Raw genomic sequence first — 44803 nt, forward strand, 5'->3', positions numbered from 1 at the left:
TATTAATTTCAATTTGAATGTTGTCAGAATAAATATCACGGTTTAGAATTACGTTGTTATTTAAATTATTTAATGGGAAACAGTAATGTCGGAAGTAACGAAAACTCTACTGAATATTCGTAGCCTACGTGCTTACGCTCGCGATTTAACTCTAGAACAACTAGAAGAAGCATTGGATAAATTATCCACTGTTGTTGAAGAACGCCGTAAAGCAGAAGAAGAAGAACGCGCAGAACGTGAACAACAAGAAGCAAAACTTTCAGCTATTGCAGAACAAATTGCGGCTGACGGTATTGACGTTGATGCTTTAATTTCAGCACTAGCTGGCGAAACTAAAAGCAAAGCAAAAGGTAAACGTGCGCCTCGTCCACCTAAATACAAATATATAGATACTAATGGCCAAGAAAAAACTTGGACAGGTCAAGGTCGTACTCCTTCTGTAATCCAGAAAGCGCTAGATGAAGGCAAATCTCTAGAAGAATTTGCACTTTAATCTCAATCTCTTTTATAAAAAAGGCTTCCATTGAGAAGCCTTTTTTTTGTCAATTATTTTGACAATTCTAATATAAGTTTTAGTTAATTTATCAAATTAGTTTGAATTAAGGGAACCATTCCTATTTTTGAAACCGTTCCCAAATTAATGACCTTATAACCTATCAGGAATTATCTTTCCCAATACGATTCTTCTAAACTGTCTTCTCTCTCAGGTAAACCTTTTGATAAACGTGGAGAATGTTGAGCGAGTACTTCATAACTTGCTCGATTAGAATATTTACACACTTGTGAAAAAGAAGAATAGGTCAAGAATTCATGCTGGTGCTTACTTGAATTAGGCACAATCTCTTTATGGTATTTATTAGCAGCCATATCGTGCAGTAATGCCGATAAAGCAGCGTCCCCTGCTCCATTGGTATTTTTAATTTGTTCAGGCCCCCCCATATAAGGAGCGATATGCGAATACACTTTTATCGGGTTTCGGCAGGTTATCTTCTTCGCAGGACGGCTAAATTCAAAGCGATTAAATTCAGGAATAGAACCCGGTAGTAAAGGCAGAGAGGTTTCACGTTTACTTTCATCTTCTGTATATCCGGCCATAAATAATCCGATTGGTCCGGCAGTACACAATACTAAATCGACCCACTCTAACGCTTTATTCGCCGCCATTAAAGGATCATGCTCACCCGTTAAAGCTTCCGCTTCATCTTCATTCATAGCGACAACTGACACGTGCTCATTTAAAAAGTCACGCCAGAATTGTGGATCATCTTGAATAACAAACTTAGTTCCTAACGTTAATACAACGGGAACATGATGTTTTTTTGCGTATTCAATCGCTCTCATCGTTGCAAGTGGCATAGGATCGCCTTCTTTACAACGAACTAAATACGCCGTTAATACTAAGGCTGACGCATTTTCGAAAATAGATTCAGGAATATTATCTGCATGCAATTGGTTCATTTGACCTTCACTAATTGCAAACGTTCGCTCTCCATCTTCTGTAATTAATGCAAAGCAGCGTCCAATTGCTCCATCAACACCTTGTAGATAATTTAAATCCACACGACTTGAGGTATTACACAAATAGCGATATCCATAACTGCCTATTTTAATGTCATTGCTCATTACTCCAAGTAACGTTGAGCGATCATCCGCTAATACAGAATAGTTATGCAGCGTATTACCAATAGTGCCACCAGCGTATTCATTAGTAATGAGTTGTTTTGTTTTTAATTCGTTATAAAGTTTTTCAGCAGTAACATCGTCAAGGACTAACGAATGCCCTTTACTTAATCCATAACGTTCAATTAATTCGCTTTCGACTCGTGCTTCAATATCAACCAATGTCTGATCAATACCTATTACGTGGGTACTCGACAAATTAACTTTTTCTTGTGCTTTAACAACTAATGGATCACGAGCGTGAACAGGAAAATAATGTTTTGACTTACGCCGGCCTGGAAATTTCATAATACCCTGCAATTCAATCTAGACAGATAGGGAGGGCGATTCTACATCGCAGTCTGATTCACGACAACTCACTGTATTATAGCAAACGATTTCATGATGAAAATTTTCACGATGCTGAGTTAAGTAACCGATTACAATAATAATTGTTTTCATTTAGATATATATTTATATCAACTGTTATTTCATTTAATAATAGATGTAATATCTAATATAGCTACAAATGTAATAGTACCTACCACATCTCATATTTGTATCGACTTTGTATCGACACCAAGACTTTCACATCAAATTTGCCAATTTTGTCAGCCACAGGGTGGTCTTATCACTGCTTTTATCCGACGAAACTACGCTATAACGTACGGAATCAACTGTCCTCAATTTTTTCTTTCTGTTAGAATCTGGCTCCAAGTTAATTTAGTGGTATTAAGTTATGTCAGAGAACCTCAACGCAAACAGTCAGAAAAAAGTGATTGTCGGCATGTCAGGTGGTGTTGATTCGTCCGTTTCTGCTTATCTTCTTCAGCAACAAGGCTATCAAGTAGAAGGCTTGTTCATGAAGAACTGGGAAGAAGACGACGGTGAAGACTACTGCACTGCCGCGCAAGATCTTGCCGATGCGCAGGCTGTTTGTGACAAACTTGGTATCCATTTGCACACAATTAACTTTGCTGCAGAATACTGGGACAACGTGTTTGAATACTTCCTTGCAGAATATAAAGCAGGACGTACTCCGAACCCAGACATATTGTGTAACAAAGAAATCAAGTTCAAAGCCTTCTTAGAATTTGCTGATGAAGTGTTGGATGCCGACTATATTGCTATGGGGCACTATGTGCGCCGTACATTCCCAGAACATGGGGAAAAAGCACAGTTACTTCGCGGCCTGGATGGCAATAAAGACCAAAGTTATTTCTTACACGCATTAACGGAAGCTCAAGTTGCTCGTAGTTTATTTCCTGTCGGAGAACTTGAGAAACCTGAAGTGCGTCGTATCGCTGAAGAGCAAGATTTAATCACAGCGAAAAAGAAAGACTCAACAGGGATCTGTTTTATTGGTGAGCGTAAATTCACTGAATTCCTTTCGCGCTATTTACCCGCTCAACCGGGTAAAATCGAAACGCCTGAAGGTAAAGTCATTGGTGAACACCAAGGTTTGATGTACCACACTCTCGGTCAACGTAAGGGTCTTCATATCGGTGGTATGAAAGATTCTAGCGATGAACCATGGTACGTCGCTGAAAAAGATCTTGAGCGTAATGTGTTAATCGCAGTTCAAGGTGCCGATCATCCCCTTTTGAAATCTAAAGGTTTGATCGCGTCTCAGGTGACTTGGATTAGCCAAGAACCTTTGCAAGATACCTTAACATGCACAGTAAAAACTCGTTATCGTCAAACGGATATACCATGCGTAGTGACCCCACTCGATGATAATACCGTTAGAGTGATATTCGATGAACCGCAAATTGCCGTTACACCAGGACAGTCCGCTGTCTTCTATCAAGGTGAAGTTTGCCTTGGTGGCGGTGTGATTGAAGAGCATTTGTCGTAACCGTAACTTAGGAGTAATTACGTGGCTAATACACTTTATGACCGTACAATTGCTTTTGCTGGGATCTGCCAAGCAGTAACATTAGTCCAGCAGACTGCAAGAAATGGTCAATGTGATTCAGACGCGTTTGAAGTTGCACTCCGTTCAGTTCTATGCATGAACCCAAAAAACACACTTGATGTTTTTGGCAATGAGGCCAACTTAAAAGTTGGCCTTGAATGCTTAGTGAAAGGCATAGACAGTACACCAGCAGGCAGTGAAATTACTCGCTATGTAATTAGCCTGATGGCATTAGAACGTAAGCTCACTCGTCGTCGTGATGCCCTATCACAACTTGGTGATCGTCTTGATACTTTAGAACGTCAAGTCGCTCACTTTGACCTTCTTGATGATCAAATGATCAGCAATTTAGCTAGTGTTTATCTTGATGTGATCAGTCCTATTGGTCCTCGTATTCAAGTCACTGGCACCCCTTCTGTATTACAACAACCTGCCAACCAAAGCAAAGTTCGTGCGCTATTATTAAGTGGAATCCGCTGCGCTGTTCTTTGGAGCCAAGTTGGTGGTAAACGTCGTCACTTAATCTTCGGCCGTAAAAAAATGGTTGAAGAAGCGCAACAGATCCTTAAGAGAATCTAAGCCATGACGTCGTCAAATCTTATTCACTCTCAACCTTAACTCATATATTCAGGAGAAGAACATGGAACTGTCAGCATTGACTGCTGTTTCACCGGTAGACGGCCGCTACGGAAGTAAAACGATTGCGTTACGCAGTATCTTCAGTGAGTATGGCCTCCTAAAGTACCGTACTATCGTTGAAATACGTTGGCTACAGAAGCTTGCAGCCACAGCTGAGATCGCGGAAGTCCCTGCCCTAAGCGATGAAGCGAAACAATTCCTTGATAATATCGCAGCAAACTTCAACGAAGAAGACGCAGCTCGTATCAAAGAAATTGAACGCACCACTAACCACGATGTAAAAGCGGTCGAGTACTTCTTAAAAGAGAAAGTGGCATCTGTTCCTGAACTACACGCAATCAATGAATTTATTCACTTTGCATGTACGTCTGAAGACATCAACAACACTTCACATGCGTTAATGCTTAAAGAAGCACGTGATACAGTGTTCCTTCCTGAAATTCGCAACATCATTGATGCGATTAAAAAACTTGCACATGATTTCCGAGACATTCCTCTATTGTCGCGTACACACGGCCAGCCAGCTTCTCCATCAACTATGGGTAAAGAAATGGCAAACGTGGCGTACCGCATGGAACGTCAATACAAGCAGATCGCTAACACTGAAATTCTAGCTAAAATCAATGGCGCGGTAGGTAACTACAACGCTCACCTTTCTGCTTACCCAGATTTAGACTGGCACAAATTCAGTGAAGAGTTCATCACTGAATCACTAGGCGTAAACTGGAACCCATACACCACTCAAATTGAACCGCATGATTACATTGCTGAACTATTTGATGCTATCGCACGTTTCAACACTATCTTGATCGATTTCGATCGTGATATCTGGGGTTATGTTGCACTGGGTCACTTTAAGCAAAAAACCATTGCTGGCGAAATTGGTTCTTCAACCATGCCACACAAAGTAAACCCAATCGACTTTGAAAACTCAGAAGGTAACCTAGGTCTAGCAAACGCGGTCTTGACTCACCTAGCACAAAAATTACCTATTTCTCGTTGGCAGCGTGACCTAACTGACTCAACAGTTCTACGTAACCTTGGTGTTGGTGCTGGCTACTCAATCATTGCTTATACTTCAACATTGAAAGGCATCAGCAAGCTAGAGATCAACGAAGCAGCATTAGCTGATGAACTAGACCACAACTGGGAAGTTCTTGCTGAACCAATTCAAACAGTGATGCGTCGTTACGGTATCGAAAAACCGTACGAAAAACTGAAAGAGCTAACTCGTGGTAAACGTGTTGATGAAGCAGCAATGCACGCATTTATCGACGGTCTAGAACTACCAGAAGATGAAAAAGCTCGCCTAAAAACAATGACTCCAGGTAATTATATCGGACAAGCTGTTGAATTAACTGACAAACTATAATTCTATTGGATAGTTTGACTTTGAGTTAAAGGGGCTGCATATGCAGCCCCTTTTCTTTTAATTGGTCACTATTCGATACCGAATCATCCCTATCACTCCTTACTGAAAAACAGTGTCACCTTCCCCACTTCCACGCCCCATTTCGTAATCGAGGTTAAATTAAATAAGTGCTTGTCATCCTGACGATACATCCAATCATCGAAATGCACTTGGATTTCTCTTTCATCCGTTTTTAGCAAAAAATCGTAACGCCAACGTAACGCATTCCCGACTTCCACCCCAGTTGCATTGCCAATGATATCGGCTGCTTTACCGATATAGGTTCCATCATGATGACGAGTTATGGTCCACAGCCGACCGTCAGTTTCACCATCATCATAAAGAAACTGCTCATCCAGCGTTAATATGCCATCATTCACCGTACCAGTGATCACGACATGAAAGCGGCGCGTTTGTTGGTTGGTGTAATCTTGTACCATACCCCAAGCTTGAGTCTGCCCCGTAAAATATTGAAACAGATCAAACCGAGGTGATGTGCCTTTATAATCATTGATATCTGCACTGCAACTGGTTATCGATGCAATAATAAGAAACAGGCCGATCCAACGGAATGCCTTAAATGATGAGCGAATAGCAGTCATTATTTTTCCCCGATCAACTGTAAGCGTAAATCTGGATATTCAGTATTAGTGGCAAGCCAAATTCCCAAAAATGCTCGATCCAATTCAGTATCGTTGATGGTGCCAACAAACTGTAATGTCTGTTTAACAGGATGGAAGTAGAGCTTGCCTTGCCCACCTTGACTGACATAAATCAGTTGATCACCCTTAACTACAGATGGGAATAAGGTGGCAAGGTAGTTTATCCAACGATCAATCAGCGATTCGTTATAATCCATCTCTAACCACTGTTTACGTGTTGCTTTGAGTAGTTCTTGTGCGGAAATTTTGCGCTGGTATTCAATTTGTAAGGCTGCGGTTTTCCCTTCTCCATGATAAATACCATCAGGCGTTCTTAATGTTGATCGATAGACATCGAACCAAAACCATGTGAACTCAGCCTGCCCAACAATCGGCCATGATGCCCATCGATTATCTGCAACCTGTAATTGCAAGCCATCAAATGTCTTGGGCGATGAAGCAAAGCTCGTTGAACTGACTAACAACAGCATCACTAAAAAAACCTTTATAGACGTTGTGTACACCACTTATATCGCTCCTCAACAAACACTAGGCACAAGGTAACGACACTCCATTGCAAAAAAAGTATCGCTAATGTAACAGTGAGTGAATAGGTAAATGTAACGGCACCGAGTTCTAATCCTGCATAATAACTGGTGACGCCGCCTAGCCCACCAACCATTGCCATCAATAGCTTAGGCCAACGTGATAGTACTGGCACCAGAAAATGGCAGTACCAAGCAAACGCAATCCACACACTCATCAACCAAATGGGAAATCCATCTGCGGCGAAACGAAACAGGTCAAAATGGATATTGAGTCCATCCAAACCAATGCCCAGTCCACTAAAGATGACAAGATGCCAACACCATTTTCCCCAAACGATGTGTAATAACCATGTACCGACCGCTCCGCCGAGCGCCCACCATTGCCACTCTGTTTGCCCCATCACACAGAGGAACCACAGTAATTGGAACCAAACCGAGGCGCAAAACACCACCATCGTATTACTGCGGGCGCTCTAAAGTCATATGAATGACCGAAATCGTGCGTGCACGAAACCCTCCTTCACAGTAACAAAAATAGTAACGCCATAGGCGAATGAACTTTTCATCATAGCCAAGAGAACGAATCGTATCTAACTGCTGTTCAAAGCGTTCGCGCCAAGCGTGGAGAGTTTTGCCATAATCAAGGCCAAAGTCATAAAGGTCACGGACTAAAAAATCGGTATGGTGTGTTGCACAACGAGTCAGCGCAGTAATGGAAGGGAGAAAACCACCAGGGAATATATATTTTTGAATAAAATCAACATTGCTACTGTAGTAATCGTAACGTTGGTCAGCAATGGTGATAGCCTGAATAGCCATTTTACCACCAGGTTTGAGGCGCTCTTGGCACTGATGCAAGTAGCTTGCAAGATAACGTTTACCGACTGCTTCAATCATCTCTATCGACACCAATTTATCAAATTGTCCATCCAATAACCGGTAGTCCTGTTTAAGTAAGGTAATACGATCGCTCAATCCCGCTTGGTTAATTTTCTCTTTTGCGTACAGATATTGTTCTTCTGAAATGGTCGTGGTTGTGACCTGACAGCCATATTCCTGCGCCATATAAATCGCCATCGCTCCCCAGCCAGTCCCTATTTCTAACACTTGATCATCGGGCTTTAGATCTAACTGTGCACACAGCCGCTGCATTTTATTTACCTGGGCTTGCGTAAGAGACTCTTCTTCATGAAGATACAAAGCGCTGGAATACAACATGTGATGGTCAAGAAACGTTTCATACAAATCATTTCCAAGATCATAATGATCCATGATATTACGTTTCGCTTGCTTAACTGAATTGTGTTTAAGCCAGTGACCAAGCTTAGTTAGCCACTGTTTTATCTTGCCCGATTGCTGTTCGACACTGTCTAACATCGTGAGGTTTTTGGCGACTAATTCAACGACAGCCGTTAAGTTCGGACTATCCCATAACCCTTCGATATAGGCTTCTGCACCACCGATACTACCGCCACGCAATACACGTCTATAAAACTCAATATCATGAACATGAATTTCAGCTTGAAGCTCAGTTTGTCCAGCACCAAACAACACAGTTTGCGGTTCTCCTGATGCAAAATATTCCACGATAGATAAAGAGCCAACATTAAGTCTTGCTAACCCTTTCAATAACAGTGAACGCGCTCCTTTTTGCATCAACGTTTCTTTTTTTGGTAAGGGCATTGAGGAACTGCTTAACATGAAGGATTCTCCTTATCTTGCTTATCCGTTTTTTTAGTGCGATTGGGATGATCGTATATTGGGGCACCTTTCCACCATAATTTGCATGCTTCCCAGTAAATCCCGGCCATAACCTTAACCGTCATGATAGGTGTACGTAGCAACAGACGAATTAGTTCAGTTGATTGGAAAGGACGCGCGCTTAACAACATCGTTGCATCGAATTCTTTTTGATCTCGATAACAGGCTAAATGAATAAACAAACGCTGTTGAAGTGGTTTTAAACGCCAATGATATTGCTGTTGAATTGGGTTAAAAGGTGACACGTGAAATGCCTTATTGTGCACCCAATTTTCTCTATGCTCACCTTCATCTGCGGGTATCGCATAATAATGACGCTCGTTCCATGGGGTATTACTTACTTCGGCCAATAAGTATTGCCACACATCGTTTTCATCATATATGTAATAAAAATTAACCGGGCTAAAATACAGCCCGAGGTAACGTAAGTGCAACACTGCCGACACTCGTCCAGAAAAACGTTCACCGGTCAGTTGATACACTTTATCGAGCACAGCTTGTTTTAAATCGCCGTTCCCCACATAATCACTACGCTTGAGTCTCGCCCAATGCCACCAGCGTTCTCCCAAGCCCCACACCCTTGATTGGAGATCGGGCCATTCATCCAGGTCGATACATGGCATGAACAGTCCATATTTTAGTGAGTGCTTAATCGGCACATAGCGGCTGTGCTTTACTTCACCAACAAATAAGTGACTATGCTTGATAACCATCAGGCTGCCCCTTGCGTATGTTTTGCATCAAACTGAGCTTCTAATTGCGCGACAACGTCTAACGCACTTCGCACGCCATCTTCATGAAAACCGTTATACCAATACGCGCCACAAAACCAGGTATGTTGCGCACCATTAATCACAGCCCGTTTACTCTGTGCAGCGATAGCCTCGATGGTAAATACTGGGTGCTCATAGGTAAATTGACGCAGAATTTTACTTGGATTGATCGCTTCGGTGCGATTGAGTGTGACGCAAAACGTTTGTGGTGCACGAATATGCTGCAAAATATTCATATTGTACGTAACAGCTGGCAGCCGGGCCTCTTCCCCTTGTTTTCCCTCTAACCAATAATTCCATGAAGCCCAGGCACGATGACGTTTAGGCAAAAGATCAGTATCAGTATGCAACACCACTTCATTGGGCTGGTAGGTCAGCGAACTCAATAGATTGGTTTCGTCTGTGGATGGATCATCAAGCATTGCCAAGGCTTGATTACTGTGACAAGCAAATATCACTTCATCAAATCGTTCTTTCACCCCATTACTGACCACTTCAACCCCCAGTTGCCCTCTAATGACGCGAGTTACTGGACTATTGAGCCGTATTTTATGCGCAAACCCTTTGGTTAACGGTTCAATATAGCTTCGAGATCCTCCCTCTATCACATACCACTGGGGACGATTAGTAATATCAAGCAGGCCATGGTTTTGAAAAAAGCGGAGAAAGAAGTCCAATGGGAAATGGCGCATATCTGCCATGGTTGATGACCAAATGGCTGCCCCCATGGGTAAAATGTAGTTTTCACAGAAGTAGTCACTAAATCCATTCTTTAACAGAAATTCACCTAACGTCGAGTAACGTTGGTGAGTTTTGGCTGACTCTTTAGCAAGCTGATTAAAACGCAAAATTTCACGGATGAAACGATAAAATGTCACATTAAACCAATTGCGTTTCTGCGCAAATAACGTGCTTAGCGTATGACCGTTATACTCCAACCCATTACTATCATTACGGACACTAAAACTCATTTGAGTTGGACGGCGCTTAACCCCAATGTCATCCATCAAACGGATGAAGTTAGGGTATGTGCGATCGTTATAGACAATGAACCCAGTATCGATTGCATATTGCTGTCCTGCGACCTTGATATCAACCGTTGCGGTATGACCCCCAATATAATCATTCGCTTCATAAACAGTCACATCATGATGAGTATGTAGATAATACGCCGATGTTAATCCTGATATTCCTGAACCGATAATCGCAATTTTCATTTATTGCTCCCCTGCTCGCGGATCAAATTCTTCATTAACCTTTGCTGCCATGAGTAAGGTAGCAGCGCGATAAGTCTAATCATGGTTGTAAAAACGCGAGGTACATAAATGTGTGGTTTACCTTTAGCGAGGCCCTTTCGGATGCCTAGTGACGCTTGCTGTGCTGAAATCATCATTGGCATAGAGAAGGTATTTTGGGCAGTTAATGGCGTTGCAACAAACCCGGGATAAACCACTGAAATATCTACATGACTCGGACGCCATGCCACTCTTAATGCTCGAGCCAAATAAGTAATTGCCACCTTTGATGCCCCATAAGCTTCTGCGCGAGGCATAGCCAGTTCCCCTGCGATAGAGCTTACAATGGCAACCCTATTCCCTGCGCGTAAAAGAGGTTGAATGCCTTCAATACAATTAACAACACCTTGAAAGTTAACCGCCATAACTCGAGAAATTAGGTCGCTATCAATAATACCGTTATCAATATATTCACAGACCCCAGCATTCAAAATCCACAATTCAGGTTCAAAAGGCAGGCATTGCAACGCTTTCTTTGTGTCATCGGTGTTGGTCACATCAAACGCTAACGGAGTGATATTAGGAGCAATCTGCTGTAATTCATGCAGCGCCTGTTGGTTACGACCACACGCTATTACCTGTGCACCTTCCTTGGCATAGTCCGTCGCAAGTTGTTTACCGATACCTGAACTAGCTCCAGTGATCAAAACCTTGAGGCTCATTGTCCTAACCTCTGTTTAATGGTTCGAATGATCGCGCCAACGCAAGGTATGTTTTCGTAAACCATTTCACCTAAATCAAAATAATCACGATGGTAAATAACTTTGTCGTGCTCAAAACGAATATGCGAGACCCCTTTCACTGAAATAGTCGCCCCCCCCTTGAGCTTTGGATGCTCTAATGCCATTGTCCAGACCAAAAAACCTCCATTGCCGGTTTGATGAGCTTCATGAATCGTAAAGCGGCAACCGGTAACATTGAGATATAACTGCTCAAAATAATGTTCGAGTGAAGAAAGTCCATTAATCTGATGGGCTGCATCTTCAAAAACGATATCAGGGTGATAGATTTGCGACAGGGTATTTAAATTACTTTTACCGAGCTGTTGATAAAACTCCGCGACCGATTGAACATCCATGCTTAACCTCAAGCTTATACAAAATAATCTTCGTATAACTGATTTTAAAATTAGTTCAGCTACACGAGTTGCACAAAGAAAAATGAGTAACTTGTGATTGATGTTTACGATAATGCTGGAAAAAAGATCAGTGAGTAAAGAAATGACTAGCAATAAAAAAGCCAGCATAAGCTGGCTTTATAGAATTAATGTGTGTCGGTTAATTATAAACGACGTAATGCATCAATTCGTTTTTCCAATGGAGGGTGGCTCATCAGTAACTCAGTTAAACTGCGTTTACCGTTAATGCCAAATGCCATCATAGATCCTTCCAATTGAGATTCATGGCTCATTTTCAAACGCTCTAGTGCCGCAATCATTTTCTGCTTACCCACTAACGAAGCTGAGCCTGCATCCGCATAATATTCTCGGCGACGGCTATACCACATGGTAATAAAGCTTGCTAGGAAGCCAAACACCAACTCCAATACCGTCGAGACAAGGAAATAAACCATAAAGTTATTACCGCCCTCACCCTCTTCAGAGTCGCGGCTAGAAATAATATTCGCCACAAATCGCGACAAGAAAATCACGAAGGTGTTAACCACGCCTTGCATCAAGGTCATAGTCACCATGTCACCATTGGCGATATGACTTATCTCATGAGCCAACACTGCTTCTGCCTCATCGCGCGTCATGCTATGCAATAACCCTGTTGAAACCGCCACGAGAGACTCATCGCGTTTGGCTCCAGTTGCAAAAGCATTCATATCAGGCGAATCATAAATTGCGACAGTCGGCATTCCAATACCAGCTTGCTGAGCTTGACGGCTCACTGTTTGCACTAACCAGTGCTCCATTTCATTACGTGGGTTCTCTATAACGGAACCCCCAACCGACATAAGCGCCATTTTCTTTGACATCAATAGCGAAATGAACGCGCCACCGAAACCAAATATTGCAGCAAAAACCAGTAATCCGGTCAGACTACCTGATTTCATTCCGGTCACGGCGTAAACAATATTCAAAACAACACTTAGCACCAATACAACAGCAAGGTTGGTTGCTAGGAATAACAGGATTCGCTTCATTAACTTTCTCCAGATAAGACAGCTTTATTGTTAGCATTAGCACACTTAATTAGCTGAAGTGCACTGAACAGCTTTTATAGTTCTCTAATACATATAGTCTTAAATTTAAAAAACAAGGTTAAGCAATAACTTGCAACAATTAGTTACTAATCAAGTAGAAGTGTAAACTCATCTCTTTAATCGGCAATACTATCTCGAGTGACATCAAGAACCGAACCGCATTCTAAATCGAAAATTCATACACTGCATTCATAAAAAATGATATGCACATCAAATTGATGCAACACCTACTACTTTAGTCGAATTGAGCAATCTTACATCGTTATCTAAATTAAAAACTGTGTTTTCAAACTATGCCTGTTTATCATTTTGATTCAAACAGGCTAGCCTCAAGGTAAATCAGTAATGATCAATCTTGCTGATTTACTATGGATGTCTTAAGGATACTTGTCTCACTAAGGAAACGATCATGGCTGAAATGAATAATTATCAAATGGCAATCGATTTACTGCGCTGCCACTTAGGGCTCACCGAAGAAGAAGCTAAACATCAACTTGGTTTAGACAAAACAAAAACGGTTGAGAAAAATGATACGTCTGGTGGTATTAATTGGTTGGATTACTCGGATGAGTAGTATTTACATACGATAAATTTCAATTGAAAAGGCCCTGAGAGACAGGGCTTTTTCTCGATTCCTCTAGAGATAGGATAAACTACGCGATAATTTCCTCTACAAGCGCATCTAGGTGGATATATTTGCCCAAATCTTGTCTTCTTGCACTTAAAAGATAAGGAATCTCTCCAAGTTTAGGGGCGCCTAAACGCTGTTCTAAAATGTCGATAATATCCGCGTAATGTTCAGTACCGGGATTGATTCGGTTAGCAACCCAACCCGCTAACTCTAACCCATCAGCTTTAATCGCTTCTGCGGTTAAAAATGCATGGTTTAAACACCCTAATTTAATACCAACAACTAAAATAACCGGGATTTTTTCCTTTTTTACCCATGCAGATAAACACTCGGTTCTCGAAATAGGCACACGCCATCCACCCGCGCCCTCTACGACAACCACATCGGCTTTCTTTTTATTCTCTTTTAAAGCCGAACTTAATACTGAATATTCAATACTGATATGTTCGTAATCAGCAGCAATATGTGGTGATGCTGGCAACTCAAGGGCATAAGGGTTCACCTTTTCATAGGGTACCTCTTGTGTCGCCGCTTTCATGAGTTGCAATGCATCATCATTACGAAAGCCCTCGGTGGTTTTCTCACATCCAGCGGAAATGGGCTTATAACCGACCGTAGTTAATCCTTGGGCAGCAAACGCCTGAAGAATCGCTTTAGACGTCACTGTTTTGCCTACATCGGTATCCGTACCCGCTATAAAAAATACATGACTCATCGAAGAATAACCCCTAAACAAACTTGATAGGTAGCAGGCAATACACCGTCATCATTTTTGAACTCTTGATATGACTCTTCTAATCGAGCCAAAACCTGCTTATTGAATGCTGCCGTGATACGACCCGGAACGTGGTTAGCACCAATTCCCTTAAGATCTTTCATCAAGGAAACTGCAGTGTTATACCAAACCGTCATTGCTTGAAAGTTTAGAGTAGTGTCGAAATTGCCAGATTGCGCTAACGCAATTTTTACCTGATTAGCCGATAGGAAATGATTAATGTGTTGATATGAATCAACTGTTGACCATGCGATTTTTAACTCGTTGAGTGATCCATCCACCAAAGTAGAAAAAAAGCCTTTCCCTCCCTTTCTAAGTATTCGCTTTATTTCTTTCAATGGAATAGCGAGATCATCACACCACTGTAATGCTAAATTTGAGAAGACATAATCAATACTGTTATCAGCGAAAGGCAGTAGCTCAGCATCAGCAAGGTGATAACTCATCTGATTATCGCCACAACGCTCTTGGGCTTTAGTCAGCATATGGGATGATAAATCAACACATATCACCTGTGCTCCCCGACATTTCAGTTCAGAAGAAAAGTAACCGGTGCCACAACCAAGATCGAGTACACGCCGCCCTGTCAGATCATCAGGAACCCGCTTTAATAGTTCGCGACCTACATCGCGTTGAAAATGGGCATGGTTATCATAGTTATCTGCAGCTTTTGAAAAGGATTTCGCCACTTGTTGTTTATCTACCGAGACGGTTAACACATTAGAATTACTCGTCATTTAAGGCCTCTTCATACAAACTTTCTAATACTCGACCAAGAGCAAAAACTTGCTCGGTAGTATGTGATGCATTAAGAGTAATCCTTAAGCGAGCACTTCCTTTTGGTACAGTAGGAGGCCTTATTGCTGTGGTCCAAAATCCTTTTTCTTTAAGGGAATGAGACCATTCCATCGCTTGGATATTATCTCCAACAATAAAAGGCTTGATTGGCGTTTCGGTGGCCACATAACCGGGTAAATGACTCGTCGCTTCACAATACGCTTGGTTGAGCTCAGCGAGATGTTCTCGACGCCACGATTGAGTCTGCAACATAGTGAGCGAATGCGATAGCGCATAAGCTTGCGCCGCTGGCATTGCGGTTGAATAAACATAATGACGAGCAAATTGCAGTAGATATTCAGTCACTACATGGCTCGCTAACACAGCGGCTCCCGATATTCCCGCCCCTTTACCAAAAGTAACCACCAAAATATCAGGACTTATCCCTGCACGAGCACAACTTCCTCGACCATCGGGACCCCAGACGCCAAGGCCATGAGCATCATCAACCATCAGCCATGCTCGGTCTTTTGTTTGCTGCATCATCTGTGCGAGTGGCGCTGCATCACCATCCATGCTAAATACGCCTTCAGTGACAACAAGCGTGTCTTCTTTCTCCGGCAGTAAGCGTTGTAAATGCCCAAGGTCATTATGTTTAAAACGGCGCACGGTCGCGGTAGATAACATACCTGCTTCAATTAATGAGGCGTGATTAAGTTTGTCTTGTAAAACTACATCATCCTTTTCTAAAAGAGTCAGTAACACTGCTTGGTTAGCACTAAAACCCGAGTTAAATAGTACTGCACCTTCAAATCCCAACCATTCACATAACTGATCGGTTAATCGGGCGTGAGCTGGACTGAATCCAGTCACTAGTGGCGATGCACCACTGCCACATCCGTACAAGCGAATGCCCTGTTGCCAAGCATCTGCCAGCTCTTTAGAGCTGGCTAACCCTAAATAATCATTACTTGAGAAGTTAATCGCTTGCCCCTGATTAGAGGCAATTACCTGCTCTTTCACTCGTTCAAGTACCACTGGGCTGCGAGTCAATCCTTGTGCTTCACGCAGCGACAATGCCTCTTGAATGCGCTGTTTAAAGACTGGCATCATAAAATAGATCATCCTTACTAGGGCGAGCTACAACACGTTCAATCACTTGATCTAATAGTTCATTAGCCGTGATGTCATCCGGTTTTTGTGCCACTTCATGCCGATTAATACCGAGCTTTTTAAATAGTTGTAAGTCACTATCCTCATTCGGATTAGGCGTTGTTAGCAATTTACAGCCATAAAATATTGAGTTAGCACCCGCTAAAAAACAAAGCGCCTGCATTTGTTCATTCATCTTTTCTCGCCCAGCAGATAGGCGCACCGCAGAAAGTGGCATCATAATTCTCGCTGCAGCGATAAGGCGAATGAAATCAAAAGGATCAACGTCATCAGCATTTTCTAACGGTGTACCTTTAACTTTGACCAGCATATTAATCGGTACACTTTCTGGCGGAACGGGCAAATTGGCGAGTTCGACTAGTAAGCCAGCCCGATCTTTCTGGCTTTCCCCCATGCCAATGATGCCGCCAGAGCAAATCTTCATTCCCGCATCACGCACATGCTCTAAGGTATCTAAACGGTCTTGGTAGGTACGAGTGGTAATAATTTGACCGTAATACTCAGGGGAGGTGTCTAAATTATGGTTATAGAAATCTAACCCTGCTGCCGCAAGCTCCTGTGCTTGGTGTTCATTAAGCATGCCTAGAGTCATACACGTTTCTAAACCTAGTTTTTTCACGCCAGTGATCATTTGCTTGATATAAGGCATGTCGCGCTCTTTCGGATTCTTCCACGCAGCTCCCATACAAAATCGGGTTGATCCTGCTTGTTTCGCTTTTTGCGCCGCTTCCAGCACTTGCTCGACTTCCATTAAGCGCTCTTTCTCCACCTGAGTCGTATAATGCGCACTTTGTGGGCAGTACTTACAATCTTCAGGGCATGCACCTGTTTTGATCGATAACAGGGTACTGACTTGTACATGATTATGGGGATGATAAGTCCGATGTACGGTTTGAGCCCGATAAACGAGCTCCATAAACGGTAAATCGAGTAACTCAGCCACTTCAGAAACAGACCAGGTATGACGAACTTCCACGTGTAATTCCCTAATTTTTTTAGTTTTCTTGTTGGCTAGTCTATAACTAACCGCTAAACTGTCAACCAAATTCAATATTTAAGGTTTACAAGTGATCTCATTATGACAATTGATTTGGACTTTGATCGCCAACATATCTGGCATCCTTATACCTCGACCGTTGAACCACTCACTTGCTACCCCGCTCACTCGGCGCAAGGTGTATATATTTATCTTGAGGATGGTAAAAAACTGATAGATGGGATGTCGTCATGGTGGGCTGCCATTCACGGCTATAGTCACCCTCGCTTAGTCAACGCTGCCAAAAATCAAATTGATAAGATGAGCCATGTCATGTTTGGCGGATTAACACATCAACCAGCCATTGATGTCTGTGAAAAATTACTTGCGTTGACACCCGAACGTCTAGATAAAGTATTCCTCGCAGACTCGGGGTCGGTTGCCGTTGAAGTCAGCCTAAAAATGGCATTGCAATATTGGTATAGTCGCGGTGAATATCGCCCACAATTTCTGACAATTAGTAAGGGATATCATGGTGATACATTCGCAGCGATGTCAGTCACCGACCCTAATAATTCAATGCACAGTATGTATAAAGGCTTTTTGCCTCAACACATTTTTGCTGATGCGCCGCAATTAGGATTTGGGGATACGTGGGATTACCGCGATATCGAAAGTTTTGCTGACCAACTACGGGATAATCACCACAAGATCGCGGCGGTCATTCTAGAACCTATCGTTCAAGGGGCAATAGGGATGCGTATTTACCACCCGCAATTTTTGACCGAAGTTCGCCGACTATGCGATCAATATGGTGTGCTACTAATACTCGATGAGATTGCCACCGGATTTGGTCGAACAGGGAAATGTTTTGCATTCGAACACGCAAACATCGTTCCAGATATACTCTGTGTAGGAAAAGCGTTAACGGGTGGGTTTATGACGCTATCTGCAACGATCACCACGACAAAAATTGCTGATACAGTCAGTGGTGGCAAAGCGGGTTGCTTTATGCATGGCCCAACCTTTATGGGGAACCCTTTAGCCTGTGCAGTTGCGGCTGAGAGCTTAAGTATGATAAGTGAGGGAATATGGCAGCATGAAGTACAGCGCATAGAAAACATTTTTGCCGATGAACTCCCCCGTATTAGCCAGCATCCCCAAGTTAAACATACCCGCTGGATTGGTGCCATTGCCGTGATTGAAACTCACCACCCTGTCAATATGGAAATGATCCAAGCACTATTTGTGGCTAATGGCGTCTGGATTCGTCCATTTGGTCATCTTATTTATTTAATGCCTCCATTTATCAGCCAAAATGAGCACATTTATGCGCTCATTTCAGCGATTGAGCTTGCGCTGAATACGTCAGAGTGCTTTAAGCCAATCGCAGCTACTATTGATTAATTAAATCAACATAATGCTGCCACATTTCGAGTGCTTCATCGTAGGCTTTATTGCGATCTTGATATTCGGTAAACAGCAGAGCCGCTACCGTAGAAACAACGCTATTTGCCATTGCGATATGCTGATCTGTCGGTGTGCCTAATTGACATTGAATAGGTGTCGATAATTGTTCACTATAGCGCTCTTGCCAGTAATGTTCTTCAACGCCTTGCGGCGTACTCACATAGAGAGTTTGGCTAACCTTGGGATTATATTCAGCTTCTCCAGATTGGCCTTTGATTGAAATAACCGTATGAGAGTTCTGCCCTACTTCATTTTCAACTTCAGCATGTAAACGAGCAAAACCGGGATGGAAGCTACCACGAATGCCATAAGTGCCACCACCAGGATTTAAGGTACGTACCACCGTATTGATTGGCGATTTCAAACCAAACTTATGCTTCCAATTCAACATATGTAATGCTTTAGGGGCAAAAGCATGGAGTGGCAGATACACAATGTTCCCTTGAAGGAATAACTGTTTTGCATCTTCAGCCGACTCTGCCACTGGAATACCCAACGCCACTAAATAGGGCTCAGCATATTCGCGTTCCACAGCAGGATCGTCGTAACCATGCAATAACACCTTTTTACCTTGCTTTGCCAATAAGGTAGCGGCAATCAAATACCAAGGTAAACCGGTCGCAGCGCGTTTTCCCGCATAAACTGGCCAGTCAATATCACAGCCAATAGCAGGAATTCGTTGCTGGAACGCTTTTACGAAGCCAGCAATTTCTTGTTTTGATTCATTTTTAACGCGAATGAGCATTAATAAAACACCCATCTGGTCATCATCAACCTGACCATTTAAATAGTCATCCATCACTTGATAGGCTTGTTCAAACGTTAATGATTGACGACTACGCTCCCCACGCCCAACGGTGCGAATGCATTCCACTATATGACTCATTAGTACCTCAAGATAATTCCCTTTATGGTGATACTTATCGCAGACAGTAACCATACTTTAATCAGGGTTTTATTGTTATTACGCCATAGTTTGTCTGTTTATAGGGGGAGTTGCAATGAAGGTTTAACACTAATTTCTTCTTAGATATACCAGAATCGCAGCCATTTTTATGGCAATAAAAAGGCGCAGCTTCAAAATGAATTCTGCGCCTTTGACAACAAGTTATCTTTAATCAAAGTAAGTAATGCACAACGCGTACCAACATCCACGTATGGAAATACAAGCCTTATTGACAATACTCTATTCCAATCGCCCCAATTTGGTGCAATAAAGCGCCAAAAAGTTACTGAGATTTACTTTGGTTAATATCCTCATCAGAAGGTTCGCGACCGATCGTCACAAATTCTTCAATTAAATCGTCATCGCTATCACCGCGCAATATCTCTTCTTCGACTCTCTCTGCTTCTTGTTGAGCCAGTAACTCATCTTCAATGGGCTGAATTAAGGACTTCAATTCAACTAAGCAAGACCCACAGTTGGTCCCACACTTAAGATTTTGCTGAAGATCATTTAACGAAACTTGATTACTTTCTGCTATTGCTCCCAAAATATGATGATCTGTCACTCGATAACAAGCACAGATCAGGCGGCGGCGTACTTTTGAACTGGAAAAGGCCATTAACGGATCAAGCGCTAGTGGTTGCCCAATTAGCGCAACACCTTGTAGATAATCCATTTCAATTGGCGCATCCGACACGGCAAGCAAGCCAGTAATTCTCATCAGCCCAAGTGGTTCATCTCGTTTTACCGTGATCATCATCCAGCACTCGTCCAGTTCCCAGCGTAAAATCTTCTCACCGCGAATCAAACGAAAGTCATCTTGGGTCAGCTGTTTTATATTGGCAAAACGCCAAATGCCACAATGATGTTCCTGCTGAAAACAGCGATAATCGCTACTTGGTAAAGGGCGCTCATGACCGATATACAATCCATATGAGCCCATCTCTACCGCTTCAATTTCTACTGGCCAAGATTTAAAGGCCGGCTGTCCGGAAAGATCATCAACTTCACATCCAATCGCACGATTCACGTTCGATTTTCCGCCATAACGATTTGCCCAGTGAATAGACATGAACAATTGCTGACCGCGTAAACCATCATCTACAGCGACACGGGCGTATACAGGGGCAGAATATTTATCACGCCGAATTTGAGCAATATATCCCGGCGTTAAATAGAGCCGCTTTAGGCTAGCTGAATTTAGATAGACAGTGGGTTCGACCTCATTAGAAGCTAAGCGAGGGATTGAGCCAGTTCGGGTCATGGTATGCCATTGGTCGCGATGTCTCCCTGAATTCATCCACCACTGATCATTATTCACCTCTGGCGGAGAAACCCAGACAAAACGGGCGCGTCCATCTGGTGTAGAGAAAACACCGTCAGCAAAAGGGCGTTTACTATCAAAAGGCCACGCTCGTGGTTGCCAAGTAGAATATTGTTGATCAGTGATACCAGCCAAGCGCGATAAATGAAACTGATACGGACTGGTTTCATTAATTGCGGTGAGTCCTGCATATTCGCGAAAAATAGCCGCTTCGTTAGGAAACTCAAATCCATTATGCGTCGCGAGTAACTCACACAGTTTTCCGCCGACTTGGCAAATAGACCACCAATCCGGTTTGGCCATGCCAGGTGCGGAGGTAAAAGCACGCTGCCGGCTTAATATTCGGCCAGCATTCGTCACCATTCCGCGCTTTTCTCCCCATCCTGCAGCTGGCAAGACGACATCAGCGTACTCGAGCGTGTCACTATCAGCGCTAATATCAGACACAATGACGCAAGAGCAGCGACGTAATATTTGTCTGACTTTGTCGCTATCTGGCATTGAAATAGCTGGATTAGTACCAATAATCCACAGCACTTTGATCTGTCCAGCTTCGATAGCATCGAACATATCAATCGTTTTTAAACCTGGTTTATTGGCAATAACAGGCGATTGCCAATAATCTTGGACTGCTCTGGTAGATTGCGGATCGAACCCGCGATGCACCGCAAGTTGAGTCGATAGTACGCCAACCTCTCTCCCCCCCATCGCATTGGGTTGACCAGTTAATGAGAAAGGTCCACATCCTGGTTTTCCAATTTTTCCAGAGGCTAGATGGCAGTTAATGATTGCGTTAGCTTTATCTACCCCAGTTTGAGATTGATTCACCCCTTGGCCAAACATCGTAATAGCGGTCAGACTGGTCATAAACCAATCATAAAACTTACGTAAATCATCCCATTCGACATTGAGATTGGCACCAATCGCATGCAGTTGATATTTCACTTCTTGTAAATGGCGCCATACATCGCCAAAGCCATCAGTACTTTGTTTGATGTACTTCGAATCAACCGCCCGATTGTCGATCATGTAACGTAACAGGCCATTAAATAGCAACACGTCGCCTTCACTTTCAATGCATAAATGCAGATCAGCTTGACGAGATGTCACAGTTTCACGTGGGTCAATCACCACCAGCTTGAAATTGGGGTTGTTGGCGCGCGCCGCTTCAATACGACGATACAATACCGGGTGCGTCCAAACAGAATTAGCCCCCACTAAAATGAGCATTTCAGTCTGTTCTATATCATCGTAATTAACCGGAACCACATCTTCGCCAAAAGCACGAATGTGGGCCGATACAGCCGACATCATACATAGGCGAGTATTCGTTTCGATATTGGACGAGCCAACAAACCCTTTCATCAGCTTGTTCGCAACATAATAATCTTCGGTCAATAATTGTCCCGATAAATACATAGCCACCGATTCAGGACCATATTGAGCAATCGCAGAGAACATCCGCTCCGCTATCTCATCGGTGGCCTGCTCCCACGATACTTCTGTACCTTGAATTGTCGGCACAAGAAGGCGCCGAGGTGATTTAACACACTCCGACAACGCTGCTCCTTTTGTACAAAGTAGCCCTGCATTGGCCGGATGTGATTCATCCCCAACGATATCTGTTCGTTTGATTTCAATTCCGCATCCGACCCCACAATAAGGACACGTGGTTTTCATTGAATCTTTGGACATAAAGAGGCCGCTGAATCTCCTGAGCGAAAAAGACTACTGTTTTTATGGGAACGAATATTTGTACTAATGAAATGTCACATTCACCCATTTTTTATTGTAGACGTCGATTGACGACTTAGGGTATTGCGGGGAATGTTTTAATGTACGGGGTAACTATATCGTTGGGTTATAGGAGTGAAATACCTCTATGGAGGTAAAAATCAAAAAAGCCAACGCTAGGCGCTGGCTTTAAACAAAGTCAATATCACTTAAGGGCGATTCATATTACCCAAATGTGTGATTAACCAATGTGAGTTTGACCATTCATATACTTCTGTAGAACTTGTGGAATCTCTACACGGCCATCTGCTTGTTGGTAGTTTTCCAACACAGCAACCATAGTACGACCTACAGCCAAACCAGAACCGTTTAACGTGTGTAGCAATTCAGGTTTTTTCTCGCTTTTACGACGGAAACGAGCTTGCATACGACGCGCTTGGAAATCCCACATATTTGAACATGAAGAAATCTCACGGAATGTGTTTTGCGCAGGAACCCAAACTTCCAAATCGTAAGTTTTACGAGCACCAAAGCCCATATCACCCGTACATAGAACGACTTTACGGTAAGGAAGCTCAAGAAGTTGCAGCACTTTCTCAGCGTGACCAGTGAGTTCTTCAAGTGCGTTCATTGAATCTTCTGGTTTCACAATTTGAACTAATTCGACTTTATCGAATTGGTGCATACGAATCAAACCACGTGTATCACGACCGTAAGATCCTGCTTCAGAACGGAAACATGGTGTGTGAGCGGTCATTTTAAGAGGCAGTTGATCTTCCTCTAGAATTTCGTCACGAACCAGGTTAGTCACTGGCACTTCTGCAGTTGGGATCAAAGAAAGACGGCGTAGTTCTTCATCATCAACTTTTTCAGTGAGTGGTTCTGTGTGGTAAAGATCAGCGCCAAATTTTGGTAGCTGACCAGTGCCGTACAAGCTGTCTGCGTTCACTAGGTAAGGAACGTATAGTTCTGTGTAACCGTGTTGCTCTGTGTGCAGGTCCAACATGAATTGTGCGATTGCGCGATGCAAACGAGCAAATTGACCTTTCATTACTACAAAACGTGCACCGGTCAATTTGGTTGCGCTAGCGAAATCTAGCCCATCACCCATTTCACCGAGATCAACATGATCTTTCACTTCAAAATCGAAAGTTTTTGGTGTACCCCAACGTGAAACTTCTACGTTGTCGTTTTCATCTTTACCATCCGGTACTTCATCCGCAGGGATATTAGGGATGCCAAGTGCGATTGAATCGAGTTCAGTTTGAACAGCGGCCAATTCCACTTTTTTGGCATCCAAATCGTCACCTAAAGTGCCGATCTGTTTTTTGATCTCTTCAGCGCCATCTTTGTCGCCTTTAGACATCAATTGACCAATTTGTTTGGAGATGGAGTTACGCGTGGATTGTAAATTTTCAACTTCGACTTGAATGGATTTGCGTTTCTCTTCAAGTGTACGAATAGTGTCTACGTCGAGCTTATAGCCACGACGCGCGAGTTTTGCTGCTGTTTCATCCAGCTCAGCACGAAGTAATTTAGAATCCAGCATTGCTAATCCTATGCTTTATTTGATTAACGAAAAGATACACTTGCGCATTTTTTGACCACGCAAATGTATATTGAAATTTAACTTGTCAAAGATAACGAAAAGCCACTATTTTTCATAGCGCTTTTGTTGGCTTTTTGCGTCTAAATCGGCCAAATACTCTAACTTTTGCCCAATTTTAGTTTCCAACCCTCGATTTGTTGGTTGGTAATAGCAAGTTCCGGTCATTTCTGGAGGTAAATAACGTTCACCGGCAGCGTATGCACCCGGTTCATCATGGGCGTATCGATATTCAGCGCCATAGCCCATATCTTGCATCAAAGAAGTGGGAGCATTTCGCAAATGCAACGGAACATCATATTCAGGCCCACTTTGAGCATCAGCAAGGGCTTGTTTCCAAGCGCTGTAAACCGCATTACTCTTCGGTGCGCAAGCTAAATACACTATGGCTTGAGCAATGGCACGCTCCCCTTCAGCGGGTCCAACACGAGTAAAACAGTCCCAAGCAGAAAGCGCCACTTGCATCGCACGCGGATCGGCATTACCAATGTCTTCTGATGCAATAGCCAGTAAACGACGGGCGATATAAAGAGGATCGCATCCAGCTGTCATCATCCGAGCCGCCCAGTAAAGAGCCCCATCAGGATTAGAACCACGAATTGATTTATGCACGGCAGAAATAAGGTCGTACCACATATCACCTTTATTATCGAAGCGGGATACTTTTTCTCCAGCCACTTCGGCTAATAACGCGAGTGTAATCTGCTTTGTGCCTGATGCATCCTCTTGCGCCATATCATAAAGCAACTCTAGATAATTGAGCGACATACGGGCATCACCATTGACCAGCTCAGCCAAACGATCTAGGGCATTGTCATGAAATTGCGCTGTTATGTTACCTAAACCCCGCTCTTTATCTGTAATGGCTTGATTTAGCGCCTCGAGAATTTCTTCTTTATTGAGTGATGTTAGCTTGTAGACACGAGCACGTGAAAGCAATGCATTATTGAGCTCAAATGAGGGATTTTCTGTCGTCGCCCCAATAAAAGTGACCGTGCCATCTTCAATGTGTGGCAAAAAGGCGTCTTGTTGCGATTTATTGAAACGATGCACTTCATCGACAAACAGAATCGTCCGCCGCCCCGCCATCTTGTTTTCGCGCGCCTTCTCAATCGCAACGCGAATGTCCTTTACCCCTGAAGTTACGGCAGAAACACGCTCGACTTCAGCATTAGCATAGTGAGCAGCCACTTCAGCCAAAGTGGTTTTTCCCGTACCTGGCGGGCCCCACAAAATCATAGAGTGAATATGACCTGCTTCTAAAGCTCGACGCAGTGGTTTACCCACTCCTAAAATATGTTGCTGACCAATGTATTGCTCCACAGTTTGTGGACGCATACGTGCAGCAAGGGGACGAAAATCTTCGTCCCCTGAAAAATCTAAACTGTAGTTATCGTTCACCGTCACGACTCCCCTATTTCAGCTCACTGAGAGCGTCATACTGAGTGGGTGTTGAATAGGTGGGATTATTTACGTTGGTCGTCAACTTCTACGCCTTCAGGCAGTTGGAAAATAAATAAACCGGCCTCTGGTTTTCCTACCTTAACATCACTAAAAGTAAACAAGCTTTTTTGACCATCCTGCTCAATCACATTAAAGCCTTTAACGATACCTTTGGCAGTGATGTCGATTTGAAACTGACCTTGATTCGTATCCGCATCAGTAGGGATAAGCGTAAAGACATCGCCTTTTTCTTGAACTCGGTATGCATCCCAGTCACTCTTACGATTACGGGTTAATAACACAAATGGTGTCTGTTCAGTCGCTTGATCAGGATTGTAAATAGTGACTTGTTCAATAAATGGATTGTAATACCATAACGTTTTACCATCAGAAACTAGTAGGTTTTCGTCCGGAGCCTTAGTTTCCCAACGAAAAAGATTCGGACGAGAGATATTCACATAGCCATTGCCATCTACGACGACTTCTCCGTCTGGGCTGATGACTTTTTGTTGGAACTTAGCACTGAACCCATCGGTCAACGCCAAACGATCACTTAATACATCTTTTGGTGCAGCCAAAACAGAAAAACTACAAAACGCCAATGCGGCAACCCATTTTTTCATTATTTAATCTCTCCAAGATTTTTAAGCCAACTGATATTGCATGACTAACGATGACTCGTGCATGACGGGGCGAGACCCTCATATATAATAATTATTGCCAACGTTAGTGTCAGTGTCGTGTTTGAATTTTTGTTTTAACGTCCACAACACTGTTTGAATTTTTTTCCGCTACCGCAAGGGCAACTGTCGTTACGCCCCACCGTTTTATACGGATTAATTTTCTGCGCCTGAGCCCCTAATAAACATTCATCTGCTGCCATAGCGACTTCCTGTACCATCACATCAAGCTGCGGTAGCAAATCACTCAATTGCGGTGGATGTTCAATCCCTGCAGCGCGCATTTGTGCTTGGGTTTGCTCTTCATCAAGCGCCAACATAAATGTGGTTAATAACGCTTGCAACATGCGCAAGGCACCATCACTGACGACAGCCTGCTGCCACTTGTCTTCAATCAGCGGCCATAAAGCCATAAAACCCGAGGCAAGTTCACTGAGGACATCAGTATCACTTTGAATCAGCTCAAGCAACGGATATTGATTCGCTTTGATGACTTGATATTGAGTTTGCAGATGCTCATGAACTTGTTTAACAAACACCGAGTCTGCATCAGGAAACAGCTCTGATAACCAACGATTTGGATCTAAAGGTTCAGTGGTAAAGTTAGCCGCTAAGACTACCCCTTCAATAAACGGCGCCGACACATCATATTCAGCCACATTCAGTTCAATAAATTGGTAACTCATACCGCTCTCTTATCAATAGTTAAGTCGAGCATTATACCCAAGTGTTTGCCAGATGCACGCATCGCCCGTGGTTGCCTATGCTTTAACCAAACTGAAATCAACATCGACCAAGTCGTGACATTTGTATCACTCCACACTACAATCTCGCGTCCCAAATACCAAGATAGACGATTATGCGTGTAATTTTAGGCCCGATGGAGGGCGTGTTAGATCATTTGATGCGAGAAATGCTGACAGAAATCAACGATTATGATTTCTGCGTAACAGAGTTCGTGCGGGTCGTCCACCAACCACTCCCTGACCATGTGTTCTATCGCCTCTGCCCAGAGTTAAAGAACGGTTCACGTACGCAAGCTGGTGTGCCCGTTAAAGTTCAACTCCTTGGCCAAGAGCCTAAATGGATGGCAGAAAATGCCGTTCGCGCCGCAGAATTGGGGGCTTATGGTATTGACCTCAATTTCGGCTGCCCGGCTAAAACCGTCAATAAAAGCCGCGGTGGCGCAGCACTCCTGCAAGAGCCTGAGTTAATTTATCAAGTAGTTAAAGCTTGCCGTGATGCGGTAGACAGTCGTATCCCAGTTTCGGCAAAAATTCGTTTGGGTTGGGAAGATCCTAACGACTGCTTTGAAATCGTTGATGCAATCGATCAAGCAGGGTCAGACGAATTAACGATTCATGCTCGGACCAAAGTCGGTGGTTATAAAGCGCATGAAATTAAGTGGGAATACATCGACGACATCCGCAAAAAAACCGCTATGCCGATTATAGCGAATGGAGAAATCTGGTCTTATCAAGATGGCCAAGATTGTATCGCCGCCACTGGGGTGCAAGATGTCATGGTGTGTCGAGGGGCATTTAATATTCCTAACCTTGGTAATATGGTTAAACGTAACGAAGCTCAAATGCCTTGGGTAGACGTGGTCGATTTGTTATTGCGCTATTCCCAATATGAAGTTCGCGGCGACAAGCACAAATACTATCCAAACCGAGTTAAACAGTGGTTCACCTATTTACGCAAAGCGTATCCGGAAGCAAAAGAGCTGTTTCACGACATTCGTACGTATATGGAAGTAGAACCGATTGTGGAACATATCGAGCGTTATCGCGACAGTTTGGACAAATAGCAGAGATATAAAAAGAGAGCGCAACCGCGCTCTCTTATCATTGAAGGCAATAGAAAGGTACTAAGACAGTAGCAGAGCATCGTCAGTCAGCTCTTCTCCACGTACTTTAGTAAACATCTCTAGCAGATCAGGAACATCCATATTAGCGCGTTGCTCTCCTGCAACATCAAGCACAATATTCCCCTGATGAAGCATCACCGTACGGTCCCCACACACTAACGCATCTTTCATCGAATGTGTCACCATCATGACCGTCAACTTAAATTCTTCAACGATACGTTTCGTCAAATCGATGATAAACGCAGCCATTCTTGGGTCCAGCGCCGCAGTGTGTTCATCAAGTAACAGCAATTGACTATCAGCCAGTGTTGCCATCACCAAACTGACCGCCTGCCGCTGACCACCAGACAGTAATCCAATACTGTCACTCAAACGATCTTCCAGCCCTAATCCTAATATACTGATGCGTTCTTGAAAGAGCTTACGGCGATTCCCTGATAAAGAAAGGCTCCAGCCACGACGTTTACCACGCATGTAAGCTAGCGCCATATTCTCTTCAATCGTTAACGATCCACAAGTCCCGGCTAGTGGATCTTGGAAGACGCGCGCACAGAGGCTAGCACGTTGATCAACAGTCAGACGAGTCACGTCTTTTTCACCAATCAACACCTTCCCTCCCACCATTGGGGTTTCTCCGGTGACGGCCCCTAACAAGGTTGATTTACCTGCCCCGTTTGAACCAATAACCGTCAAAAACTCACCTTTTGGCACTTCTAAATTCACGCCACGTAAGGCCCTATTTTCCAAGACAGTACCTGGATTAAAGGTGACTTGAATATCTTCTAAACGAATCATACCGCACCTCCAGATACTTTTCTCGCTTGTAATTTTCCTTTCATTTTTGGCATAACGAGCGCAACTGCAACCAATATGGCCGTCACTAAGTTAAGGTCCGATGCTTGTAAACCGAACATGCCAGAACTTAGCGCAAATGCTACGGCTAACCGATACAACACCGAACCAACAATCACCGCTAAAATTGCTACCCAGATTTTCTTGCCGGGAATCAAAGTTTGCCCCAAGATGACGGCAGCCAATCCCACTACAATCGTACCGACACCTGACGTCACATCAGCAAAGCTATTGGTTTGGGCAAATAGTGCCCCAGCAAAACCAACAAAACCGTTCGATAACGCTAAACAAAAGTAGGTGTAGAAACCCACACTGGCCCCCTGAGCCGCTACCATACGTGTATTTACGCCGGTCGCACGCATCCCAAGGCCAAAATCACTGTTTAATAAGCGCACAATAAACCATGCTGAGAACAGTACTAATACCCCCACCACAATTGGCCGGACATACATAGGATCCCCCCACGCTTCAAATGGCGTGAGTATGGTATCTTGTCCTAACAGTGCAATATTAGGGCGTCCCATAATACGAATATTGATCGAGAAGGCAGCAATACTTGTCAAAATAGATGCCAGTAAATTTAGAATGCCACAACGAACCGTTAAAAAAGCCGTCACCCATCCTAGCGCTGCACTGACAATGATCGCCATGATAGTGGCAACCCATGGATTAATACCCGCGACAATGGCTGTTGCAGCAACAGCGGCCCCCATAGGAAAGGTACCATCGACGCTGAGGTCGGGAAAATCCAAAACACGGAACGTCAGGTAAACACCGAGAGCGACCAATCCATAAATTAATCCGAGCTCTAATGCACCAAAAAACGCAAAAGCAGACATACTTACTCCCTTTTCTGCTTAATAAAATAATGAGGCTTAGCTCTTGTCATCACAGATGATGAGAGACAATGAGCACTCCTTAGCTCATTAGTTTTTTATTGCCAAAGTGAAGGCGAACAGCCTTCGCTTTGGCATATATCATTATTTAACGATGACTTGTTCTTATAACGTCTTAGTCGCGCGATCTAATACTGATTGTGGAATTTTAAAGCCGAGTTTGTCTGCAGCGGTTTTGTTAATCACTAAGTCAGACCCCGTTGCCACTTTTACATCAATATCACCGGGCTTCTTACCATTTAAGATATCAACGACATAATCGGCGGTTTGCAAACCGATTTGGTAATAATCAAAACCAAGGCTAGCAATCGCACCACGTTTCACGTAGGAAGTTGCCGCACCAAACACAGGGGTTTTAGCCTGATTGGCAGCCACAACCATGCCTTCAAATGCACTGGCAACCGTGTTATCAATCAAGGCATAAATAATGTCAGATTGGCCAGCAATCGCCTGAGTCGCAGATTGAACATCAGCACTTTTCAACGCAGTAGCTTTCACAATTTTAATGTTGTTTTTTGCTGCTGCGACTTCTAATAGATCCATCAAACTCACAGCATTAGCTTCACCCGGATTGTATACCACTCCCACTTTTTTCACGTTTGGCATGAGCTCTTTAATTAACGCGATATGCTGTGCGACTGGTGAAAGATCGGAAAGTCCGGTTACATTTTTTCCAGGGTGTTTCAACGTTTTCACCAGCTTAGCACCAACAGGGTCGGTCACTGCGGTGAATACGACGGGAATTGTCCGAGTCATCGCCACTAGCGCTTGAGCTGTTGGCGTGGCAATACCCACTAGCACATCTGGCTTTTCACCCACAAACTCGCGGGCAATTTGCACGGCTATCGCAGGATTCCCTTGCGCAGTTTTATAATCGAATTTGAGGTTTTTACCGTCGATATAACCTTTTTCTTTTAAACCATCGAGTAGCCCTTGGCGAGTTGCATCTAAAGCGGGGTGTTCAACAATTTGAGAGACAGCAACCGATACTGTTTTGGCAAGAATGGATGGGGAAGAGAGTAATGTCGCCCCTGCAAGAACTGCGGTAGCGAATAGTTGGCCTGCTTTCATCTTAACTCCTTGATTACATACCTAAACGTACACGTCAATCACATCAACAACCTTGTCAGTGATTCACAACGAGTGTTCATGCCTTGTACGGCACATTAGGTAATAAAGCACACATATTCTTCTGAACAATTTGGCTTTAATAACGCGTATCATCGACATTACAGTAGATAGACGCGGTTACCTTAGCCATCGTGATTAATAATAATTTTTCATACAAAACTGCATTCATTGCAGTTATGTCATTATTACCAGCATCAATAGACAAAAGGAAGCATCAAAGTATCAATATGAAAGAAAAACAGTAAGGAAAAAGATAAACGAAGGGGAAAACAATTAGGCACTTGAATAATAAGCAGTCTTGGTACCACTCAGATTACAAGCACCCGAATTTAAATTTGTGTGCGAAAACAGACTATCACGCCTCCCCTGCACACAAGTTATCCGATCTCTTCAATTTAAAACCAGCGTTCTAAAGAAGATTCATCTAGATGGCGAAAAGCACGGTTTAATACGGTTGCTAACTCTTTGTAGCGAGGCCGAGATTTTGCCGGTTCTAAAGCAAACCCAGATTCCCTGATTTTCTGATGAATTTCACGATACCAAGACGCTAAACTTGGTGGCAAGTGAGTGTTTGCTCGCTGTCCTAACCACCACATCCCTTGCAAAGGCATACTGAGCGCGAACAGAGCGATGATAATCGATTGAGGCATTGCTCCGGCATTGTGGAATACCATTTGCGTTAACACACTAATCGCAGCAACAGCTGGCATCACTTTGATACCGAACTTAGTCGCTTTAATAATGCGCTGTTCCGGAAAAATGAGGTTGAGCTCCTTGCGTACAGGCCAGATATCCATGTATTTCTGACCATCTTTTAAACAGTAGATGATGCCGACTCTGTTACTCATAAGCAGTTTCTCACTCTCTAATGCGGCCATTTCTTAAAAAATAGTTGAATGATTCAACAAATGACGCAAAAATTTGACTAAAGCTAATATTGATTCAAATTTTTTTTGTTATATTAGCCCATTGTCGCTATCCTTTGCGGACTTTTTTCGCTTCATTGTTGCTCGATATACTAAGTATGGCAACTAAGAAGCAAATTAGCACGGAATGCTAAGACGATTTTTTGACTTTATCACGTCTTTTACAGATGGATTTTATTTTTTTGTTGACCAAGATTAGTACGTATCCCCAAGGATTGCACTACTCTTGGGAAAATTTTTACCCTTACGAATAAACAGGTAGTTACTCATGTCTAAGCTAGTTTTAGTTTTAAACTGCGGTAGTTCTTCGCTTAAGTTCGCAGTCGTGGACGCTGATAACGGCAACGAGCACCTTTCAGGTTTGGCAGAATGCCTTCTGCTTCCAGAAGCTCGCATCAAGTGGAAACTTGATGGTAAACACGAAGCGCAACTTGGCAATGGAGCCGCTCACGATGAAGCACTTTCTTTCATCGTCGAAACTATTCTTGCTTCTAAGCCAGAATTGGCAGAGCAGCTAAAAGCAATCGGTCACCGTGTTGTTCACGGCGGCGAAAAATTCACTCAGTCTGCATTGATTGATAACGACGTGCTACAAGGTATTGAAGATTGTGCAACACTTGCACCACTTCATAACCCAGCACACATCGTTGGTATCAAAGCAGCACAAAAAGCATTCCCAGCACTGAAAAACGTTGCTGTGTTTGACACTGCTTTCCACCAAACGATGCCTGAAGAGGCTTACCTATACGCTCTACCATACAGCTTGTATAAAGAGCACGCTATCCGTCGTTACGGTATGCACGGTACTTCTCACCTATTCATCGCTCGTGAAGCGGCTGAACGTCTAGGCAAACCAGCGAATGAACTTAACATCATTAACTGTCACCTAGGCAACGGGGCATCTGTGTGTGCAATCAAAAACGGCCAATCTGTTGACACTTCAATGGGTTTAACTCCTCTTGAAGGCCTGGTTATGGGTACTCGTTGTGGTGACATCGATCCTGCGATCATTTTCCACCTACACGACACACTTGGTTACTCTGTAGCAGACATCAGCAAGATGTTGACTAAAGAATCTGGCCTACAAGGTCTAACTGAAGTGACTTCTGACTGCCGTTTCGTTGAAGAAAACTACGGTCAAAAAGAAGAAGCGACTCGCGCAATGGACGTATTCTGCCACCGTTTGGCGAAATACGTTGCAGGTTACACTGCAAGCCTTGACGGTCGTCTAGACGCTATCGTCTTCACTGGTGGTATCGGTGAAAACTCTGCACCTATCCGTGAAATGGTTCTTAACCGTCTTGCAATCCTAGGTGTGGAAATTGATGGTGAAGCAAACCTTAAAGCACGCTTCGGCGGCGAAGGTGTGATCACTTCTGACGCAAGCCGCGTTCCAGCAATCGTTATTTCAACTAACGAAGAATTAGTTATTGCTGAAGATACTGCTCGACTAGCAGGTATCTAATTTCTACTCTACTGGCTAACGAAATTCGTTAGCCAGTGTTTCATTGGGGCTTAACTCCTATTCCACCAATTAATTAGGAATAAGTAGTTAGGCTTTGTGTCCTCTCAATCTAAGTGATTAGATTGCAATCAATTGTTAGAGGTATTGAACGAATGTCCCGTACTATTATGCTTATCCCTATCAGCTCAGGTGTTGGTTTAACCAGCGTGAGCATGGGTACCCTACGCGCAGCTGAGCGCAAAGGTGTAAGCGTTTCTTTCTACAAACCAATTGCCCAACCTCGTCAAGGTGGCGATCAACCAGACCTGACTTCTACTATTGTCGGTAAAGACATTAAAATCGCGGAACCAATCGCGATGTCAGTGGCTGAAAATTGGCTTGGTACTGAACAAACTGACGTTCTTTTAGAAACTATTGTTGAACGTTACAACCAAATCAATGACGCTGATGTCACTCTTATCGAAGGTCTAGTACCGACTCGTAAACACCCATTTGCTAACCAAGTGAACGCGGATATCGCGGCAACTCTTGGTGCAGAAATCGTGTTTGTTGCTAGCCCTGGCTTAGATAACCCAACTCAGCTTAAAGAGCGTATCGAAGTAGCATGTTCTAACTTCGGCGGCACTAAAAACAAAAACATCAAAGGCGTTATCATTAACAAACTTAACGCGCCTGTTGATGAAGCTGGCCGCACTCGCCCAGACCTATCTGAAATCTTTGATGGTTCTGACGCAGCACAGCAAGCTAACGTTGCTGTAATGGAAATTTTCAACTCTAGTCCTATTCGCGTGCTAGGTTGTGTGCCTTGGAATATCGATCTAATCGCAACTCGCGCTATCGATATGGCTAAGCACCTAAATGCTGACGTCATTAACGAAGGTGAAATCAATTCTCGCCGCGTTAAAAGCATCACTTTCTGTGCTCGTTCAATCCCTAACATGATTGAACACTTTAAACCAGGCTCACTGCTTGTTACTTCAGCTGACCGTCCAGACGTCATCGTTGCTGCTTCTCTTGCTGCAATGAACGGCGTTGAAATCGGTGCGCTATTGCTAACTGGCGGTTACGACATCCCTGCAGAAATCGTTGACCTATGTAAACCTGCTTTTGAATCTGGTCTTCCAGTAATCAAAGCGCAAGGTAACACTTGGCAAACATCGCTAAACCTTCAAAGCTTCAGCCTAGAAGTTCCTGCAGACGATAAAGAACGTATCGAGCTTGTAAGCGATCACGTTGCTGGTCACATTGATGGCCCTTGGATCGATTCTCTAGCAGAAGGCACTCAAGGTATTCGTCGTCTAAGCCCACCAGCATTCCGTTACCAATTAACTGAGTTTGCACGTAAAGCAGCAAAACGCATCATCCTTCCTGAAGGCGATGAACCTCGTACTGTTAAAGCAGCGGCACTATGTGCTGAACGTGGTATTGCAACTTGTGTACTTCTAGGTAACCCAGAAGAAATCAAACGCGTTGCCGCTCAACAAGGTGTTGAACTAGGCGCTGGCGTTGAAATCATCGATTCTGATGCAGTACGTGAAAACTACGTTGCTCGTCTCGTTGAGCTTCGCGCTAAGAAAGGCATGACTGAAGTTGTTGCTCGTGAAAAACTAGAAGATTCAGTTTTCCTAGGCACAATGATGTTAGAATCTGGCGAAGTTGATGGTCTAGTTTCTGGTGCGGTTCACACTACTGCGAACACTATCGTACCTCCATTCCAAATCATCAAAACAGCACCTAACGCGTCTATCGTGTCTTCTGTGTTCTTCATGCTACTCCCTGACCAAGTATTGGTTTACGGTGACTGTGCGATCAACCCAGATCCAACGGCTGAGCAACTAGCTGAAATCGCAATCCAATCTGCAGATTCTGCTAAAGCATTTGGTATTGACCCACGTGTTGCAATGATCTCTTACTCTACTGGTACTTCTGGTAAAGGCGCAGACGTTGATAAAGTACGTGAAGCAACCAAACTGGCTCAAGAGAAACGTCCTGATCTTGTTATCGACGGTCCTCTACAGTACGACGCTGCAATCATGGAAAACGTTGCTGCTTCTAAAGCACCAAACTCTCCAGTAGCAGGTAAAGCAACTGTATTTGTATTCCCAGACCTAAACACTGGTAACACAACTTACAAAGCGGTACAACGTTCTGCAGACCTAGTCTCTATCGGTCCAATGCTTCAAGGTATGCGTAAACCAGTTAACGACCTGTCTCGCGGCGCGTTGGTTGACGATATCGTGTACACTATCGCTCTTACTGCAATCCAAGCGGATCAAGCCGAAAACGCTTAATCTCTTCGTATTAAGTAAGACTGAATAAACAAAGCCCTCGCGATGCGAGGGCTTTTTTATATCAAGCATTAAATTGAAGTCAGCTTAAGAATGCGTGTCGTTTAAATTTGCCACTGTGTTGGAGACATTCTCGGCTCCACGATAGATTTCGTCCATTACTTCAGAGACACTGGCGATTTTCTCGTTACCTTCAACAGCAATGTGACTGACTGAATTCATCATCTCAGTGACTTCTGCAAGTTGTGAGCGGTTTTTGCCCACCACATTCTCAATTTCATGAGTGGAATCCCCAGTTCGAGACGCTAATTGCCTCACTTCATCAGCCACTACCGCAAAGCCTCGGCCATATTCCCCGGCTCGAGCAGCCTCAATTGCCGCATTTAACGCCAGCAGATTGGTCTGCTCTGCAATACTCTTGATAGTCGACACCATCGCTTCAATATTTTCTGAACTGGTGTTTAATCCAGAAACCTTCTCGACCGTTTGACTCATGCTGTCGGTCACGCGTTGCGATATCGCCACGGATTGCTGCAGCATTTTAGCACCATCTTGGGCTATCTGAGCGGTTTCAACTGAGGTGGTATAAGCCACTTCGGCTGCTTGAGTCACCGCGAGGTTTTTCCGCACTCGCTCGGTAATATCAGAAGCAAACTTCACCACTCGACTTACCTGACCTTTGTCATCTAAAACGGGGTTATAGGTTGCTTCAATCCAAACTTCTTCACCGTGTTTACCGCGACGTAAAAAACGCCCTGCTTTAAACTGCCCTTTACGCAAATCATCCCAAAAGGTTGGGTTTTCCTGATAAAACTGTTCAAAACAGAAAATTTGGTGGTGCTTTCCTTTAACTTCACTAACGTTGCCATAACCAAGAAGGCTTAGAAAGTTGGGATTGGCATGGGTGATCGTACCTGATGGGTCAAATTCAATAACGGCCAACGATTTATCCAACGCACCTAATAGAGCTTGGTTTTGCTGATCGTTTTCAAATAACGTAGTAATGTCTGACGCAATTTTGGCAACGCTGGTAACCTTGCCTTGAGCATCCATAATTGGGAAATAGGTCGCTTCTAATACAACAGTATGCCCCGACTTAGTAATCCGGTGAAACTTACCTTCCTGAGGTTCACCTCGAGCTAGGACTTGCCAAAACGATTGGTAGCGTGAGGAGTTAACTAATGATTTATCACATAAAATCTGATGATGCTGACCAATGAGCTCTTGCTTTGAATAACCCACCACGTTCAAAAATAACGTATTGGCATCAACAATTTCACCAGCAATAGTAAATTCTATCCAAGGGACAAACTTAGATACTGAACGATAGATATTGTCGGCATGGGAAGACACAGCCTCTTCGGCGGGTTTGCGCTTAAAAAACATTAGTTTCTCCAAGTAAACACCTGATAACGTCGATGCAAAGCTTCTCTTCACACCATGTAATCAATAAGTTACTTATATAAATATATTAATTAATACCTAAGGGGTATCATTGATAGTATATGTCATTAGCGCAACTTAAATTAGACATTTTGTACCATTTGGTGGCGAATAAGCCACCAAATAGCGACATAAATCACATTTAGCTTAACCTTGCACGGTCATGGGAAGCGTCTAAGTCTAGCTCTGGGCCATTTGGAACCACTTGAGTGGGGTTAATCATAGTATGGCTAAAGTAATAGTGACGTTTTATGTGGTAGAAGTCAGTTGTCTCTTTTACACCAGGGTATTGATATAACTCTTTCAGGTAGTTGTGCAGGTTAGGATAATCAGCAATGCGTTTTTTATTACATTTGAAATGGCCGACATAAACAGCATCAAACCGCACTAAGGTAGTAAATAGGCGCCAATCAGCCTCTGTAAGCTGAGTTCCAGCTAAATAGCGATTCACACTTAAGTGATGTTCTACTTTGTCTAACGCGGCAAAAAGGGATTCATAAGCATCGTCATACGCATCTTGCGTCGTTGCAAAACCACAGCGATACACACCATTATTGATATTGGGGTAAATGAAGTCATTCCACTCGTCAACCACACTACGAAGCGCAGCAGGATAATAGTCATCGTGATTCCCCGTCACATCATTGAACGCACTGTTAAACATACGAATAATCTCTGATGATTCGTTACTTACAATAGTGTGCGTCTTTTTATCCCACAAGACTGGCACAGTCACACGTCCGGTGTAGTCCGCTTTTGCTTCCGTATAAATTTGATGCATTTTCGTATGGCCAAACAGAGGTTCGGGAATACCGAACTTCCACCCATCTTGCATCATATCAGGACAGACAATCGTCACATCAATGTGTTCTTGTAACTGTTTTAGTTCACGAAAAATCAAAGTTCGGTGTGCCCATGGACAAGCCAAGGAAACATACAGATGATAGCGACCCGATTCTGGAGCAAACTGAGCATCGGGTTTGTTTTCAATCCAACCGCGAAAGCCTGCGTCTTCACGAACAAATTTACCGCCGGTACTTTTTGTGTCGTACCATTGATCGTGCCAAACGCCTTCTACTAATCTGCCCATAATCAACCTCACTTTCTCTTTGTTCTCAGTTTATGACTCCATTATAAGAAAGCGAAATAAAGCAAAAACCCTTAGATCTTGGCTTACTTATTCAAAAATTTTGAACAGGCATAAAAAAAGCGCGACCCAAAAGGAGCCGCGCTTAAGCCCGTCACAGGCTGAATTTAAGCGTCAACATGCAGACAAGAAACGCTGTGAGCGTCGTTACCTTTGATCTGCGGTTTTGTTTTCGCACATTCTTCCGTCGCCTGAGGACAGCGTGTGCGGAAGACACAACCTGACGGCGGACTGATTGGAGAAGGAAGATCGCCTTCTAACATTTGAATCGTTTTATCGCGTTCTAAGCGTGGATCTGGAATTGGTACAGCCGACATCAACGCTTTCGTATATGGATGCAACGGATTAGCAAATAGCTCATCAGAGGTACCCAATTCCACGGCATTACCCAAATACATCACCAATACACGATCTGAAATGTGTTTAACCACAGACAAATCGTGCGCAATGAACACTAAGCTTAGACCCAGCTCTTGTTGCAATTCTTTCAACAAGTTCACCACCTGCGCTTGGATCGATACGTCCAACGCCGATACCGGTTCATCACAGATGATCATTTTTGGTTTCAGAATCAATGCACGAGCGATACCAATACGTTGACACTGACCACCAGAAAATTCGTGTGGGTAACGGTTGATCACGTTAGGCAATAAACCAACGCGATCCATCATTTCTTTAACCCGTAACTTAACTTCCTGTTTTGAAAGCTCTGGATAGAACGTTTGTAGTGGCTCAGCAATGATGTCGCCGACGGTCATACGAGGGTTAAGAGATGCCAGCGGATCTTGGAAGATCATCTGAATTTCTTTACGCGTATTACGACGTTGCACATCTTTCATACGAGTAAGGTCTTGGCCTAACCAAACAACTTCACCCGCGGTAGATTCAACCAAACCGATAATGGCGCGAGCAAATGTCGATTTGCCACAACCTGACTCACCTACTACACCTAGTGTTTCGCCTTCATATAAGCGAACATCGACGCCATCAACCGCTTTTAGCTGAGAAGCTTTGCTCCATGGCCATGCAGATTTTGCTGCAATGCTAAAGTGAACTTTTAGATCTTTGATATCTAGAATGACTTTCTTATCGCTCATTTTTTCCAAGCCTCCCAGTCAGAAAAACACGCACGTTGGCGACCATCACCGAACGGAGTCAGGATTGGCGCTTCACGTTTACAACGGTCCATTACACGGTGACAACGTTCTTGGTAAGGACAACCTTGAGGCAAACGCAACAAGTTTGGCGGGTTACCAGGAATAGTCGGTAGTACATCACCTTCAGAATCTAAGCGGGGAATCGCTTTTAACAGACCTTCTGCATATGGGTGACTTGGTTGATAGAAGATTTCATCAACTGAGCCATATTCCATGGTACGACCGGCATACATCACAAGTACTTTGTCACAAGAACCTGCAACCACACCAAGATCGTGCGTAATCATAATGATTGCGGTATTGAACTCAGTTTTAAGTTCATTCAGCAGATCCATAATCTGTGCTTGCACAGTCACATCCAACGCGGTAGTTGGTTCATCGGCAATCAACAGTTTTGGACGACACAACAGTGCCATTGCAATCATTACACGTTGACGCATACCGCCCGAAAATTCGTGCGGATACATGGTAATACGCTTACGCGCTTCTGGGATTTTTACCGCTTCTAGCATACGAACAGACTCTTCAAAAGCTTCTGAACGCCCCATACCTTTGTGAAGCATTAACACTTCCATCAACTGCTCGCTGACTTTCATGTATGGGTTAAGCGATGTCATTGGGTCTTGGAAAATCATAGCAATCTGCTGAGAACGAACTTTATTTAGCTCTTTCTCAGGCAGGTTAAGAATTTCGTTACCCTCAAATTTTGCACTACCTGAGATGATGCCGTTTTTTGCCAACAGCCCCATGATAGCGAATACCGTTTGGGATTTACCTGAACCAGATTCACCCACGATACCTAATGTCTCACCTTGATTAAGTGAGAAGTTCAAATCGTTAACTGCAGTGACGATACCATCTTGTGTGGTGAATTCGACACGCAGATCTTTTACGTCCAACAAGCTCATCATTGCTTCCTTAATCTATTGTCTTTTTATTTTATTATCTGTCTTTAGGATCAAGTGCGTCACGTAGACCATCACCGACGTAGTTAAAGCAGAATAGTGTTAGAACCATAAATAGAGCTGGGAAGATAAGTTGCCAAATTGCGACTTCCATTGTGCCTGCCCCTTCTTGCAGCAAAGCACCCCAACTTGTCATTGGCTCTTGTACACCCAGACCAAGGAAAGATAAGAATGATTCGGTCAGAATCATACTTGGAATCAGTAGGGTTGAGTAAACCGCTACAATACCTAATACGTTTGGTACGATGTGACGGGTGATAATTTTCCAATTACTTACACCACATACGTGAGCCGCTTCGATAAATTCTTTACTACGTAGGCTGAGAGTCTGACCACGAACAATACGTGCCATATCCAGCCACGCGATTGCACCAATCGCAACAAAGATTAAGTAAATATCACGGCCAAAGAATGTCACTAGTACGATCACTAGGAACATAAATGGAATCGCGTAAAGGATTTCCAACATCCGCATCATTATGCGGTCAACTTTACCGCCAATGAAACCAGATGCCGCACCGTAAAGCGTACCGATAACAACGGCCACTAACGCTCCCATGATACCAACCATCAGTGAAATACGACCACCGACCAAGGTACGTACAAATAGGTCACGCCCTAAAGAATCGGTACCAAATAGGTGCTCCATCGATGGCGCGGCATGCATGGCATACCAATCAGTATCATCAAACGTATATTGCGAGAACATTGGCAGAAAAATCACTGCTAATGTAATTAAAACTAGGATAAACAAGCTGACCATTGCCGCCTTGTTACGCATAAAACGAATACGCGCATCCTGCCATAAACTGCGACCTTCAATTTCTAAGTTTTCAGAGAATTTCTCGATCGCTTCAACATTTTCTTTTTTCGTTAACATAGCTCTCGACTCTCTTAGTAGCGAATTTTCGGATCAATGTATGCCAATAGGATATCCACAATGGCATTAAACAAAATAAACAAGAAACCGATAAGAATCGTTACGCCCATTACCAGTGAGTAGTCGCGGTTAAATGCTGCATTCACAAACAATTTACCGATGCCAGGTAGGCCAAATATGGTCTCTACCACGACTGAACCTGTAATGATACCCACGAACGCTGGCCCCATATATGAAACAACAGGGAGTAATGCCGGGCGTAGAGCATGTTTCAATACGATGTAGCCGTAGCTCAATCCTTTTGCACGTGCCGTGCGGATAAAGTTACTGTTCATGGTTTCAATCATTGAACCACGGGTAATACGCGCGAACGTTGCTACATACATGAGTGACATTGCCAAAACAGGCAACGCCATATATTTAAAGGAACCATCGTTCCAACCACCAGCAGGGAACCAATGGAAGTTAATAGAGAATATATAGATAAGTACTGGGGCGAGTACAAAGGAAGGTAACACAACCCCGATCATGGCGAGAGACATGATCGAATAGTCCATCCAGGTGTTCTGTTTAAGAGCGGCAATCGTACCTACTCCTACCCCCATGATCACAGTAAAAATGAACGCAGCAAAGCCCACTTTTGCCGATACTGGCAATGCAGAACTGATCAATTCATTTACTGAATAATCTTTATATTTAAACGAAGGACCAAAATCACCTTTCACAAGGATATTGGTTAAATAAGTGAAATATTGCTCTGATACCGGTTTGTCTAAACCATACTTAGCATTGATGTTAGCCATGACTTCCGGCGGTAAAGGACGCTCAGAAGAAAATGGGTTACCTGGTGCAAAACGCATCAGAAAGAAGGAAATCGTAATCAATACCAACATGGTTGGGATTGCTTCAAAAATCCTTTTAACAATGAATTTAAGCATAAACTCACTCTTTCAGTCTGTGACAATTTAAATGGAAAAGACCTGCATGCCCAACATGGCATGCAGAGTCTGAATAATTATAGTTTTACTGACGTAAATATTATTTTGCTTTGATGTACAAATCTTTGCTGTAAACTTTGCCTTCAGCATTATGCATTGCGTAACCACCTACTTTAGGTTGTACTAGAACAGTGTTCACGTACTGGTAAATTGGTGCAATTGGCATATCTTTAGCAAGAATTTTTTCTGCTTCGCTATACAGCTTAGTACGCTCTGCTTCTGATGTTGATTGCTGAGCTTTATGCATCACTTCATCGTACTCTGCACTCTTATAACCTTGGTCGTTAGACGCGTTGTTAGACTGCATTAAAGATAGGAAAGTTGAAGCTTCATTATAGTCGCCACACCAACCTGCACGAGTTACGTCGTAATTACCTTCGCGACGTGTATCTAGGAAGGTTTTCCACTCTTGGTTTTCAAGACTGATATCAACACCTAGTTCTTTCTTCCACATAGATTGAATAGCTGTTGCTAGTTTCTTGTGGTTTTCTGAAGTGTTGTATAGAAGAGTGAACTTAAGTGGATGTGATTTATCAAATCCAGCTTCTTTCAACAATTCTTTTGCTTTTTGAACGCGTTGTTTTTGAGTCCATGTACCGTATGCAGGCATAACAGGGTTAAAACCAGATACAATTTCAGGAGTTAAGCCATAAGCAGGTTTTTGACCTTGGCCAAGAATTGCTTTAGTGATGATGTCACGGTCAATCGCGTATGAAAGTGCCTTACGAACACGTACGTCGCTGAATGGTTTTCTTTGGTTGTTGAAACCGTAGTAATAAGTACATAGCGAACCAGTGATTTTCAGTTCGTTTGGATGTTCTTTTTTCAGACGACGGAACTGTTCTAGAGGAACATTAGAAGTAATATCGATTTCACCAGATAGGAAACGGTTCATTTCCGATACTTGGTTTTCGATTGGGAGATAAGTAACGGTGTTAATTACCGTGTGTTTATTATCCCAGTAGTTAGGGTTGCGCTTCATTACCATGCGCTCGTTAACTACCCATTTAGATAATGTGTATGCACCATTACCAACAAAGTGTTCTGGCTTAGTCCACTCATCACCCCATTTTTCCACTACTTTTTGGTTAACTGGTTTCACAGTAGTGTGACCCATCATTTTAACAAAGTAAGGAACTGGTGTTTCTAGAGTAACTTGGAAAGTGTAATCATCTAGAGCTTTAACACCTAGAGTTGATTTGTCTTTCTTACCTGCAATGATTGCTGCTGCATTTTTCATAGTAGTCATTTCTAAGTACCATGAATAAGGAGAAGCAGTAGCAGGATCAACAGCACGACGGAAGCTGTAAACAAAGTCGTGTGCAGTAACAGGATCGCCATTCGACCATTTAGCGTTGTGGCGTAGGTGGAAAGTAAACACTTTGTTATCTTTATTGTCCCAAGATTCTGCAACACCAGGGACAACGTTGCCGTTTGCGTCAGAGTTTACCAGACCTTCAAAAAGGTCACGGATAACGTTTGACTCAGGCACACCCTCAACTTTTTGAGGATCAATAGAAGCAACTTCAGTACCGTTACCGCGAACGATGTCTTGTACTTTAGCTAATTTAGTACCAGCAGGAACATCTGCTGCTAGAGACGAAAAAGAAGCAGTCGCCACTGCAAGACCCGCACTTAAGATCAGTGCTTGGGTGATTTTGTTTTTATACATGCATAAACTCCAAGTTTTAATTCTGCATCCATGACATCTCTATAGAGTTTCTAGAACGGCTAGTGTGTAAAAGGTTGATGCTTACAGATAGTCAACGCTTCTACCCCTACGGAGATTTCGGCACACATTATCAATCATCGGCGTAATTTACCATAACAAATGGAGCTTATTTACTGCACAGTTATTAGTTTAATCAATAACTGTTTGGCTCTTTCGTCTACGCAAATTACTGAAAAAGTAATATAAATCAATGAAATTACCTGAGAAATCAATGTGCTAAAAATTCAACATCAACATTATTCCAAATGAGCATGTCAAAATTTTGCAAAGAATTTATCACTTGATGTGCTGTACGTCTAATGAATTATGATATTAAATGAAGAATAACCATGCATTTTGTGAAATTTGTCACCGCCTGCACTGTGTTGGTTCACGAATGATTGAATAAATGCACAATTTTTGAATAAAAAAGCATCACAGCCATACAAAGATGAACAACATTCAATATTATTGAACACATTTACATTCATCGCAAAGCCCCGTATTTACTAAGTTTAGAGTCCATAAATAGCTATTTGATATGAATTATCATGCCAATATTATACCTACTAACAATAATATTTATTAATTAAGGTGAATCTTATTCAATGCATTAGAGACCCTTTTTTAGCATTTTATTTTTTAACCTAGTCAGACCACTGATGAAATAATAAGCAATTTATTTA

The 44803-nt window shown here is 43.2% G+C and carries 40 protein-coding genes; 9 read left to right on the forward strand and 31 right to left on the reverse strand.

Going from position 1 to position 44803, the window contains the following annotated elements:
* The first annotated feature begins 85 nt into the window (after positions 1 to 85).
* Positions 86 to 493 carry an H-NS family histone-like protein gene (locus F9817_RS18100; RefSeq protein ID WP_161157572.1) on the forward strand — a complete coding sequence of 136 codons (408 nt, stop codon included), beginning with the start codon at positions 86 to 88 and terminating at the stop codon, positions 491 to 493.
* A 170-nt stretch (positions 494 to 663) separates the two neighbouring features.
* Here F9817_RS18100 and F9817_RS18105 read toward each other — a convergent pair whose 3' ends face one another.
* Complete coding sequence (locus F9817_RS18105; protein WP_161157573.1) at positions 664 to 1968, reverse strand: inosine/guanosine kinase; 1305 nt, start codon at positions 1966 to 1968, stop codon at positions 664 to 666.
* 430 nt (positions 1969 to 2398) lie between these two features.
* On the opposite strand from F9817_RS18105, the gene mnmA reads away from it, so the two are divergent.
* From mnmA to purB, 3 genes are all read left to right on the forward strand, one after another.
* On the forward strand, positions 2399 to 3517 hold the full coding sequence (gene mnmA / locus F9817_RS18110; protein ID WP_161157574.1) for a tRNA 2-thiouridine(34) synthase MnmA: 1119 nt from the start codon (positions 2399 to 2401) through the stop codon (positions 3515 to 3517).
* A 21-nt stretch (positions 3518 to 3538) separates the two neighbouring features.
* A complete protein-coding gene (gene hflD, locus F9817_RS18115; RefSeq protein ID WP_161157575.1) occupies positions 3539 to 4156 on the forward strand; it encodes a high frequency lysogenization protein HflD in 618 nt (205 codons plus the stop codon).
* Positions 4157 to 4217: 61 nt separating this feature from the next.
* The gene (gene purB, locus F9817_RS18120) at positions 4218 to 5588 is read left to right on the forward strand and encodes an adenylosuccinate lyase (RefSeq protein WP_161157576.1); all 1371 of its coding nucleotides are present in this window, start codon (positions 4218 to 4220) and stop codon (positions 5586 to 5588) included.
* A 92-nt stretch (positions 5589 to 5680) separates the two neighbouring features.
* Here the strand turns inward: purB and F9817_RS18125 are convergent, their stop codons facing one another.
* The 9 genes from F9817_RS18125 to htpX form a co-directional block, all read right to left on the reverse strand.
* Complete coding sequence (locus tag F9817_RS18125; RefSeq protein ID WP_161157577.1) at positions 5681 to 6229, reverse strand: DUF3833 domain-containing protein; 549 nt, start codon at positions 6227 to 6229, stop codon at positions 5681 to 5683.
* A complete protein-coding gene (locus F9817_RS18130) occupies positions 6229 to 6759 on the reverse strand; it encodes a chalcone isomerase family protein (protein ID WP_237476288.1) in 531 nt (176 codons plus the stop codon). Before F9817_RS18130 ends, F9817_RS18125 begins: the two co-directional genes overlap by 1 nt.
* A gap of 14 nt (positions 6760 to 6773) precedes the next feature.
* Positions 6774 to 7271, reverse strand: coding sequence for a DUF2878 domain-containing protein (locus F9817_RS18135; RefSeq protein WP_268982047.1), 498 nt, complete (start codon positions 7269 to 7271; stop codon positions 6774 to 6776).
* Between the two features lie 4 nt (positions 7272 to 7275).
* A complete protein-coding gene (locus tag F9817_RS18140) occupies positions 7276 to 8517 on the reverse strand; it encodes an SAM-dependent methyltransferase (RefSeq protein WP_161157580.1) in 1242 nt (413 codons plus the stop codon).
* Positions 8511 to 9290, reverse strand: coding sequence for a DUF1365 domain-containing protein (locus tag F9817_RS18145; RefSeq protein ID WP_161157581.1), 780 nt, complete (start codon positions 9288 to 9290; stop codon positions 8511 to 8513). The genes F9817_RS18140 and F9817_RS18145 overlap by 7 nt, the downstream gene beginning before the upstream one ends.
* Entirely contained in the window at positions 9290 to 10567 is a 1278-nt protein-coding gene (locus tag F9817_RS18150; RefSeq protein ID WP_161157582.1) for an NAD(P)/FAD-dependent oxidoreductase, read from the reverse strand. Before F9817_RS18150 ends, F9817_RS18145 begins: the two co-directional genes overlap by 1 nt.
* Positions 10564 to 11307, reverse strand: coding sequence for an SDR family NAD(P)-dependent oxidoreductase (locus F9817_RS18155; protein WP_161157583.1), 744 nt, complete (start codon positions 11305 to 11307; stop codon positions 10564 to 10566). Before F9817_RS18155 ends, F9817_RS18150 begins: the two co-directional genes overlap by 4 nt.
* A complete protein-coding gene (locus tag F9817_RS18160) occupies positions 11304 to 11723 on the reverse strand; it encodes a nuclear transport factor 2 family protein (RefSeq protein ID WP_161157584.1) in 420 nt (139 codons plus the stop codon). The genes F9817_RS18155 and F9817_RS18160 overlap by 4 nt, the downstream gene beginning before the upstream one ends.
* A 203-nt stretch (positions 11724 to 11926) precedes the next feature.
* Positions 11927 to 12793: a protease HtpX gene (gene htpX, locus F9817_RS18165; protein WP_161157585.1), complete on the reverse strand. Its 867-nt coding sequence runs from the start codon at positions 12791 to 12793 to the stop codon at positions 11927 to 11929.
* Between the two features lie 469 nt (positions 12794 to 13262).
* On the opposite strand from htpX, the gene F9817_RS23875 reads away from it, so the two are divergent.
* Positions 13263 to 13427: a hypothetical protein gene (locus F9817_RS23875; RefSeq protein WP_202436517.1), complete on the forward strand. Its 165-nt coding sequence runs from the start codon at positions 13263 to 13265 to the stop codon at positions 13425 to 13427.
* 79 nt (positions 13428 to 13506) lie between these two features.
* Here F9817_RS23875 and bioD read toward each other — a convergent pair whose 3' ends face one another.
* From bioD to bioB, 4 genes are read right to left on the reverse strand one after another with little or no spacing between them, the layout of a single operon-like run.
* On the reverse strand, positions 13507 to 14220 hold the full coding sequence (gene bioD, locus F9817_RS18170) for a dethiobiotin synthase (RefSeq protein WP_202436518.1): 714 nt from the start codon (positions 14218 to 14220) through the stop codon (positions 13507 to 13509).
* Positions 14196 to 14996 (reverse strand): malonyl-ACP O-methyltransferase BioC, encoded by an 801-nt coding sequence (gene bioC / locus F9817_RS18175; protein ID WP_161157587.1) that lies wholly within the window; start codon positions 14994 to 14996, stop codon positions 14196 to 14198. The genes bioD and bioC overlap by 25 nt, the downstream gene beginning before the upstream one ends.
* Complete coding sequence (gene bioF, locus F9817_RS18180) at positions 14986 to 16146, reverse strand: 8-amino-7-oxononanoate synthase (RefSeq protein ID WP_427916723.1); 1161 nt, start codon at positions 16144 to 16146, stop codon at positions 14986 to 14988. Before bioF ends, bioC begins: the two co-directional genes overlap by 11 nt.
* Positions 16133 to 17185: a biotin synthase BioB gene (gene bioB, locus F9817_RS18185; RefSeq protein ID WP_161157589.1), complete on the reverse strand. Its 1053-nt coding sequence runs from the start codon at positions 17183 to 17185 to the stop codon at positions 16133 to 16135. Before bioB ends, bioF begins: the two co-directional genes overlap by 14 nt.
* A 108-nt stretch (positions 17186 to 17293) precedes the next feature.
* On the opposite strand from bioB, the gene bioA reads away from it, so the two are divergent.
* A complete protein-coding gene (gene bioA / locus F9817_RS18190) occupies positions 17294 to 18592 on the forward strand; it encodes an adenosylmethionine--8-amino-7-oxononanoate transaminase (protein WP_161157608.1) in 1299 nt (432 codons plus the stop codon).
* Here bioA and F9817_RS18195 read toward each other — a convergent pair.
* The 6 genes from F9817_RS18195 to F9817_RS18220 all read right to left on the reverse strand — a co-directional run bounded on the left by F9817_RS18195 (position 18582) and on the right by F9817_RS18220 (position 27074).
* On the reverse strand, positions 18582 to 19541 hold the full coding sequence (locus F9817_RS18195) for a glycosyl transferase family protein (RefSeq protein ID WP_161157590.1): 960 nt from the start codon (positions 19539 to 19541) through the stop codon (positions 18582 to 18584). The genes bioA and F9817_RS18195 overlap by 11 nt on opposite strands.
* Positions 19542 to 19884: 343 nt before the next feature.
* A complete protein-coding gene (locus tag F9817_RS18200; RefSeq protein WP_161157591.1) occupies positions 19885 to 22620 on the reverse strand; it encodes a nitrate reductase in 2736 nt (911 codons plus the stop codon).
* Between the two features lie 280 nt (positions 22621 to 22900).
* On the reverse strand, positions 22901 to 24208 hold the full coding sequence (gene serS, locus F9817_RS18205; protein WP_161157592.1) for a serine--tRNA ligase: 1308 nt from the start codon (positions 24206 to 24208) through the stop codon (positions 22901 to 22903).
* A 105-nt stretch (positions 24209 to 24313) separates the two neighbouring features.
* Positions 24314 to 25603: a replication-associated recombination protein A gene (locus F9817_RS18210; RefSeq protein WP_161157609.1), complete on the reverse strand. Its 1290-nt coding sequence runs from the start codon at positions 25601 to 25603 to the stop codon at positions 24314 to 24316.
* Between the two features lie 128 nt (positions 25604 to 25731).
* Positions 25732 to 26331, reverse strand: coding sequence for an outer membrane lipoprotein periplasmic chaperone LolA (gene lolA, locus F9817_RS18215; RefSeq protein ID WP_161157593.1), 600 nt, complete (start codon positions 26329 to 26331; stop codon positions 25732 to 25734).
* Positions 26332 to 26465: 134 nt separating this feature from the next.
* The gene (locus tag F9817_RS18220; protein WP_161157594.1) at positions 26466 to 27074 is read right to left on the reverse strand and encodes an SEC-C metal-binding domain-containing protein; all 609 of its coding nucleotides are present in this window, start codon (positions 27072 to 27074) and stop codon (positions 26466 to 26468) included.
* Between the two features lie 173 nt (positions 27075 to 27247).
* On the opposite strand from F9817_RS18220, the gene dusC reads away from it, so the two are divergent.
* A complete protein-coding gene (gene dusC / locus F9817_RS18225) occupies positions 27248 to 28198 on the forward strand; it encodes a tRNA dihydrouridine(16) synthase DusC (protein WP_161157595.1) in 951 nt (316 codons plus the stop codon).
* 60 nt (positions 28199 to 28258) lie between these two features.
* Here the strand turns inward: dusC and F9817_RS18230 are convergent, their stop codons facing one another.
* The 4 genes from F9817_RS18230 to yfbV form a co-directional block, all read right to left on the reverse strand.
* Complete coding sequence (locus F9817_RS18230) at positions 28259 to 29053, reverse strand: ABC transporter ATP-binding protein (protein ID WP_161157596.1); 795 nt, start codon at positions 29051 to 29053, stop codon at positions 28259 to 28261.
* Positions 29050 to 29949, reverse strand: a complete 900-nt coding sequence (locus F9817_RS18235; protein WP_161157597.1) for an ABC transporter permease — start codon at positions 29947 to 29949, stop codon at positions 29050 to 29052. The genes F9817_RS18230 and F9817_RS18235 overlap by 4 nt, the downstream gene beginning before the upstream one ends.
* A 162-nt stretch (positions 29950 to 30111) precedes the next feature.
* On the reverse strand, positions 30112 to 31077 hold the full coding sequence (locus F9817_RS18240; protein WP_161157598.1) for an ABC transporter substrate-binding protein: 966 nt from the start codon (positions 31075 to 31077) through the stop codon (positions 30112 to 30114).
* 455 nt (positions 31078 to 31532) lie between these two features.
* Positions 31533 to 31985: a terminus macrodomain insulation protein YfbV gene (gene yfbV, locus F9817_RS18245; protein WP_161157599.1), complete on the reverse strand. Its 453-nt coding sequence runs from the start codon at positions 31983 to 31985 to the stop codon at positions 31533 to 31535.
* 346 nt (positions 31986 to 32331) lie between these two features.
* Between yfbV and F9817_RS18250 the strand changes: the two genes are divergently transcribed.
* Positions 32332 to 33528, forward strand: a complete 1197-nt coding sequence (locus F9817_RS18250) for an acetate kinase (protein ID WP_161157600.1) — start codon at positions 32332 to 32334, stop codon at positions 33526 to 33528.
* 152 nt (positions 33529 to 33680) lie between these two features.
* Positions 33681 to 35819, forward strand: a complete 2139-nt coding sequence (gene pta / locus F9817_RS18255) for a phosphate acetyltransferase (RefSeq protein ID WP_161157601.1) — start codon at positions 33681 to 33683, stop codon at positions 35817 to 35819.
* An 84-nt stretch (positions 35820 to 35903) separates the two neighbouring features.
* Here the strand turns inward: pta and F9817_RS24325 are convergent, their stop codons facing one another.
* The 7 genes from F9817_RS24325 to F9817_RS18290 all read right to left on the reverse strand — a co-directional run bounded on the left by F9817_RS24325 (position 35904) and on the right by F9817_RS18290 (position 44078).
* Positions 35904 to 37202: a methyl-accepting chemotaxis protein gene (locus F9817_RS24325; protein WP_161157602.1), complete on the reverse strand. Its 1299-nt coding sequence runs from the start codon at positions 37200 to 37202 to the stop codon at positions 35904 to 35906.
* 199 nt (positions 37203 to 37401) lie between these two features.
* Positions 37402 to 38349 (reverse strand): glutathione S-transferase family protein, encoded by a 948-nt coding sequence (locus F9817_RS18265; protein ID WP_161157603.1) that lies wholly within the window; start codon positions 38347 to 38349, stop codon positions 37402 to 37404.
* 164 nt (positions 38350 to 38513) lie between these two features.
* A complete protein-coding gene (gene oppF, locus F9817_RS18270) occupies positions 38514 to 39503 on the reverse strand; it encodes a murein tripeptide/oligopeptide ABC transporter ATP binding protein OppF (protein ID WP_161157604.1) in 990 nt (329 codons plus the stop codon).
* On the reverse strand, positions 39500 to 40471 hold the full coding sequence (oppD, locus tag F9817_RS18275; protein WP_161157610.1) for an ABC transporter ATP-binding protein: 972 nt from the start codon (positions 40469 to 40471) through the stop codon (positions 39500 to 39502). The genes oppF and oppD overlap by 4 nt, the downstream gene beginning before the upstream one ends.
* 34 nt (positions 40472 to 40505) lie before the next feature.
* Positions 40506 to 41408 (reverse strand): oligopeptide ABC transporter permease OppC, encoded by a 903-nt coding sequence (oppC, locus tag F9817_RS18280; protein ID WP_161157605.1) that lies wholly within the window; start codon positions 41406 to 41408, stop codon positions 40506 to 40508.
* A gap of 14 nt (positions 41409 to 41422) precedes the next feature.
* On the reverse strand, positions 41423 to 42346 hold the full coding sequence (gene oppB / locus F9817_RS18285; RefSeq protein ID WP_161157606.1) for an oligopeptide ABC transporter permease OppB: 924 nt from the start codon (positions 42344 to 42346) through the stop codon (positions 41423 to 41425).
* Between the two features lie 100 nt (positions 42347 to 42446).
* Entirely contained in the window at positions 42447 to 44078 is a 1632-nt protein-coding gene (locus tag F9817_RS18290; protein WP_161157607.1) for an ABC transporter substrate-binding protein, read from the reverse strand.
* Positions 44079 to 44803: the final 725 nt, after the last annotated feature.

Source organism: Vibrio eleionomae (assembly GCF_009874545.1).
Lineage (GTDB): Bacteria > Pseudomonadota > Gammaproteobacteria > Enterobacterales > Vibrionaceae > Vibrio > Vibrio nitrifigilis.

Excerpts from the sequence above, each read along its gene's own strand:
- F9817_RS18100 (WP_161157572.1), top strand. The coding sequence starts at position 86 with ATGTCGGAAGTAACGAAAACTCTACTGAATATTCGTAGCCTACGTGCT.
- F9817_RS18105 (WP_161157573.1), bottom strand. The coding sequence starts at position 1,968 with ATGAAATTTCCAGGCCGGCGTAAGTCAAAACATTATTTTCCTGTTCAC.
- mnmA (WP_161157574.1), top strand. The coding sequence starts at position 2,399 with ATGTCAGAGAACCTCAACGCAAACAGTCAGAAAAAAGTGATTGTCGGC.
- purB (WP_161157576.1), top strand. The coding sequence starts at position 4,218 with ATGGAACTGTCAGCATTGACTGCTGTTTCACCGGTAGACGGCCGCTAC.
- F9817_RS18125 (WP_161157577.1), bottom strand. The coding sequence starts at position 6,229 with ATGACTGCTATTCGCTCATCATTTAAGGCATTCCGTTGGATCGGCCTG.
- F9817_RS18130 (WP_237476288.1), bottom strand. The coding sequence starts at position 6,759 with ATGCTGTTGTTAGTCAGTTCAACGAGCTTTGCTTCATCGCCCAAGACA.
- F9817_RS18135 (WP_268982047.1), bottom strand. The coding sequence starts at position 7,271 with ATGGTGGTGTTTTGCGCCTCGGTTTGGTTCCAATTACTGTGGTTCCTC.
- F9817_RS18140 (WP_161157580.1), bottom strand. The coding sequence starts at position 8,517 with ATGTTAAGCAGTTCCTCAATGCCCTTACCAAAAAAAGAAACGTTGATG.
- F9817_RS18145 (WP_161157581.1), bottom strand. The coding sequence starts at position 9,290 with ATGGTTATCAAGCATAGTCACTTATTTGTTGGTGAAGTAAAGCACAGC.
- F9817_RS18150 (WP_161157582.1), bottom strand. The coding sequence starts at position 10,567 with ATGAAAATTGCGATTATCGGTTCAGGAATATCAGGATTAACATCGGCG.
- F9817_RS18155 (WP_161157583.1), bottom strand. The coding sequence starts at position 11,307 with ATGAGCCTCAAGGTTTTGATCACTGGAGCTAGTTCAGGTATCGGTAAA.
- F9817_RS18160 (WP_161157584.1), bottom strand. The coding sequence starts at position 11,723 with ATGGATGTTCAATCGGTCGCGGAGTTTTATCAACAGCTCGGTAAAAGT.
- htpX (WP_161157585.1), bottom strand. The coding sequence starts at position 12,793 with ATGAAGCGAATCCTGTTATTCCTAGCAACCAACCTTGCTGTTGTATTG.
- F9817_RS23875 (WP_202436517.1), top strand. The coding sequence starts at position 13,263 with ATGGCTGAAATGAATAATTATCAAATGGCAATCGATTTACTGCGCTGC.
- bioC (WP_161157587.1), bottom strand. The coding sequence starts at position 14,996 with ATGACGAGTAATTCTAATGTGTTAACCGTCTCGGTAGATAAACAACAA.
- bioF (WP_427916723.1), bottom strand. The coding sequence starts at position 16,146 with ATGCCAGTCTTTAAACAGCGCATTCAAGAGGCATTGTCGCTGCGTGAA.
- F9817_RS18195 (WP_161157590.1), bottom strand. The coding sequence starts at position 19,541 with ATGAGTCATATAGTGGAATGCATTCGCACCGTTGGGCGTGGGGAGCGT.
- F9817_RS18200 (WP_161157591.1), bottom strand. The coding sequence starts at position 22,620 with ATGTCCAAAGATTCAATGAAAACCACGTGTCCTTATTGTGGGGTCGGA.
- serS (WP_161157592.1), bottom strand. The coding sequence starts at position 24,208 with ATGCTGGATTCTAAATTACTTCGTGCTGAGCTGGATGAAACAGCAGCA.
- F9817_RS18210 (WP_161157609.1), bottom strand. The coding sequence starts at position 25,603 with ATGCGTCCACAAACTGTGGAGCAATACATTGGTCAGCAACATATTTTA.
- lolA (WP_161157593.1), bottom strand. The coding sequence starts at position 26,331 with ATGAAAAAATGGGTTGCCGCATTGGCGTTTTGTAGTTTTTCTGTTTTG.
- F9817_RS18220 (WP_161157594.1), bottom strand. The coding sequence starts at position 27,074 with ATGAGTTACCAATTTATTGAACTGAATGTGGCTGAATATGATGTGTCG.
- dusC (WP_161157595.1), top strand. The coding sequence starts at position 27,248 with ATGCGTGTAATTTTAGGCCCGATGGAGGGCGTGTTAGATCATTTGATG.
- F9817_RS18230 (WP_161157596.1), bottom strand. The coding sequence starts at position 29,053 with ATGATTCGTTTAGAAGATATTCAAGTCACCTTTAATCCAGGTACTGTC.
- F9817_RS18235 (WP_161157597.1), bottom strand. The coding sequence starts at position 29,949 with ATGTCTGCTTTTGCGTTTTTTGGTGCATTAGAGCTCGGATTAATTTAT.
- F9817_RS18240 (WP_161157598.1), bottom strand. The coding sequence starts at position 31,077 with ATGAAAGCAGGCCAACTATTCGCTACCGCAGTTCTTGCAGGGGCGACA.
- yfbV (WP_161157599.1), bottom strand. The coding sequence starts at position 31,985 with ATGAGTAACAGAGTCGGCATCATCTACTGTTTAAAAGATGGTCAGAAA.
- F9817_RS18250 (WP_161157600.1), top strand. The coding sequence starts at position 32,332 with ATGTCTAAGCTAGTTTTAGTTTTAAACTGCGGTAGTTCTTCGCTTAAG.
- pta (WP_161157601.1), top strand. The coding sequence starts at position 33,681 with ATGTCCCGTACTATTATGCTTATCCCTATCAGCTCAGGTGTTGGTTTA.
- F9817_RS24325 (WP_161157602.1), bottom strand. The coding sequence starts at position 37,202 with ATGTTTTTTAAGCGCAAACCCGCCGAAGAGGCTGTGTCTTCCCATGCC.
- F9817_RS18265 (WP_161157603.1), bottom strand. The coding sequence starts at position 38,349 with ATGGGCAGATTAGTAGAAGGCGTTTGGCACGATCAATGGTACGACACA.
- oppF (WP_161157604.1), bottom strand. The coding sequence starts at position 39,503 with ATGAGCGATAAGAAAGTCATTCTAGATATCAAAGATCTAAAAGTTCAC.
- oppD (WP_161157610.1), bottom strand. The coding sequence starts at position 40,471 with ATGAGCTTGTTGGACGTAAAAGATCTGCGTGTCGAATTCACCACACAA.
- oppC (WP_161157605.1), bottom strand. The coding sequence starts at position 41,408 with ATGTTAACGAAAAAAGAAAATGTTGAAGCGATCGAGAAATTCTCTGAA.
- oppB (WP_161157606.1), bottom strand. The coding sequence starts at position 42,346 with ATGCTTAAATTCATTGTTAAAAGGATTTTTGAAGCAATCCCAACCATG.
- F9817_RS18290 (WP_161157607.1), bottom strand. The coding sequence starts at position 44,078 with ATGTATAAAAACAAAATCACCCAAGCACTGATCTTAAGTGCGGGTCTT.